This window comes from Roseateles aquatilis, from assembly GCF_002205645.1.
Classification (GTDB): Bacteria; Pseudomonadota; Gammaproteobacteria; order Burkholderiales; family Burkholderiaceae_C; genus Roseateles; species Roseateles aquatilis.
Map to the genome: position 1 here is coordinate 396,772 of NZ_NIOF01000001.1, position 57,671 is coordinate 454,442.

Genomic DNA, 57,671 nt, shown 5'->3' on the forward strand with positions numbered 1-57,671 from the left:
GTCCTGGCTGCCGAAGGCGCAGGGATTGAGCGTGCAGGAGGCCTTGAACTGGTGCAAGACCGGCACCGTCGGCGCGAGCGCCGGGGACGAAACGGTGCTCGAGGCGGCCCGCGCCTGCATCAAGGGATTCCTGGAAGCGCGCGAGCGCGAAGGGGCCAAGCTGGTGACGATGCTCAAGCAGCGCGTCGCCACTTTACGGGACCTCGCCACACAAGCCGAGCCGCTGATTCCGGCGGCCGTGCAGCGCCAGCGCGAGCGTTTCCTGGAACGCTGGCAGGAGGCGCTGAGCGCGACCGGCGCGGCGCAGACGATCTCCGAGCAGACCCTGCAGGAACGCGCCGTCAACGAGGCCGCCGCCTACGCGCTTCGCATCGACGTCGCCGAGGAACTGACGCGGCTGCGCGCGCATCTGGACGAGGTCGAGCGGCTGTTGAAGAAGGGCGGCGAGGTCGGCAAGCGGCTGGACTTCCTGATGCAGGAGCTGCATCGAGAGGCCAACACGCTGGGCTCCAAGGCGGTGGCGCTGGAGCTGACCAACATCTCGGTCGAGATGAAGGTGGCGATCGAGCAGTTGCGGGAGCAGGTGCAGAACCTGGAGTGATCCGCCGCCGCCCCGAGGCCCGGCCGTCGCCCGCGTGAACTAGTTCGCCGGGCGAGTTGGCCGTGCCGACGAGGGCTTCACGACCTCCCCCCTAAAATCACACGATGGAATACCCGGGCAATCTCTTCGTCGTCGCCGCTCCGAGCGGCGCCGGCAAATCCAGCCTCGTCAAGGCGCTGCTGGAGCTGGACGCCAAGCTGAGCGTCTCCGTCTCGCATACCTCGCGCGCGCCGCGCGGCCAGGAACAACACGGTCGCGAGTACCTGTTCATCGCGCCGGACGAGTTCCGGTCGATGGTCGACCGCAGCGAGTTCTTCGAGTGGGCGGAAGTCCACGGCAACCTCTACGGCACGTCGCGCGCGGCCATCGAGGCGCGCATCTCCCACGGTGACGACGTCGTCCTGGAGATCGACTACCAGGGCGCGCTGCAGATCAAGCAGCTGTTCCCGCACGCGGTGCTGATCTTCATCCTGCCGCCGAGCTGGGACGAGCTGAAGCAGCGCCTGATCCGCCGCGGCGACACCGAGGAGGCCGTCATCGCCCAGCGCATGGAGAACGCCCGGCACGAGGTCGCCCAGGCGCGGCACTTCGATTTCGTGGTCATCAACGCCGTGTTCGAGACCGCCCTTTTCGACCTGAAGTCGGTCGTCCAGGCACAACGGCTAAAATACGCGACCCAGCGCCGGAACCGCTCCACCGTCTTCCGCGCGCTCGACCTCATCTAACACCCACCAGGAAACCACCATGGCCCGCATCACTGTCGAAGACTGCATGACCAAGATCCCGAATCGTTTCCAGCTGGTGCTCGCCGCGACCTACCGCGCCCGGATGCTCAGCCAGGGCCACGCGCCCAAGCTGGAGTCGAAGAACAAGCCCGGCGTGACCGCGCTGCGCGAAGTCGCCAATGGCGACGTCGGCATCGAGATGCTGCGCCGCGTGCCCGTCTGACGACCGGCCTCGGCTCGATGGAACGCCCCGCTCGCGGGGCGTTTTTCATTGTCGGCGCCAGAACCCGGCGTCGATGAGCTGCTCGGCGCCGGTGCGTTCATTGATCAGCCAGAACTGCCGCCCGTCTGGGGCGATGCGCGCCACCTCCCCGACGATCCGCCCGGCCGCCACACGCAGGCCACGCGTGTTGAACGGGAACGTCGGCTGCTTCGCCAGCGTCGCGAGCGGCACCGCCTCGCGCGTGTCGCCGGCCAGCCGCATCCGGTTGAGGATAGGCGCGAGGATCTCGTTCGTCGCGTCCGCCGCCGATAGATAGACCACCACCTTCGCCTGCGCGCGGCTCAGCGCGACATTGAGCAGGCGCCGGGCCTCCTCCGTGCGCAGGAAAGGTTGCGTGCCGTCCGCGGGATCGAAGAACACCACCGGCGCCTCGCTGCCCTGCGCGCGGTGCACGGTGCTGACCTTGACGCGTTCGTCGACCCCGGCCGCGAAGAGCCGCTGCCGGATCAACGCCCGCTGCGCGCGGAACGGCGTCAGCACGATCAACTCATGCGGGGCCCAGTCCCCGCTGTCGAGCGCGGCGGCCACCGTGGCCGCGATCGCATCGGCCGATTCGCGCCGCACCGGCCCGCGGTCGGCGGCGGACCAGTGGCCGTCGCGCGTCATGTGCCGCACCTGGACGTGGACCTCCGCGGGGATGTCGTCGATCGCCCGCGCCCGCTCCGCCCGCCAGGCCGGCGACGCCTGCGCATCCGCCGCCACGCGCAGCTTGCCGTCGTAGAACATGTCGCTGACAAGCGCCCCGATCGCCGGCGCCATGCGCGATTGCTCGTCCAGCAACGCCACCGACGGCCCGTCCTTGGGCATCGCCGAGAACGGCGACCGCCCCAGCCACATCCGCGCGCCGCGGTCCTCGCTGCGCAGCACCGGCGACAGCTGCTGCGGATCCCCGGCGAAGAGGCAAGCGAGCCCCAGCGGCATCAGCGCCAGCGCATGCGCCAGGCTGACCTGGCTCGCCTCGTCGAAGACGACGAGGTCGAAGGGCGGCTCGTCATCGGCCGACAGCTCGCGCAGCGTCCTCAGCGTGAAGACCGCGTGCGTCGTCGTCATGGCAGCAAGCCGGCAACGGCGCAGCACCTGGAGCGAGGACGATCGCAGCTCGTCGCGCAGCCGGGACACGCGATCAGACCAGGCCTTCAATCCAGTCGCGTCGCGCGACGACGGCCGCGCTGCTTCCGCCTGCGCCAGGCGCGCGATCAGGTCGCGGTCCAGCGCCGGGATGAGGTGCTCGCGGCCTTCGTAGGCGGCCGCGTCGAAGCGCGCGCCGAGCCGCTGCACCGTGTCTCGCAGGTGCTCGCGGCGGCCCTTGTGCAACGCCTTGTCGACCGCCAGCGTGGCCAGGTCCACGGCGTGATTCGTCGTCGACAGCAACAGCACGCGCGCGGTCGGCCGTCGGTCCAGGTACTCGGCGAGCAGCACGCCCAGCGTCGTCGTCTTGCCGGTGCCGGGCGGCCCCCAGAGAAAGGCGTTGTCCATGCCGACCAGCGCCAGTGCCGCGCGCTGCGCCGGCCGCAGCCACCGGAACGGCGAGCCGTCGAGCCCCGGCGCGTCGTCCCGGGCCCGCGGCCGCGACAGGCCCGGCAGGCACGCGGCGGCGCGCGTCGCCCAGCCGGTGTCCCACCACGCATCGGCGACCGCGTTGAGGAACCGCGGCGGGTAGAGACGGATCAGATGGCCCGCGTCGGGCGGCGGCGCGGTCGCGTTCTGCAGCACCAACTGGTCGTCCTCCACCGCCACCGCGAGCACGCTCGCCCCGCCCTTGGTCGGCGCGCCCCACCACGCCGAGGCGCCGTCGAGCCGGTCGTCCAGCAGCGTCTGCGCGGAGACCTGTCCCGGCCGCTGCCCCTCGGCGAAGACGTAGCCGGGTTCCAGCGTCACGCGCCACAGCGCGCCGTCCTGCTCGGCGCGCAGGACCTTGAAGTCGTAATACTCGGGCGTCGCGGCCAGCTCGGCCTCGATCGCCGCGCGAATGTCGGCGATGGGCATGGGCGCGACGGGAAATGCGGGGATGGCAACGGAGGCGGGACTATAGCGGCGCCTCGCCGCTCACCCATGGGCCTGACGGACAACGCAGCGCTGCTTTAATCGGTCGATGCCTCGACCCGAGGCGTGTCGAATCCGACGCGCCTCGTTCGTCGTCTGAATATCCCTCGTCCACCTCAACAACGGAGCTTGCGCATGCCCACCGAAGAAAAAGTCAAAGGCCCCGCCTCCTACTTCCCCTCCATCGAGAAGAAGTACGGCCAGCCGATCGATCACTGGATGAAAACGCTCAAGGCCGCCGGCCCGATGAAGCACATGGAGCTGGTCAACCTGCTGAAGGCCGACCACGAGATGGGCCACGGGCATGCGAATGCGCTGGTGGCGTACTTCCTGGCGAAGCAATAGGGACTGTGTGGTCGGCGCGTCACCCGCGCGAGGAATCCGACGACATCGAAGGCGGAATCGCGTTCAACACCACGCTTCGTTTGGAGTAGCCCCATGGGCGCCGGTGAGCCGGTGCTCACCGCCAGGGAAGTCGAACGGCCCCTGCTCGCGCTCGGATTCGTCCGCAGGGCTGGCAAGGGAGCGCATCGCTTCTATCGTCATGGGGACGGCCGGACGACGACCGTGCCTTTTCACGCGGGCTGCGACATTCGCCCCACGTTGCTCCACACGATCTGCGCCGACATCGACATGACGATCGACGAGTTCGTCATGCCGAGATCAACCTCAGCCCCCACCCAACAACTCATACGGCCCACCCCGCTCCAACGCTTTCCGATACGCCGGCCGCGCGTGGATGCGCTGGAGGAAGTCCGTGATGCGGGGCTGCCGCGCCACGGCGCCGCCGCGCATGACGGCCGCTTCGAGCGGGAAGCTCATCTGCACGTCCGCCGCCGTGAACTGCGGGCCCGCGAACCATGGGTTCCTGGTCAGTTCCGCTTCCAGGTAGTTCATGTGACTGTCGATCTGCGGCTGCACGAAGGTCGCCTTCGCCTTCGCGGCGATGCCCCGGGCGATCGGCTTGACGAAAAACGGCACCGGCGCGCGCTCGATGCGGTCGAAGACCAGCTTGAGCAGCAGCGGCGGCATCGCCGAGCCTTCGGCGTAATGCATCCAGTAGCGGTAACGCAGCGCGTCCTCCGTGCCCGCCACCGGCTTCAGGCGACCGTCGCCGTAGCGGTCGACCAGGTACTCCAGGATGGCGCCGGACTCGGCGACGACCAGCCGGTCGTCGGTGATCACCGGGGACTTGCCGAGCGGGTGCACGGCACGCAGCTCGGGCGGCGCCAGCATCGTCTTCGGGTCGCGCTGGTAATGCTTGATCTCGTAGGGCAGCCCGAGTTCCTCGAGCAGCCACAGGACCCGTTGCGAGCGGGAGTTGTTGAGGTGGTGGACGGTGATCATCGGCGCAGTCTATGCGCGCCGGCCGGCGCGCACGCGTTGCCCGCCCCACCCATCCGGCGGATGCGGCCCCGGCCCGATCCGGGCACCCTCCTACAATCCGCGCGCCCGCGCCTCCCCCACTGTGGCGCGGACCAACCAGGAGCCCGCATGTCTGCCCCGATCGACTTCTATTTCGACTTCGCCTCGCCCTACGGCTACATCGCCGCGCAGACCATCGACGCGGTCGCCGCCAAGCACGGCCGCAACGTCAACTGGCATGCCATCGTGCTCGACGCCAACTTCCAGTCGCTTGAACGCATCCGCATCCCCAGCAGCGTCATGCGCAGCGACTACATCCGCCGCGACGTGGAACGCCTGGCGGCCTTCATGGACGTGCCGTTCAACACGCCCTCCTCGCTGGGCCTGCACACCGAGATGGCCGCGCGCCTGTTCCACTGGTTCAACGACCGCGACCCCGAGCAGGGCCGCAAGTTCGCCCAGGCCGTCTACCGCGCCTATTTCGTCGACGACCGCAACATCGCGCAGGGCGAAGTCCTGCAGGACCTGTGCGCCACCCAGCACATCAGCCCCGACCAGCTCCAGGCCCTGTCCAACGACAGCGCCACCCGCGCCCGTCTCAAGGCCGAGATCGACCTCGCCGAGGCCCGCGGCGTGTTCGGTTCACCGTTCTTCATCGTCGAAGGCGAGCGCTTCTGGGGCAACGACCGCATGCCGCAGCTGGAGCACTGGCTGGCGCACGGCCCGTATTGACGGCGGACGGATCGACCACGGCTCGTTACTTCTTGTCGGGCGGGTAATGTCCGGCCCAGGGGGTCATCGAGGGAGGGGCGGGAGGCGTTTCAGACGCATCCCCCCTTTTCTGGAGGCCCATCATGCGAGTCATCCGTCCCCTCCTCCTGACCCTGGCGGCCACCGCGCTCATGGCCTCGCTGACCGGTTGCGTCGTCGCGCCGGTCCAGCCCTATGCCTACGGACCGCCGGTCTATGACGCCGGCTACGCCGCCGGACCGCCCGTCGTGGGCTACGTCTGGTTCAACGGCTTCTGGGGCTACGACCGTGGCGTGCGCCGCTGGAACGGCGGCCACTGGGGCCCGCGCCGTTGAGCGCGGCCCGGCGCCGCGCGCCAGACCCGAGGGTCCGCGCCGGCCGCCGGCATCCGGCGGCCGCGCGGCCGACGCTCAGGACGCCTGCTTGAAGGCCATCACGGCCTGGTTGCGCAACGTGCGCAGCAGCGAGAGTTGCTTCTCGTCCAGCACCACGCTGCCCGGCTGCGTCTTGTCCGCGTAGATCATCGCGAACGGCGCACCGCGCAGCGCCATCGGCAGGATCAGGAAGCTGTGCGCCTTGGCCCCGTTGAGGAACCACGGCGGCAGGCGCTCCGCGATCCTGGGCTGCGACGCATCGGCGATCAGCGTGTCCACGCCCTTGGTGCAGACCGCCGTGAACAGGTCGGCCTGCAGGCCCGGCATCACCCGCAGCGGCACCCGGAACAGCGGCACCACCGCCTCGACGCCCTCGCCCAGGCCGAAGCGGCCGGTGAGCGTCTCGGTCTTGGGATCGCGCAGGCAGAAGATCACCCGGCGGAAACCCAGGCCGCGGTACATCGTCTCCAGGATCATGCGCAGGATCTCGTTGAGCTTGAAGCTCTCGACCATCGCGTTGGTGATGTCCTGGATGCCGGCGGCCAGCGTCGCCGCCGCCTGCTCCGGAGGAATCGCGCCCGCGGGCGTCTGGCCGTCGACCAGCGTCGCCTGCAGCTGATGCGGCGACAGCGTGTCCTCCGGCGACGGCGTCAGCGGCGCCAGCAGGCGCTGCGCCGGCGAGCCCTTGGGCAGCTGGATGTCCATCGCCAGCGCCAGTTGCGACAGCCGCTGGCGCGCCTGGTCGGCCGCCGCCTCGAAGGCCTTGGCCTCGACGCCCAGGCCGCGCGCGTAGCGCTGGGCCATCGCCCGCACCTTGGCGTGCGCCTCGGCGGGATCGCTGTTCAGGATGACCTCGGCGACATCGTTGCTCGCGCGCCCCAGCCAGCGCATGCGGTCGGACGAATGCTCGACCAGCCGCGTCGGCGCGTCGCCCTCGGGCCGGCGCATGCTGCGCTGCAGGCTGTCCGGGAAACCCCATTGCCGCGCCACGCCCAGCCCCAGGTCCTCGTAGCTCAGCCCCAGCACCTGCGCCGACGCGCCGCCCTCGCTCACCGGCGGCGCGGCCTGGTCGCCCATGCCGCGCTCCGGCCGCACCAGCCGGCGCACCTGCTGGGCTTCCTCGGGCAGGTAGAACTCGGCCAGCAGGCGGCCCAGCCCCTGGAACATCGTCGTGAGGAAGGACTCCTCGTTCTCGCGCGGCACCAGGCACAACTCGCGCGCCAGCGAGCCGGCCATCAGCGAGCGCAGGAACTCTTCCTTGAGCCGCTGCGCATGGCCCTTGTTCTCCATCCGCTCCAGCAGCACGAGCGACAGCGCCAGGTTGCGGATCCCGCCGAAACCGATCAACGCCACCGCGCGCGACACGGTGCTGATGTGCCCGCCGCCGGCATGGCTGAACTGCACCGTGTTGACCAGCCGCAGCAGCTTGTTGGTCAGCGCCACGTCCTTGAGGATCTCGTTGGAGAGCGTGGTCAGGCTCTCGTTCTCCGACTGCGTCATGCGCTGGATGCGCGCGACGGAATCGGCCATCGCCGGAAAGTCACTGCGGTGGCGCATGCGGCGCAGCAGGAAGTCCAGCGTCGCATTGCCGCCCTCGCCGCCGGCCGGCGCCTCGCTGGCCGGATGCAGCCAGGCGGCCAGCGCGTCGTGGAAGGACTTGGCGTCGGGCCAGCGCTGCGCCGTCTCGCGCGACAGGCCGCGCATCAGCACCGCGCGCAGGGCGTCGTCGCTGTCCGGGCCCAGGTCGGCCGGCGGATCGAGCGTCTGCTCCATGGCGCGCCGCACCGCGCGCCAGGGATCGGCGTCGTAGTTCAGGCGCTGGCCGGAGAGCATCTCGCTCAGCATCACCGCCGCGGCGAAGACGTCCATCACCGGCGCCGCCGGCTCGCTGCGCGCCGCCTCCGGCGAGATGTAGCCCGGCGTGCCGACGATGCGGTCGGGCCTGGCGCCCGGCAGACCGACGGTGCTGACGCGCCCGGCGATGCCGAAGTCCATCACCTTGGGCCGCCCCTGCCCGTCGATCAGGATGTTGGACGGCTTCAGGTCGCGATGCACGACACCGGCCTGGTGCGCGGCGTGCAGCCCGTCCAGGATGCCCAGCATCAGCGTCACCGCGTCGCGCGCCGGCAGCCGGCCGCGCTGGCGCAGCCGCTCGGTGAGCGTGCCGCCGGGCACGTACTCGAAGACCATGTAGGCCTGCCCGGCCTCGATGTCGGCCTCGAAGACCGGCACGATGTTGGGGTGGGTCAGGCGGCTGACCGCGCGGGCCTCGTGCAGCCAGGCGTCGACGCTGGCGCGGTCCGTGCCCTGCGTCAGCACCTTCAGCGCGACCTCGCGGTCCAGCCGGGGATCGTGGGCCAGCCAGACCACCGCCTGCGCGCCCTTTCCCAGGCTGCGCAGCGGCTTGAATCGCCCGACGGCGGGCGGCATCACGGTCATGACCGATCCTTGTCCGGCGCCGGGCCACCCGCGGGCGCCGAGGCGGCCGACGCCGGCGGGGCGGGCATGGCCGGCGAGGTGGACGAGGCCGACTCGGCCCGTTCGCGCAACCGCGACCGCGGCGCCACCGTGGCCGCCACGCCGACCGCCGGATCGGTGACCGCCTCCAGCCCGAGATCACCGCCCTGCAGCGCGCCCAGCGCGTCGTAGACCTCGCGCAAGCCCAGTCCGAGCGCCCGCGCGTAACGCCGCGTCGCCAGCTCGATGGCCGTCTGGCGCTTGCGCTCCGGCACGCCCAGCGCGTCGATCAATTCGTTGGCCAGGCTGCAGGTCAGGCGCAGCACCTCGGTGTCGCCGTCGGCATGGCGCACCGGCGCCTCCTGCGGCTGGCGGCGCATCATGTGCTGCAGCTCGTCGCCCAGGCCCCAGTACTTGGCCACGGCCAGGCCCAGGCTCTCCAGGTCGCAGCCCAGCACGGCGTAGGCGGCGGACTGCTCGGTCATGCCGCGCGGATTGGGGTTGTCCTCGGAGACTTCCGGCGCCACCTGCAGCTGGCGGATCTGCTGGGCGTCGTCCGGGAAGTGGTACTGCACCAGCAGCCGGCCCAGGTTCTGCATCAGCGTGATCAGGTAGACGACCTCGGCGTCGTAGCCGGCCGGCCGCAGCGCCTGCGCGACCTGGCCGGCGCGCTGCACGCGGCGCATCACGCTCTGCATGAAGGCGGCCTGGCCGTCGTTCATCGGACCGGGCCAGGGCTTGATCGCGCGGGCCGCTTCCTCCAGGCCGTTCAGGCCCAGCATCGCGATCGCGCGCTGCAGGTTCAACACCGTGCCGCCGCTGGTCGGTCCCTGCTGGCGCAGCGCGTTGTTGACACGGCGCAGCAGCTCCAGCGACAGCGCCATGTCCTTCAGCGCCATCGCCGCGAGCTGGCTGCCGTGCTGCGCCTCCAGCGACGACGACATCGCCGTCGTCACCAGCCGGCTGGTGGTGCTGGGCAGATGGCCGAAGCGCTGCATCTTGTCCTTCAGCAGCGCGATCGGGCCGCCGTCGTCCTGCTCCGCGGCCTGGCGCCAGCCGTCCAGCGCGCGCCAGAAACTGCGCGCCAGGTGATAGCGCTGGCGCGTCTGCCGGTCGGTGGCGCGATTGACGATCGCGCGCAGCGGCTCGGGGATCGGGTACGGCGTCTCCCAGCCCAGCCGCACCAGCTCGTGGCCCTGCGGCTGCATGCGATGCAGCACAAGTTGCAGGTCGGGTTCGTCCAGCACCGGCTTGCCGGTCAGCAGGCGATGCAGGACCAGGCCGATGCCGACGACGTCTTCCTCCGCGGCCTCGCGGACCACGCGGCGGGTGGCGGCGTTGAAGTCGGCGCTGGCGGGCACGATCTCCTGCGCCACCTCCAGCCCGAGCACGCGCACGTGATTGGAACCGTCGACGACGATGTGCGCCGCCTGGATGTCGCGGTGCGCATGGCCGGCCTCGTGCGCGAAGGCCAGGCCCTCCAGCGCCTGCGCCGCCCACACCGCCGCGTCCAGCGGCAGCGGCGCGCCAGCCTTGGCGATGCGCTCCTCCAGCGTTTCGCCCAGCGCGCGGTCGTAGGCGACGTAAGGCCAGGGATCGATGCGGCCGGACTCGACCACATGCGCCAGATTGGGGTGATGGATACGGGACGCCGCGTCCGCCGTCTTCAGCCAGTGCAGCATCGCCGACTCGCTGTTGGGCTTCTCGCGCGGCATCATCAACAGCATCTCCTGGCCGTGGTGCGTGTCGAACACCAGCCAGAGCATGCTGCGCTGGCTCTTGTGCAGCAGCGCGCGCAGCTCGAAGCGGCCGAATCGCCGCATCGGAGCGGCGGAGGAGTTGTTGATCGTTTCAGACACGAGTGATGAGCAGCACCCAGCTGTGCCAGGGCCACGGACCTTTTGTAGCTTGGATTGGACCGAAAACCCGTTGTCCCCGCCTGAAGAAGTAAGGGCGATTCTCCGCTCAGTTTTGTAACTGCGCCCAGACCTTGTCCAGGCGCTTGACACTGACCGGCTGCGGGGTGCGGAGCTCCTGCGCGAACAGGCTCACCCGCAGCTCCTCCAGCTGCCAGCGGAAATCGTCGATGCGCGCGTCCGGCGTGCCCTTGAGCTCCGCGACCCGGCGCGACCAGCGCTGCTCCAGCGGCCGCAACTCCGCCAGCAGCTTCGCGTCCCGGGCGGCGTCGGCGCGCAGCTTGTCCAGCCGCAGCGTGATGCCCTTGAGGTAACGCGGGAAGTGCTGCAGCTGGCTCCACGGCGTCTGCAGCACGAAGCGCTTGGGCATCAGCCGCTGCAACTGCGCCTGCAGATCGTCGACGACCTCCTTCGAGGCCGAGCGCGTGTCCTTGAGCTTGCGCAGCGCGCCCTGGTACTCGATCAGCACGTTGAAGGCCTGGCGCGCCACTTCCTGCGCGATCAGGTTGAGCCGCGCGCGGCCCTCTTCCAGCCGCGCCTTGAAGCTGAATTCATCGACAGGCAGCGGGTCCGCGAGGAAGGCGCGCTCCAGCGCGACGGCCACGATCTGGTCGCGCAATTCCTCCGCCGTCCCCAGGCTCATGAACGCGACCGCCATCTGCGTCAGGTCGGGGATGTTCTTCTCGAGGTACTTCAGCGGCTCCTTGAGCTGCAGCGCCACCAGCCGGCGCAGGCCGGCGCGGTGCTTGGCGGCGGCGACGTCGGGCTCGTCGAAGACTTCGATCTCGACGTGCCCGCCCTTGTCGATCAGCGCGGGGAAACCGATCAGCGTCTGGTTGCCGCGGCGGATCTCCATCAGCTCGGGCAACTCACCGAAGGTCCAGGCGGTGTAGGCCTTGGCCGCATCGGTCGCGGCCTTGGCCGGCGGCGCCACCGTCGCCTTGACGACGCGCGGCCCCTTGCCGTCGGCGGACGGCGCGGGCTCCGGCGCCGGGGCGGACGCGTCGCCCTGCCCTTGCAGCTTGAGCGCCGCCAGCGCCTGGAACGCCGAGCGCGCCTGGCCGCCCAGTTCCGCCTTCAGCGTCGCCAGGTGGCGGCCCATGCCGAGTTGCCTGCCGTGCTCGTCGACGACGCGGATGTTCATGAACAGGTGGGCCGGTACCTGCTCCAGCTTGAAGTCGTTGCGCTGCACGGCGACCTGCGAGCGCTCCTTCACCGCCTTCAGCAGCACGTCCACCAGCCCACCCTGCGCGAACGGGTGCAACTCGACGAACTCGGCGACGAACTCCGGCAGCGGCGTCAGCCGCGCGCGCGGCTTCTGATGCAGGCTCTTGAGCAGCGCCAGCACCTTGGCCTCCAGCATGCCGGGCACCAGCCAGTCGGTGCGCTCGTCGTTGACCTGGTTGAGCGCGTAGATCGGCACGGTGACGGTCAAGCCGTCGCGGGAGTCGCCGGGCTGATGCAGGTAGGTCGCGACGCAGTCGACGCCGCCCAGGCGGATCGTCTTCGGGAACGCGTTGCTGGTGACGCCGGCGGCCTCGTGCCGCATCAGCTCGTCGCGGCTGAGTTGCAGCAGGCGCGGGTTGGCCTTGCTGGCCTCGCGGAACCACTTCTCCAGCGTCACGCCGGAGTACACGTCCGCCGGCAACTGCTGGTCGTAGAAGGCGTGGATCAGCTCGTCGTCGACCAGCACGTCCTGCCGGCGGGACTTGTGCTCCAGTTCCTCGACCTTGGCGATCTGCTTCTGGTTGTGGGCCAGGAACGGCAGCCGCGTCTCCCAGTCGCCGTTGACCAGGGCCTCGCGGATGAAGATCTCCCGCGCCGCCGCCGCGTCGACGCGGCCGAAGTTCACGCGTTTGTTGTTGTAGAGCACGATGCCGTAGAGCGTCGCCCGCTCCAGCGCGACGACCTCGGCGGCCTTCTTCTCCCAGTGCGGCTCCAGCAACTGGGTCTTGATCAGATGGCCGGCGATGCCGGGCAGCCACTGCGGCTCGATCGCCGCGATGCCGCGCCCGAACAGCCGCGTCGTCTCCACCAGCTCGGCCGCCACGATCCAGCGCCCCGGCTTCTTGCTCAGGTGCGCGCCGGGATGGCGCCAGAACTTGATGCCGCGCGCGCCGAGGTACCAGTCGTCGTCGTCCGACTTCAGGCCGATGTTGCCCAGCAGGCCCGCCAGCATCGACAGGTGGACCTGCTCGTAGGTCGCCGGCGCGCCGTTCAGGCGCCAGCCGTGCTCGGCCACCACGGTGTGAAGCTGCGAGTAGATGTCGCGCCACTCGCGCACGCGGCGCGGATTGACGAAGTTGTCCCGCAGCAGTTGCTCCTGCCGGCGGTTGGAGAGCTTGTGCTCGCCCTCGCCGCCGCGGCTCTCGCCGATCCACTTCCAGAGCTTCAGATAGCCCATGAACTCCGACTTCTCGTCGTCGAACTTCTTGTGCTTCTCGTCGGCCTGCTGCTGCTGGTCCATCGGGCGGTCGCGCACGTCCTGGCCGGTCAACGCGCTGGCGATCACCAGCACCTCGCTGAGCGCGTCGCGCTTGCGCGCCTCCAGGATCATCCGGCCCACGCGTGGATCGAGCGGCAGCCGGGACAGCTCGTCGCCCATCGGGGTCAGCTCGTTGCGTTCGTCGACGGCGCCCAGCTCATTGAGCAACTGGTAGCCGTCGGCGATCGCCTTGCGCGGCGGCGGCTCGATGAACGGGAAGTCCTCGACCTGGCCCAGGTGCAGCGCCTTCATCCGCAGGATCACGCCCGCGAGCGAGCTGCGCAGGATCTCCGGATCGGTGAAGCGCGGCCGGCCGAGGTAGTCCTTCTCGTCGTACAGCCGGATGCAGATGCCGTTGCTGACGCGGCCGCAGCGGCCCGCGCGCTGGTTGGCCGCCGCCTGGCTGATGTTCTCGACCTGCAGCTGCTCGACCTTGTTGCGATAGCTGTAGCGCTTGACCCGGGCCAGGCCCGGATCGATGACGTAGCGGATGCCGGGCACCGTCAGCGAGGTCTCGGCGACATTGGTCGCCAGCACGATGCGCGGCTGGCCGTGCGGCTGGAAGACGCGGTTCTGCTCCTGCTCGGACAGGCGCGCGAACAGCGGCAACACCTCCACGCCGGGCGGATGGTGTTTGCGCAGGGCGTCGGCGGCCTCGCGGATCTCGCGCTCGCCGGGCAGGAAGACCAGCACGTCGCCGCGGCCGTCGCGCCAGAGCTCGTCGACGGCATCGCAGATGGCGTTGTTGACGTCGTACTCGCGCGATTCCTCGAAGGGCCGGTAGCGCTGCTCGACCGGGAACAGCCGACCCGAGACCATGATGGTCGGCGCCGGCCCCTTGGCGGAGGCGAAGTGCCGCGCGAAGCGGTCCGCGTCGATGGTGGCCGACGTGACGATCACCTTCAGGTCGGGCCGGCGCGGCAGGATCTCGCGCAGGTAGCCGAGCAGGAAGTCGATGTTGAGGCTGCGCTCGTGGGCCTCGTCGATGATCAGCGTGTCGTAGGCCTGCAGCAGCGGATCGGTCTGCGTCTCGGCCAGCAGGATGCCGTCCGTCATCAGCTTGACCGAGGCGCCGGCCGAGAGCCGGTCCTGGAAGCGCACCTTGTAGCCGACCACGTCGCCCAGCGGCGACTTGAGCTCCTCGGCGATGCGCTTGGCGACGCTGGACGCCGCGATCCGGCGCGGCTGCGTGTGGCCGATCAGCCCGCCGCCGTTGCCGCGCCCGCGGCCCATGGCCAGCGCGATCTTGGGCAACTGGGTGGTCTTGCCCGACCCGGTCTCGCCGCAGACGATGACGACCTGGTGCTCCTCGATCGCCCGCGTGATCTCGTCGCGGCGGCCGGAGACCGGCAGCAACTCGGGGAACTCGATCGGCGGGATGGGCGTGGCCGGCGCCCGGTCGGCGCGGGGGGGCCGCGGCGGGCGGTCGGCACGCGGCGGACGTTCGGCGCGCGGCGGTCGGTCCGGCCCGGGCGCCCGGTCGGCGCCGGTCGCACGGTCACCCCGGGGCGGACGGTCCGTGCCCGGCGGGCGGTCGCCCCGGGGCGGTCGCGCGGACGGACGGTCGGCGGCGGGCTCGGACGGACGCTCGGCGCGCGGCGGGCGGGGGTCCTTCGGAGTCGGCGGCGATGGCGGCGACGGCGGGGCGGGGGCGTTGGTGTTCTGACTCACGGGGCGCGGATTATCTCGCGCCCCGCGCGGCCGTCCCGGACGTCAGGCCTTCTCGTCCGGCATCTCCACGTAGGTGATGACGTTGAACACGGCGCCCTGCGGATCCTGCAGCGTCGCCATGCGGCCCACCGTCGGCACCTCCATGATCTCCATCAGCACCTTGGCGCCCATCTGCCTGGCCTGCGCCACCGTGTCGTCGACGTTGTCCACGGTCACGTACACGCCCCAGGCGGGCGGCATGCCCTGCTGCGGGCAGGCGGTCAGGCCGCCGACGGCCGTGTCGCCCACCTTCAGCACCTGATAGGGCGGCGCGCCGGGCGGCCCGCCGGGCATGGACTCGACGCTCCATCCAAAGAGCTTGCCGTAGAACTCGGCCGCCTTGGCGGGGTCGCTGGTCAGCAGCTCGGACCAGCTGAAGGCACCGTGTGTCTTGAAGACTTCCATCGCTCGCTCCTGGGGGTGTTGTGGAGGCGCCATGCTCCGCCACCCGCCCGTGCGCCGCAAGTGACCCCGCGCCTGTGTTGAGGGGACAGGCTGTTGCACAATCCGCGCCCATGAGCCTGGTTTTCCCCCATACCTTCGTGCCGTGGTTTCGCGCGGTCGCGCCCTATATCCACGCGTACCGCGGTGAAACTTTCGTCGTCGGAATGACAGGGGAAATGATCGCGGCCGGCAAGCTCAACAGCTTCGTCCAGGATCTGGCGATCATGCATGCGATGGGCATCAAGATCGTGCTGGTCCACGGTTTCCGCCCGCAGGTCAACGAGCAACTCGCCGCCAAGGGCCACCAGCCGCAATACAGCCACGGCATGCGCATCACCGACGGCATCACCCTCGATTGCGCCCAGGAGGCCGCCGGCCAATTGCGCTTTGAAATCGAGGCGGCGTTTTCGCAGGGCCTGCCCAATACGCCGATGGCCAATTCCACGGTGCGCGTGGTGTCAGGCAATTTCCTGACGGCGCGGCCGGTCGGCATCGTCGACGGCGTCGATTTCAAGCACAGCGGCATCGTGCGCCGCGTCGACGCGGCGGCGATCCAGCGCGCCATCGATATCGGCGCGATCGTGCTGATGTCGCCGTTCGGTTTCTCACCCACCGGCGACGCCTTCAATCTCATGATGGAAGACGTCGCAACGGAAACCGCGATCGCGCTGCAGGCCGACAAGCTGCTGTTCATGACGGAAGTCGACGGCGTTCGCGAGAATCCGGACGACCCGGACAGCGCGATCGATACCGAACTCGCGCTGGCCGACGCGAAACGCCTGATCGGGAAACTCCCGCCGCCCACGCAGCCGACCGATGTCGGTTTTTATCTGAAGTACTGCGTGAAGGCGTGCGAATCCGGCGTGGAACGTTCGCACATCCTGCCGTTCTCGGTCGACGGCGCGTTGCTGCAGGAGGTCTATACCCATGACGGCATCGGCACGATGGTGGTCGACGAGAAACTGGAAAGCCTGCGCGAAGCGACCCACGACGATATCGGCAGCCTGATTGCGTTGATCGAACCGTTCGAGCGCGACGGCACGCTGGTCAAGCGCGACCGCAGCGAAATCGAACGCGACATCGAGTCCTATACCGTCATCGAACACGACGGCGTGATATTCGGCTGCGCCGCGCTGCATCCCTATCAGGAAGCGCGCACCGCCGAAATGGCGGCGCTGACGGTGTCCAGCGCGGTCCAGGGCCAGGGCGACGGCGAGCGCATCCTCAAGCGCATCGAGCAACGCGCCAAGGCGATGGGCCTGAGCAGCATCTTCGTGCTGACCACCCGCACCATGCATTGGTTCATCAAACGCGGCTTCCAGCCGGTCGACCCGAACTGGTTGCCCGAGGAACGCAAGCGCAAATACAACTGGGATCGGCGTTCGCAGGTCCTCGTCAAGAAACTGGGTTGAAGCCCGCCGCCCGCGCCATCACCGTGGCGATCGGCGCGATCTTCTTCCCGGGTTCTTTTGTTCCACACACTCCCCCAACACTTTTTTGAGCATCGAGGTTTGATATGGCTCGCACCGTGCAATGCGTTTATCTGAAGAAGGAAGCCGACGGCATGGACTTTCCCGTCTATCCCGGCGAACTGGGCAAGCGCATCTATGAGAACGTGTCCAAGGAAGCCTGGGCCGCGTGGATGAAGCACCAGACCATGCTGGTCAACGAAAACCGCCTGAATCTGGCCGACCAGCGCGCCCGCCAATACCTCGCGCGGCAGATGGAACAGTTCTTCTTCGGCGACGGCGCGGAACAGCCCGCCGGTTATGTTCCGCCGGCGGCCTGATTTCATCCACCCCACGCACAGACGGTCCGTTCAACGGGCCGTTTTTTTTTTTGACTTGTTCGTCCGACTGACCCACGTTTGCCAGTGAAGCCCCTGCCTGGAAGTGGGCGCGATCCGTGATTCGTGTCAATCGCCACCAAATCCGTTGAGGATTGGGCGATACCGGCAATTACCCCCTTGCAAAGAATCTCAAATCCCTGCCTATAATGCTGCAATCCCTTTCGGGGGAGCTGTTTAACCACGCGAGGAATTGCATAAATGGCATCGCTCAAAGACCTCCTGGCCCAGCGGGCCGCCCTCGAACAGCAAATCGCGGAAACCCAGGAGCGCGAGCGCTCCGACGCGATCGCCAAAGTCAAGACGCTGATGCAGGAATACGGCCTGTCGGTGGCGGACCTGTCGACACGCGCCGCCAAGACCGGCGCGACCAAGGCGTCCAAGGTGGCCGCGAAATATCGCAACAAGGCCACCGGCGAAACCTGGAGCGGTCGCGGCCTGCAGCCCAAGTGGCTGAAGGCGGCGATTTCCGGCGGCGCCAAGCTGGAAGACTTCGTCATCTGATCGATATCCGACCGACGACCGGCCCTTTCGCATTCAGCGCGCGCCGTCTGGTGCGTATCGCCTAGCGCGATTCATTCGCTGGCGCCGGCCCCTCCTCGAAAGCCACCCTCGCGGTGGCTTTCTGCATTTCGGCGCGTGCTGATGCAAGTCGGTGCAGCTTGGCGAATGGCGGAGCGCGGCCCCGTCGCGAACTCCCTCATTCCGGGGGGCCTCCCCCGCGCAGCAGGGATAGCGCTGACCGGCCGCGGCCGCGGGCGGCGCTAGCATCCGCCGCCGCCTGCCTCCGCTCACCGCATCCCACCTTGAAATCCGAGTTGTCCGCCCCCGCCGGTTGGGCCCTGCCCAGCCTGCCTCGACGCCTGCTGTCCGCGGCGCTGCCGGGCCTCCTGTTGCTCGCCGCCGTGGCGCTGCTGCTGATCGGCGCGGTCTGGGCGGACTGGCGCCCCGTCGCCTGGTGGCCGCTGCCGGCGTTGGGCCTGGCGCTGATGTGGAGCGCCGGCCCCGTCGTGGCCTTGGCGCTGACCGCCGCCGCGGCACTCGCCGCGTGGCTCGTCGGGCCGACGGCCCTGCCCGGCGCCGTGCTTCTGCAGCTGTGGTTGAACTGGCCGGCGCTGATGCTGCTACGTCGCCTGGGCGTGACGCCGGCGCTGGACCAGCCCTTCATGCTGCGCCGCTTCGCCGTGCCGATGCTGATGGCGTTGCCGCTGGCGGCCGCGGTGCTGCATCAGGTGGGGCTCGTGCTGCTGGGCACGCCCGCCGCCGCGCCGCTCGACATGCTCGCGCGCGACGCGGCGTTGATCGCCAGCAGCGTCGCCGCCGGTCTGCCGCTGAGCGCGCTGCTGCAGCACCCCGCCGGCCTGCGCCTGTACCACTTGCGCGCGCCGGCCACGGCGATGGGCGCGCTGCTGCTGCTCGGCGCCGCGCTGACCTGGGCGCTCGCCTCGCTGGCCGGCGCCCGCCTGCTGCCCGGTGGCTGGTTGATGGCACTGGTGGCCGCGGCGCTGCCGCTGCTGGCGCGCGCCGAATGGCTGCGCAGCCTGGACGAGCGCCGCGAGTGGCGCGCCAAGCTCGACGACGCCGGCCTGGCGCTCGCCCAGTGGATTCCCGGTGAATCGCTGACCTCGTCGCTGGGCTGGCAGACGCGCCTGGGCGCGCCGGATCCCGCCGAGCCGCTGGCCTGGCTGGACCGCGTGCACGCCGTCGACCGCATGACGCTGGAAGAGCGCCTGCCCGCGCTGCTCCACGAGGACGACCAGGACACGCTGCGCCACCCGATCCGGCTCCAGGACGACGACGGCGCCTGGCTGTGGCACGAGCTGCGCTTCCAGGTCGTGCGTCGCGACCCGCGCGGCCGCGCCCGCCGCGTGCTGGCCAGCCTGCAGGACATCCAGTGGCGCCGCACCGCGGAGGAACGCCAGCGCCTGAGCAGCGGGCTGTTCCAGCACCTGCACGAGGGGCTGGCCATCACCGATCTGGAGCACCGGCTGCTCGACGCCAACCCGGCCTACTGGGCGCTGATGGGCGAGCTGCTGGACGCGCCCGCGGGCCTCGTGATCGACGAGGGCGCGCCCGCCGCGCCCGATGCCGGCGAGGCACTGCGCCGCCGCCTGCTCGGCCAGACCGCGCTGCCGATGGACGAGGCGCAGCTGCGCCGTGGCGGCCACGACCCCGAGGCCATCGCCGACACGCTCGCCGACCCGGCCGGCCATTGGCAAGGGCTGGTGAAGGTGCGCGCCGCCGGGGGTCACGCGAAGACCTTGCGGCTGACGGTGTCATCGATCCCGGAACCCGCGGGCCCGCCGCGCTACCGCGTGCTGGCGCTGACCGACCTCACCCAGGAGCTGCAACAGCAGCAGGCGCTGGAGCGGCTGGGGCGCTTCGACGCGCTGACCGGATTGCCCAACGAGCACGAGTTCCAGCGCCGCCTGCAGGCCGCGCTGCAGACCAGCCAACAGATCGGCCCCGGCTTCATGCTGTGTGTGGCGCGCGTGGACCTGGACGGTTTCGCCGCGTTCAATCGCCGCCACGGCGCCATCCGCGCCGACCAGGCACTGCGCGAGCTGGCGCGGCGTCTGGGCACCGCGCTGCGGCAGGCGCCGCAATGGTCGGACGAGGTCGCCCGGCTGGGCGGCGACGAATTCGGCCTGCTGCTGCGCGTGCAGAACGCCGAGGAGGCGCAGCTCGCGCTGGACCGCCTGGTGCAGGTGTTGCGCCGGCCGATCGACCTCGATGGCGAGGGGGACGGCGCGATGGTGGACGTCAGCCTGGACAGCGCGCGCACGGAGCCGATGACGCTCGGCGACGACGACCCCACCGTGCCCGGCGGGCTGATGCCGTTCGCCGAAGACACGCTGGCACCCCGGCTGAGCGCCAGCGTCGGCGCCACGCTGTACCCGCAGGACGGCGGCGAGGCCGAGACGCTGATGCGTCACGCCGCGCACGCGCTGTACCGTGTCAAGCGCAGCGGCCGGGACGGCGTGCAGTTCTTCGACGTCGAGAAACGCCGCCACCGCGAGGCGCAGGCGCAGGCCGTCCTGCGCGTGCAGCAGGCGCTGGATGCCGGCGAGCTGTGCCTGTATTACCAGCCCAAGCTGGACCTGGTCAGCGGCGCGCTGCTGGGCGCGGAAGCGCTGCTGCGCTGGCGCCACCCGCAGCGCGGGCTGCTGGCGCCAGCCACCTTCCTGCCGACGGTGGAGCGCAGCGGCATGGCCGCGCAGCTCGGCCACTGGGTCCTGGAACAGGCCCTGGACCAGCTGCGCCGCTGGCGCGCGGCCGGCCTGGACATCGAGTTGAGCGTCAACATCAGCCCGCGCCATCTGGCCGCACCGGCCTTCGGCCCGCGCCTGGCGGCGCTGCTCGCGCGGCACCCGGACGTGCCGCCGGACCGGCTGGTGCTGGAGCTGCTCGAATCGAGCGCGCTGGACGACGTCGAGCAGGCCAAGCGTCTGCTGGCGGACTGCAAACGGCTCGGGCTGCGGTTGGCGATGGATGACTTCGGCACCGGGTACGCGACGCTGTCGGTGCTCAAGCAACTGCCGCTGGACCAGCTCAAGATCGACCGGTCCTTCGTGCAGACGATGCTGGTCGATCCGCAGGACCGCGCGCTGGTGCAGGGCGTGATCGCGCTGGCCGGCCAATTCGGCTGCGCGCTGGTGGCCGAGGGCGTCGAATCGCCGGCCCACGCGCAGGCGCTGGTGGCGCTCGGCTGCCACGTCGGCCAGGGCAGCGGGCTGTGCGATCCACTGCCGCCGGACGAGCTGCTGGACTGGGCGCGGCGCCGGGGTCCGTCGGGGGCCATCACGTAAACTGCCGCGGTGATCCCGCCCGGCTTTATTCAGGACCTGCTCACCCGCGTCGACATCGTCGAGATCGTGGGCCGCCACGTCGACCTCAAGAAGGCCGGCATCAATCACAAGGGCCTGTGCCCCTTCCACGGCGAGAAGTCGCCCAGCTTCACCGTCAGCCCCTCGCGCCAGACCTATCACTGCTTCGGCTGCGGCCAGCACGGCAACGCCGTCGGCTTCCTGATGGAGCACCTGGGCATCGGCTTCATCGACGCGGTGCGCGACCTGGCCCAGCAGGCCGGCATGCAGGTGCCCGAGGACGAACGCAGCCCGCAGGAGCGCGAGCGCGAGAAGGCGCAGAAGCAGCGCCAGTCGACGCTGACCGAGATCCTGGGCAAGGCCGGCCAGCATTACCGCCAGCAGCTCAAGGGCAATCCGCGCGCGATCGACTACCTCAAGGGTCGCGGCCTGACCGGCCAGATCGCGCTGCAGTTCGGGCTGGGTTTCGCGCCGGACGGCTGGCGCTCGCTGGCCAGCGCCTTCCCGTCCTACGACGATCCGCTGCTGGTCGAGACCGGCCTGGTCATCCTCCAGGACGACCCCGGCAAGAGCGAGGCGGAGCAGCGCCGCTACGACCGTTTCCGCGACCGGATCATGTTCCCGATCCGCAATGTGCAGGGCGAGGTGATCGGCTTCGGTGGCCGCGTGCTGGACAAGGGCGAGCCGAAGTATCTGAACTCACCCGAGACTCCGGTCTTCCACAAGGGTCGCGAGCTCTACGGCCTCTACGAGGCCCGGCCGGCGATGCGGCGGCGCGGTTATGCGCTGGTGGTCGAGGGCTACATGGACGTGGTCGCGCTGGCGCAGCACGACTTCGGCAACGCGGTCGCGACGCTGGGCACGGCCTGCACGGCGGACCATGTGCAGAAGCTGTTCCGCTTCACCGAGTCGGTGGTGTTCAGCTTCGACGGTGACGCCGCCGGACGCCGCGCGGCGGGGCGCGCGCTCGAGGCCGCCCTGCCCCACGCCAACGAGACGCGCACCATCAAGTTCCTGTTCCTGCCCAGCGAGCACGATCCGGACTCGTATGTGCGGGAGCTCGGCGCCGAAGCCTTCGAGCGCTGCGTCGAGAACGCGGTGCCGCTGTCGCGCCAGTTGATGGAGACGGCCGCCGACGGATGCGACCTGGCCACGCCGGAGGGTCGCGCGAAGATGCTGTCCGTGGCCAAGCCGCTGTGGGCGGCGCTGCCGGACGGGCTGCTGAAGCGGCAGTTGCTGGGCGAGCTCGCGCGCCGCGCGCAACTGCCCGATGCCGAACTTCAAGCCTTCTGGGCGAACGCGCAGCCGCCGGCCGCGCCCGGCATGCGCCCTCGCGCCGAGCGCCCCGCCGCGCCGAGGGCGACGCCCCGCCCGGCCGCGGCCGACGGTGCCCCTCACGACGAGCCTTACTTCGACATCCCCGCGTCCGCCTACGGCGACGAGGCCGGCGTCTCGGCGGACGATGTCCACGTGCCGCACGACGCCCACGCGGGCGACGGCGGCGCGCCTGCGCAGCAGGCCGCGCAACAGCCACGCAAGTGGGAGCCTCGTGGCGACTTCAAGGGCAAGGGCAAGGGTGGCAAATGGGGCGGCGGCGACTGGCGCAAACGCGACCAGGATCCGACCATCGGCATGCCCCGCAAGGCCCCGCCGGCGCCGATGGACCATGCGGTGCGCATGCTGCTGCTGCACGGCGATCTCTGGCGCCACATCAGCGAGCAGGACATGCAGTTGCTGCATGAACTCCCCGGAGAGCATGGTCAACTGATCGCCTGGCTCGAACGCTTCCTCGTCGACCACGGCCCCAGTCCCTGGGCGGTGCTGCAGATCGCCCTGCAGGAAGCGGACCGACTGGAGCTGGCCCAGCGGGTCTGCGGCGGCCCGATCACCTCCCCCCCAACCGACGATCATGTGCAGGATGAGTTCCGCCTCGTCATGCGCAAGTTGTGGGTCGGACACTTGAAACAGCAGGCGACTCAGATCGCTCAAAGCAGCCAGCCGGATATGCGCAGATACCAGTCACTTCTGCAGCAAATACGCGATCTGGAAGCGGCCTGAACCTTTCTTTTTGACCGAACACGAAGTTTCGCGGATAATCAAGGGTTTTCGCGCGTCAAGAGTGACGGCAGCGCCAACCGGTCCCGGCCCCCCACTGACCCTGGGTTCATGCAAATAAGTGGCCAACTTCACCGCCTGGGCTGCAACTTCAAACGTTCACGCTAGCCTTCACGCGCAAAGCCTTGAACCCGAGGTGGGGTCTCCCCATTTAGGCCAAGGCCAGAGTTCGAGCCGCCTGGGCTCGTCGCGACACGATGGCTGTCGCTGACGACGCAGGTGGCCGTTTGCATTGCACCCCCGCCCGTATACACGAGCCACGAGCCACCCGAGGAACTGCATGACCGCCAAAAAGACCGCGTCCAAGGCCGCCGCCGCAGAAATCGAAGACATCAAGAAGCCGGCGAAGGCCGCCGCCAAGACCACCAAAACCGCTGCCGCCGCGTCCACCGATGACGTGAAGCCCAAGCGCGGCCGCAAGCCCAAGGCGGAGACCGAGTCCAAGAAGCCTGCCGCCAAGGCGGTGGAAGAGGAAGAGGATTTCGGCGACGTCGAGGCGGAGATCGAGGGCGAAGGCGAGGTCGAGGCGGAAGTCGAGACCGCCGAGGTCGAGGAAGTGGGCGAGGAAAAGCCCAAGGCCAAGCCGCTGCGCATGAAGGTCAGCCGCGCCAAGGAGCGCGCGCTGATGCGCGAGTTCGGGCTGGACGAGACCGCGCTGACCGAAGAGGAAGTCGCCAAGCGCCGCCAGGAGCTCAAGACCCTCATCAAGATGGGCAAGACGCGTGGTTTCCTGACGCATCAGGAAATCAACGATCACCTGCCCGAGAAGCTGATCAACGAGGAAATCCTCGAGGCCATCGTGTCCATGTTGAACGACATGGGCATCGCGGTCTACGAGCAGGCGCCCGACGCCGCCACGCTGCTGATCCAGGGCAGCACCTCGCCGACGGCGACCGAGGAAGAAGCGGAAGAAGCCGCCGAGGCGGCGCTGTCGACCGTGGACTCCGAGTTCGGCCGCACCACCGACCCGGTCCGCATGTACATGCGCGAGATGGGCACCGTCGAGCTGCTGACCCGCGAGGGCGAGATCGAGATCGCCAAGCGCATCGAAGGCGGCCTGCAGGCGATGATGCTGGCCATCAGCGCCTCGCCCACGACGATCGCCGAGATCCTGACCATCGCCGCGAAGATCCGCGCCGGCGAGATGCAGATCTCCGAGTCGGTCGACGGCTTCGTGTCCGATGACGAGGCGGACGACTACGTCGCCGAGGAAGACTTCGACGAGTTCGACGAAGAGGACGACGACGACGGCGCCGGCGGCTCCAAGGCCCTGACCAAGAAGCTGGAAGAGTTGAAGAACGCGGCGCTGGTCAAGCTCGACTCGCTGGCCGTCAACTTCGACAAGATGCGCAAGGCCTTCGAGAAGGACGGCTACAAGTCGGCCAACTACAACAAGGCCCAGTCCGCGATCAGCGCCGAGCTGATGACGATCCGCTTCACCGTCAAGACGATCGAGAAGCTGTGCGACATCCTGCGCTCGCAGGTGGACGACGTGCGCCGCTTCGAGCGCGAGATCCGCAAGATCGTGGTCGACAAGTGCGGCATGCCGCAAGAGCACTTCATCAAGACCTTCCCGCCCAACGTGCTGAACCTGGCATGGGCGGAAAAGGAAGTGGCGTCGGGCAAGTCCTACACCACGGTGATGGCGCGCAACCTGCCCGCCATCCAGGAGCTGCAGCAGAAGCTGATCGACATCCAGGCCAAGGCCGTCGTGCCGCTCGATGACCTCAAGGGCATCAACAAGCGCATGAACGAGGGCGAGAAGGCCTCGCGCGACGCGAAGAAGGAAATGATCGAGGCCAACCTGCGCCTGGTCATCTCGATCGCGAAGAAGTACACCAACCGCGGCCTGCAATTCCTGGACCTGATCCAGGAAGGCAACATCGGCCTGATGAAGGCGGTGGACAAGTTCGAATATCGCCGCGGCTACAAGTTCTCGACCTACGCGACGTGGTGGATCCGTCAGGCCATCACTCGTTCGATCGCGGATCAGGCTCGCACCATCCGTATTCCGGTTCATATGATCGAAACGATCAACAAGATGAACCGGATCTCCCGCCAGCATTTGCAGGAGTTCGGCTTCGAGCCGGATGCTCCGACGCTGGCGGAGAAGATGGAGATGCCGGAGGACAAGATCCGGAAGATCATGAAGATCGCCAAGGAGCCGATCTCCATGGAAACGCCGATCGGCGACGACGACGACAGCCACCTGGGCGACTTCATCGAGGACACCAACAACACCGCGCCGATCGAGGCCGCGATGCAGGCTGGTCTGCGCGAGGTGGTGAAGGACATCCTGGACAGCCTGACCCCGCGCGAGGCCAAGGTGCTGCGCATGCGTTTCGGCATCGAGATGAGCACGGACCACACGCTGGAAGAAGTCGGCAAGCAGTTCGACGTCACCCGCGAGCGCATCCGTCAAATCGAAGCCAAGGCGATCCGCAAGCTGAAGCACCCGAGCCGGTCGGACAAGCTGCGCACGTATCTGGACAATCTTTGATTGACCAGATACGTCCCGCCGCATGGCGGGCGACGGCGCCAGCCGTCACGCGGGTTGCGGCCCGAGCCACAAGCTGCGCACGTCTCTGGACAATCTGCAAGCTCCCCATGGCCTGGTCCCGGGCGCCCTCGCTGGGCATCGGGCTTGCCAGATCAACCGGCCGCGCCTTCGGGCGTCGGCCGGTTTTCTTTTGGGGACGCGAGCGCCGGGGCGGCTGCGCGAGCACCGCCCGGCGGTGTCGCGCCGACATCGACAGGCCCCCGAGGCAAGGGCTTTTCAGCAGCTTCGTCGCAAGGGCGCACGGCTACACTGAGACTTCCATCACAACTCACCCCCTGCCAGGCCGATGACCCAGATCCGCGAGCGCACCGTCCTGTTTGCCGACTTGCGCGGCAGCACGGCGCTGTTCGAGACGCTGGGCAACGCGGAAGCGTCCGGCCTGGTCACGCAGACCGTCGCGCTGCTCAGCCAGGCCGTCGATGACAACCGCGGCGACCTGATCAAGACGCTGGGTGACGGCCTGATGGCCGCCTTCGACAACCCGCGTGACGGCATCAAGTCGGCGATGCGGATGCAGGAGCTGCTGCTGAAATCATCGGTGCGCAGCGAGCGCCTGCGCTACACCCACCTGCAGATCGCGCTAGCGCGCGGCGAAGTGGTCGAGATCCATGGCGACTGCTTCGGTGACGCGGTCAACGTCGCCGCTCGCCTGCTGGACCATGCCGGCGACGGTGAGACCGTGGTGACGGCCGAGGTCGTGCAGGGCCTGACCAGCGCGCAGAAGGCGCGCTTCCGCAGCCTGGACCACATCAGCGTGCGCGGCCGGGCCGAGCCGGTCCACATCTACGTACTGGACCAGGGCCGCGGCGACGCCGCCGCGACGCAGTTCGGCGAAATCGTCCGCAGCGCCGCGCCCGAGGGCATCCGCCTCGTCTGGCAAGACCTGGACCGCGTCTTCGACATCGACCAGATGCCGGTCGTGCTGGGCCGCAGCACGCAAGCGACCTACTGCATCACCGACGTGCGCGTCAGCCGCTCGCACGCCCGCATCGACTGGCAGGGCAGCAGCTTCAGCCTGACCGACCTCAGCTACAACGGGACCTTCGTGCGCTTCGGCGCCGGCGGCCAGACGCTGAGCCTGCGGCGCGGCTCGTGCACGTTGCACGGCGCCGGCGCGATCGGCCTGGGCGGGCCGCCGTCCGAGACGCAGGCGCCGACCGTCCGCTTCGAGGTACTGCACCTGGCCGAGGCCGACCGCTCACCGCTGCTGCTGCAACGCGGCCTGTGAGCGCCCGCCGCTCCACCCACTCCCCTTCCCCCTAGCCCGACCCTTCGCCGGGCGTCCGCCGGATGAGCTTCCTCCCCGAACCCGCCTTCGACCACGGCAGCACGCCCGCCATCGGCGTTCTGCTGTGCAACCTCGGCACGCCCGACGCGCCCACCGCGTCCGCCGTGCGGCGCTACCTCGCGCAGTTCCTGTCCGACCCGCGCGTCATCGAGATCCCCAAGCTCGCCTGGTGGCCGATCCTGCACGGCATCATCCTGCGCACCCGGCCGGCGAAGTCGGCGCAGAAGTACGCCAGCATCTGGACCAAGGAAGGCTCGCCGCTGATGGTCTGGACCGAGCGCCAGGCCAAGCTGCTGCAGGGCCGTCTCGGCGAGCAGGGGCACCGGGTGATCGTCCGCCACGCGATGCGCTACGGCAACCCGTCGATCGCGTCGCAGCTCGATGCACTGCGGGCCGCGGGCGCGACCCGCGTGCTGGTGCTGCCGGCCTATCCGCAGTACTCCGGCGCGACGACCGCCAGCGTCATCGACGAGGTCGCGCGCTGGTCGCTGGCCCACCGCCACGTGCCCGAGTTCCGCTTCGTCAACCGCTACCACGACGACCCGCGCTACATCGAGGCGCTGGCCGACAGCGTGCGCGCCCACTGGAAGAGCGAGGGCCGCGGCGACCTGCTGGTGATGAGCTTCCACGGCATGCCCGCCCGGACGCTGACGCTGGGCGACCCGTACCACTGCGAATGCCTGAAGACGGGACGGCTGCTCGCGGAGGCGCTACGGCTGTCCGAGGCTCAATACAAGGTGACGTTCCAGAGCCGCTTCGGCAAGGCGCGCTGGCTGGAGCCCTACACCGAGCCGACGTTGCGGACGCTGGCCGAGGGCGGATTGAAATCGGTCGACCTGGTCTGTCCTGGCTTCTCGGCCGACTGCATCGAGACGCTGGAAGAGATCGACATGGAGGCGCGCGAGGCCTTCCTGCACGCCGGTGGTCAACGCTTCAGCTACATCCCCTGCCTGAATGACCGGCCGGCCCATATCCGCGCGCTGGCGGCCGTCGCCGAGCAGCACCTGCAAGGCTGGCCGACGACCACGACACCCGATGCGACGGCCCTGGCCCGTCAACGCGAGGCGGCACAGATGAGCGGCGCCTCCCGCTAACCCCCACCACACCACACCCGACACCGGCAGAGACGACATTCGAGCCCTGTCGATGCTGACAGCGAGCGTATCGAGGAGCGGGATGGCCGGGGTCGCCGGCGGAGGGTCCGCGGGCACGCGGAGCGTGCCTCAAGCACTGACTGGCGCCGTCTGTTTGAGTCCGACGAGCCGAAGGTGAGTGGGACGAGTTGGCGCCTCCGCGGGCCCTCCGCCGGCGGCCCCGGCCGTCCCGCTCCGCGCTCGTGCACTCGAGCCCCCTCCCGGCGGGAGGGGGAGGACGATCAGCCCGCCGTCACCGGCACCGCGGCCTTGCGCGCCTGACGCGCGCCCCACCACTTCAGGCCTCGGGGCAGCAGCAGCACGGCCACGACGATGACCAGCAGCCCCGCGGACATCGGGCGCTCGAGGAACACGCCCCAGCTCCCTCCGCCGATGGCGACGCCGTTGCGCAGGTGTGCTTCGGCGAGCGGTCCGAGGATCATGCCGACGACGACTGGCGCGGTCGGGAAGTCGAAGCGCCGCATGACCACGCCCAGCGCACCGATGGCGAGCATCACGTAGAGGTCGAAGGCGCTCTGCCGCATGCCATAGACGCCCACCGTCGCGAAGATCAGGATGCCCGCGTACAACGGCGCGCGCGGAATCTGAAGCAGCTTCACCCACAGGCCGACCATCGGCAGGTTGAGCACCAGCAGCATCACGTTGCCGATGTACAGCGACGCGATCAGCGCCCACACCAGCGTGGAGGAGGTCTGGAACAGCTGCGGCCCGGCCTGGATGCCGTAGTTCTGCAGCGCCGACAGCAGGATGGCCGCCGTCACCGAGGTCGGGATGCCCAGCGTCAGCAGCGGCACCAGCGTGCCGGTGACGGCCGCGTTGTTGGCGGCCTCCGGTCCGGCGACGCCCTCGATGGCGCCGGTCGTGCCGAACTCCTCCTTGTGCTTGGAGAGCTTGCGCTCCGTCGCGTAGCTGAGGAAGGTCGGGATCTCCGTGCCGCCCGCCGGGATCACCCCGAACGGGAAACCCAGCGCCGTGCCTCGCAGCCACGCTGGGACCGAGCGACGCCAGTCACGGCGCGTCATGTGGACGCGACCCATCGTGTTGATCTGCAACTGGCTGCGGCCTTCATACAGCGCCACGTACAGCGTCTCGCCGACGGCGAACAGGCCCACCGCCACCAGCACCGTCTCGATGCCGTCCATGAACTCGGGCACGCCGGCGGTATAGCGGATCTGGCCGGTGATCTGGTCCATGCCCACCAGCCCCATCGCCAGGCCGATGAACAGCGCGGTCAGCCCGCGCAGCGTGCTCTGGCCCAGCACCGCGCTCACCGTCGTGAAGGCGAGCAGCATCAGGCAGAAGTACTCCGGCGGGCCGAGCGTGACGGCGAAGTCCGCCAGCACCGGCGCGAACAGCGTCACCAGCGCGGTGGCCACCGTGCCGGCCACGAAGGAGCCGATCGCCGCCGTCGCCAGCGCCGCGCCGGCGCGGCCGTGGCGGGCCATCTTGAAGCCCTCCAGCGCGGTCACCATGGTGCCGGTCTCGCCGGGGGTGTTGAGCAGGATGGACGTGGTCGAGCCGCCGTACATCGCGCCGTAATAGATGCCCGCGAAGAAGATCATCGACGCGGTCGGATCGACCTGCGCGGTGATCGGCAGCAGCATCGCGACGGTCACCGCGGGGCCCAGGCCCGGCAGCACGCCGATGGCGGTGCCCAACGCGCAGCCGACGAAGGCCCACATCAGGTTCACCGGCGTGCCGGCGGTCGCGAAGCCGCCCATCAAATGGGTCCAGAGATCGGTCATCGCTGCCTCCTCAAATCCAGCCGCCGGCGGTGATCGCCGGCAGGTTCAGCGCGAGCAGCTTGTTGAACAGCCAGAACACCGGCGCGGCGATCAGCACGCCGGTCAATGCGTCCAGCATGATCTGGCGGCCGCCACCATTGGCCTTGCCCTCGGCACGCCGCAGGCCGCGTACCGCCAGCACGAAGCACAGCGTGCACGCCAGCACGAAGCCGATCGTCGTGATCAGCGCCGCGTTGGCCACCACCGCCCCCACGACCCACGCCGCGGACAGCCAGTCCGCCCGCGCCGCGCCGGACGGCGGCTCCATCTGCCGGAAGCCGCCGGTGCGCGCCTCCCACACCAGCCAGGCGCCGCACAACGTCAGCACGGCGGCCACGCCCCAGGGCAACGCGTTCGGGCCCACGCCCGAGTAACCGGCCTCGGCCGGGATCGCCGTGGCGCCCACGGCCATCACGAGGCCGACGACGATCGCGCCGATGCCCACGAAGGTCTGATGAAAGGCGCTCGGCATGGCGGGCGCGACGGAATCGGCGGACGCGACAGCGTCGCCGGAGGCGCCGACGGCGCCCGGGGAGGTCGGGTGGGACATGGCGGCTCCGGGTCTCAGACCATGCCGGACTTGTGCATGATGTCGCGCAGCGAGGCGAACTCGCGCTCGACGAAGTCCTCGAACTCCTTGCCGGCAAGCACCGCGGGCGTCCAGCCGTTCTTGGCCAGCGCCTCGGCCCAGGCCTTGGACTGGGTCGCCTTGACGACCATGTCGATCAACGCCTGGCGCTGCGCCGGCGTGATGCCGGGGGGCGCGTAGACACCGCGCCAGTTGCCGATCTCGACGTTGTAGCCGAGCTCCTTCATCGTCGGGATGTTCAGGCCCGGCAGGCGCTGCGGCGCGGTCACCGCGATCGGGCGCATCTTGCCGCTCTCGATGTAGGGCTGGAACTCGCTGTAGCCGCTGCCGCCGATGCTGACGTTGCCGCCCAGGATCGCCGCCACCGCCTCGCCGCCGCCCCGGAAGGCCACGTAGTTGACCTTGGTCGCGTCGACGCCGACCTCGTGCGCCAACATCGCCGCGGCCACGTGCTCGGTGGAGCCGCGCGAGCCACCGCCCCACTTCACCGACCCCGGGTCCTTCTTGAGCGCGTCCACCACGTCCTTCATCGTCTTGAAGGGCGACTCGGCCGGCAGCACGAAGACGTTGTATTCGCTGGTCAGGCGCGCGATCGGCGTGGCCTGCGTCAGAGTGACCGGCTGCTTGCTGGTGATCAGGCCGCCCAGCATCACGGCGCCCATCACCATCATGGCGTTCGGGTCGCCCTTGCTGGCGTTGACGAACTGCGCCAGGCCGATGGCGCCGGCGGCGCCGCCCTTGTTCTCGAAGGTCACCGCGCTCGCGGCGCCGGCGTCCTGCAGCGCCTTGCCCAGCGCCCGGCCGGTCATGTCCCAGCCGCCGCCCGGGTTGGCGGGCACGAGGATCTTGAGGGCCGCGACAGCGGCACGCGCGTTCAGCGGCAGCGCGCCGAAGGCGCCGAACGCGGCCATGGCGGCCGCCGACTTGAGGAACTGGTCTCGTCTCATGTTGTCTCCTGGTGGTCTCATGACCGGACCGTGGTCTGTTGGCCGGTCTTCGTTGTGGGCGGGATGCTGCACGCGCTCGCTGTCAATCGGCTGTCGGGAAGCTCAGGGTTCACCCGAAGCCCCGCGCCCATCGTGGCTGCCGGACACTGCCGCGATGTTCACCTCACCAGCGATCCCGACGGCGGGCCGGCGATGAAACTGCTCTTCGTCGAGGACAACCAGGCCCTGCAGACCACCGTCGCCCGCTCCTTCGAGCGGCGCGGCATCCACGTGCACGGGTGCGTCGAGGGCCGGCTGGCCCTGGAGCGCTGGCGCGCGCATCCGCCGGACGTGGTCCTGCTGGACCTGTCGCTGCCCGACATGGACGGGCTGGAGCTGCTCTCCGCCGCGCGCGCCGAGCGGCTGGTCACGCCGGTGATCATCCTGACCGCGCGCGGCACCGTCGGCGATCGCATCCTCGGCCTGAACATCGGCGCCGACGACTACCTGCCCAAGCCCTTCGACCTGGACGAGCTGGAGGCCCGCGTGCGCGCCTTGGCGCGGCGCAGCCGGGGCGCGCCCGCGGCGACCGGCGCGACGGCGGACACCGAGGCCTTCTGCGGCCTGCGCGTCGACGCCGACAGCGGCGCCATCTACCACCTGGGCCTGCCGCTGGATTTGCCGCCGCGCGAGGCCGCCCTGCTGCGCGCGCTGCTGGCGCGGCCGGGCCAGGCGGTGGCCAAGGAGCGGCTGACCGACCTGGTCTTCGCCGACACCGTCGACGTGCAGCCGGACGCGGTGGAGGTGGTGGCCTACCGGCTGCGCCGCCGCCTGCCCGCCGACAGCGCGCGCCTGGTGACACTGCGCGGCCTGGGCTACCTGCTGAAGGCGCCGGACTGAGTGACCGCCCCCGCGAAGGACCCCGCCCAGCCGCGCCGCCGGCTGGCCTCGATGCGCAGCCGGCTGCTGCTGGGCATCCTGGTGCCGGTCGGCCTGCTGATCGCCGCCAACGCGCACCGGCTGTACGGCGACGCGCTGCGCGCGATCGACACGGCCTACGACCGCACGCTGCTGGCGTCGGCCAAGTCCATCGGCGAGCAACTGGACGTCACGGGCACGCGCGAAGCGCCGAAGTTGATCAGCGAGGTGCCCTACGCGGCGCTGGAGGCCTTCGAGGCGGACAACCGCAGCCGCATGTTCTACCGCGTCACCGGCTTCCAGGGCGAGTGGGTGTCGGGCTTCGAGGACTTCCCCGCCTGGCGCGGCCGGCTGCCTGATCGCGGCGCCTATGCCGCGCTGGTCGACTTCTACGACGACGTCTATCAGGGCGAGCCGGTCCGGGTCGCCGTGCTGAAGCAGCCGGTGGCCGGGCTGGCCGGCATGGGCGTGGCGACGATCCAGGTGGCCGAGACGCTGGAGCTGCGCGGCACGCTGGCGCGGCAGGTGCTGGTCTCCACGCTGTGGCGGCAGGCCGCGCTGCTGGCGGTGATCGCGATCGTGGTCTGGGGCGTGGTGCTGCTGGCGACGCGCCCGGTGCGCGAGCTCAGCCGCGCGATCGCCGCGCGGGGCGACGACGACATCAGCCCCATCCCGCTGCCGCAGGCGCCCGCCGAGCTGGCGCCGCTGGTCATCGCGATCAACGAGGCCTGGAACCGCCAGGCCGGACTGCTGGCCCACCAGAAGCGCTTCGTGCGCGACGCGTCGCATCAACTGCGCACGCCGCTGGCGGTGCTCAAGGCGCAGGTGCAATCGGCCCGGCGCGGCGACCTGCCCTTGGCGCAGGCCATCGCCGAGATCGGGCAGACGGTGGACGGCGCCACCGAGCTGGCCAACCAGATGCTGGCGCTGGCCAAGGTGGAGCAACTCCGCCAGCAGGGCGATCCGCCGCGCCTGGACCTGGCCGACACGGTGCGCGAAGTGGGCCTGGACCTGGCGCCGCTGATCGCCGATGCGGACCTGGACTTCGACCTGGCCGCCGAGCCGGCGCCGGTGCGCGGCCATGCCTGGGCGCTGCGTGAGCTGGTGCGCAACCTGCTGCACAACGCGCTGCGCCACAGCCCGCGCGGCGGGCGTCTGGACGTCGCCCTGTCCCACCGCGACGGCGCCGTCGAGCTGCGCATCGGCGACAGCGGCCCCGGCATCGCGCAGGCGCTGCGGCCGCGGCTGGGCCAGCCGTTCGCGGCGGGACCCGGCGGCGAGTCCGGCCTGGGGCTGGCGATCTGCCGGGAGATCGTCGCCTCGCTCGGCGGCACGCTGGCGCTGGACAACCGCGAGCGGGATGGGGTCATCCAGGGGCTGGATGCCGTCGTGCGCTTGCCGGCGGCAGCATCGCCGGACGAGCCCGCGACACGGTGATGACGCGGTGCCTGGTGGCGCCTGGGCGCGGCGATCGCGCCACACCCCGCCGACTCGGGCCCCGACCCACCGCATCACCATAGGACAATTCACGCCGATGTCTTCGCACGCTTCCCGCACCTCCCCCGGCCCCGACGGTCCGCGCCTGGACAAGTGGCTCTGGGCCGCGCGGTTCTTCAAGACACGCGCCCTCGCCGTCGAGGAGATCGGCAAGGGCCGCGTGACCGTCAACGGCCAGGCGGCCAAGGCATCGCGGGAAGTCCGCGTCGGCGACATGATCCGGCTGCGCCAGGGCCAGGTGGACCGCGAGGTGCGCGTCGCCGGCCTGAGCAACGTCCGCGGCCCGGCGCCCGAGGCGCAGGCGCTGTACGAGGAAACGGCCGACAGCATCGCCGCCCGCGAGCGCGCCGCCGAGGCCCGCCGCCTCGCCCCCGAACCCGCCAGCACCATCGAACAAGGCCGCCCGACCAAGCAGGACCGCCGCCGCCTGGCCGACTGGGACCGGTGGAGCGCCAGCATCGATTGACGATCGGTGCGCTGTTCGCCGCCGGGCTAGCAGGCCCCCGGCTTGCCCGCGCGGGGATGCGAAAATCTCCCTCTTGAACTTCCGGACATGAGCCCCAGATGCGGCGGATCGCCCGAAGCGAGGCCGCCTTCACCTGGGCGGTCCACCCTCCCCACAGAGAGGCCCGGGCAATCCGCATTGGGGCATTCCAACCATGACGACTGACAACCAACATCCTGATCCGACGCTGGACGAACTGACTGCGCAAGCCGCCGCCGCGGCCGCCGCTTCCGTGCCGCAGTCCCTGGAGGCCAAGCTGGCCGAGACCGAGACCCGCCTGGCCGAGATGTCCGACGCATACCTGCGCGCCAAGGCCGAGGCGGAGAACATCCGCCGCCGCGGCGAGGAAGATGTGTCCAAGGCCCGCAAGTTCGCGGTCGAGGGTTTCGCGGAAGCGATGCTGCCGGTGATGGACAGCCTGAGCGCCGCGATCGCCCGCCCGGATGCCAGCGTGGAGCAGGTGCTGGAAGGCGTGCACGCCACGCTGCGCCAGTTGTCCGCCGCGCTGGAGCGCAACAAGGTGCTGGAGATCAATCCGGCCACCGGCACGAAGTTCGACCCGCATCAGCACCAGGCCATCTCGATGGTCCCGGCCGACCAGGACGCCAACACCGTCGTGACGGTCCTGCAGAAGGGCTTCTCGATCTCCGATCGCGTGCTGCGACCGGCCCTGGTGACCGTTTCGGCGCCCAAGTAAGCCGCCGGACCCTTGAATCCCGGCGAGTTATCCACAGATCAGAAACATCGCGGAACGACGTTCCGGCCGCTCCTCCACCGAGCCCCGCCGTGACGATCCGATCCCACCAGATCCCCAAATTCAGGAGCACCCATCATGGCTAAGAAGAAGATCATCGGCATCGACCTCGGCACGACCAACTCGTGCGTCGCGGTCATGGAAGGCAACACCACCCGCGTCATCGAGAACGCGGAAGGCGCCCGCACCACGCCGTCCATCATCGCGTACCAGGAGGACGGCGAGATCCTGGTCGGCGCCTCGGCCAAGCGCCAGGCGGTGACCAACCCGCGCAACACGCTGTACGCGGTGAAGCGCCTGATCGGCCGCAAGTTCCAGGAGAAGGAAGTCCAGAAGGACATCGACCTGATGCCCTACACCATCGCCGCGGCCGACAACGGCGACGCGTGGGTGGAAGTGCGCGGCAAGAAGATGGCGCCCCCGCAGGTGTCCGCCGAAGTCCTGCGCAAGATGAAGAAGACCGCCGAGGACTACCTCGGCGAGGAAGTGACCGAGGCCGTCATCACCGTCCCGGCCTACTTCAACGACGCCCAGCGTCAGGCGACCAAGGACGCCGGCCGCATCGCCGGCCTGGACGTCAAGCGCATCATCAACGAGCCCACCGCCGCGGCCCTGGCCTTCGGCCTGGACAAGCATGGCGCCGGTGACCGCAAGATCGCGGTGTTCGACCTGGGCGGCGGCACGTTCGACATCTCGATCATCGAGATCGCCGACGTCGACGGCGAGAAGCAGTTCGAAGTGCTGTCGACCAACGGCGACACCTTCCTGGGCGGCGAGGACTTCGACCAGCGCATCATCGACTACATCATCGGCGAGTTCAAAAAGGAACAGGGCGTCGACCTGACCAAGGACGTGCTGGCCCTGCAGCGCCTGAAGGAAGCCGCCGAGAAGGCCAAGATCGAGCTGTCCAACAGCAGCCAGACCGACGTCAACCTGCCGTACATCACGGCCGACGCCACCGGCCCGAAGCATCTGAACATCAAGCTGACCCGCGCCAAGCTGGAGTCGCTGGTGGACGAACTGATCGAACGCACGATGGCCCCCTGCCGCACCGCGATCAAGGACGCCGGCGTGTCGGTCAGCGAGATCGACGACGTGATCCTGGTCGGCGGCATGTCGCGCATGCCCAAGGTGCAGGAGAAGGTCAAGGAGTTCTTCGGCAAGGATCCCCGCAAGGACGTCAACCCCGACGAGGCCGTGGCCGTGGGCGCGGCGATCCAGGGCCAGGTCCTGGGCGGCGAACGCACCGACGTGCTGCTGCTGGACGTCACCCCGCTGTCCCTGGGCATCGAGACCCTGGGCGGCGTGATGACGAAGATGATCAAGAAGAACACGACCATCCCGACCAAGTTCAGCCAGACGTTCTCGACCGCCGAGGACAGCCAGCCCGCGGTGACGATCAAGGTGTACCAGGGCGAACGCGAGATGGCGCAGGCCAACAAGAGCCTGGGCGAGTTCAACCTGGAAGGCATCCCGCCGGCACCGCGCGGCACGCCGCAGATCGAGGTGAGCTTCGACATCGACGCCAACGGCATCCTGCACGTGGGCGCCAAGGACAAGGGCACCGGCAAGGAAAACAAGATCACCATCAAGGCGAACTCCGGCCTGTCCGAGGCCGAGATCGAGAAGATGGTGAAGGACGCCGAGGCCAACGCCGCCGACGACAAGAAGAAGGTCGAGCTGGTGCAGGCCAAGAATCAGGCCGACGGCCTGGTGCACTCGGTGCAGAAGTCGCTGGGCGAGCACGGCGACAAGCTGGACGCCGGCGAGAAGGAAAAGATCGAGGCCGCGATCAAGGACCTGGAAGAAGCCATCAAGGGCGACGACAAGGCCGAGCTCGAAGCCAAGACCGAAGCGCTGATGACCGCCAGCCAGAAGCTGGGCGAGAAGGTGTACGCCGAGTCGCAGGCCGCCGCCGGCGCCGCCGGTGCCGCCGGCGCGGCGGGTGGTCCGGGCGCGGAGGCTCAGCAGCCGGGCGCGTCGCAGGCCTCCTCGAAGCCGGCCGACGACAACGTCGTCGATGCCGAGTTCAAGGAAGTCAAGGACACCAAGTAAGCCACGCGTGCCGGCCTCGTCGTCGGCATCGCGACCGGCAATTGCTGTCCAATGACAGCCGCCGCGCGAGGCCCGCAAGCCTCGCGCGGCGTTTTGGTTTCAAGATTTGAAGGTTTGCCGGCGGGCCATCGCGCCCCGGCCCCGCCCCTCCAGGAAGATCCATGGCAAAGCGTGACTATTACGAAGTCCTGGGCGTCGCCAAGAACGCCAGCGAAGAAGACATCAAGAAGGCGTATCGCAAGCTTGCGATGAAGTACCACCCTGACCGCAATCAGGGCGACGGCGCCAAAGAAGCGGAGGACAAGTTCAAGGAGGCCAAGGAGGCCTACGAGATGTTGTCCGACGGGCAGAAGCGCGCGGCGTACGACCAGTACGGCCACGCGGGCGTGGATCCGAACCAGGGCTTCCGCGGCGGTCCGGGCACGGAGGGCTTCGGCGGCTTCGCCGAGGCCTTCGGCGACATCTTCGGCGACATCTTCGGCCAGCAAGGCGGCGGCGGACGCCGTGCCGGCGGTGGCCAGCAGGTCTACCGCGGCAGCGACCTCAGCTACGCGATGGAGATCTCGCTGGAGGAAGCGGCGCGCGGCAAGGAAACGCAGATCCGCATCCCGTCCTGGGAAGGCTGCGAAACCTGCCACGGCAGCGGCGCCAAGCCCGGCACCAGCGCCAAGAGTTGCGGCTCCTGCGGCGGCACCGGCACGGTCCACATGCGCCAGGGCTTCTTCAGCATCCAGCAGACCTGCCCGCATTGCCACGGCACCGGCAAGATCATTCCGGAGCCCTGCACCACCTGCAACGGCGCCGGCAAGATCAAGAAGACCAAGACGCTGGAAGTCAAGATCCCGGCCGGCATCAACGAAGGCATGCGCATCCGTTCCGCCGGCAACGGCGAGCCGGGCGTCAACGGCGGTCCGTCGGGCGATCTCTACATCGAGATCCGCATCAAGCAGCACGACATCTTCGAGCGCGACGGCGACGATCTGCATTGCACGATGCCGGTGTCCATGACCACGGCGGCACTGGGCGGCAACATCGAGGTGCCGACACTCGGCGGCAAGGCCGAGATCGAGCTGCCCGAGGGCACGCAGCACGGCAAGACCTTCCGCCTGCGCGGCAAGGGCATCAAGGGCGTGCGCTCCAGCTACCCGGGCGACCTCTACTGCCACATCAGCATCGAGACGCCGGTCAAGCTCACCGAGCACCAGCGCAAGCTGCTCAAGGAGCTGGACAAGAGCCTGCGCGACGGCGGCGAGCGGCACTCGCCCAACGCCAAGAGCTGGACCGATCGGGTCAAGGACCTGTTCAAGTAATCGGCCTCACCGCCCGCCGTGCCCGAGGCACCGCGGGCGCGGCGGCCGTGCCGGGGCGCGACCGACGTCCCTGCGCCCTCTTCAAGCGGGTCGGCAACTGCGGCGCGCAAGCCCGCGCCACGACTGCAAAAAACGCCGGCGCCACCCACGCAAACCCGAGGCGTCGCGCCTCGCCGCGAAGCGGACAATCCGCGACGTGGTTGACGACATTCACTTCAGCAGTCGAGGTTTCCGGGAATCGCCGGACCTTCGGATATCTCACACTCCCGCGCGCGCCGCGCGCCATGTCTTGAGCGCCATGCGACGCGAGGCCGCGGAGTCAGGACGATGACCCTCGCCAGCCCGCTCGCGAACACGCAGGCGCTGGTGATCGACAGCAACGCGACCTCCCGCAGCCTGATGACGATGCAGCTCCGCGAGCTCGGCGTCGGGCATGTGCGCCAGGCCACCCGCGTGCGCGACGCCCGCGTGATCCTGGAGACGCAGCCCTACGACATCGTCCTGTGCGACTACTACTTCGACGGCTCCGAGCTGTCCGGCCAGGACCTGCTCGACGAGTTGCGGCGCGAGCAGCTGCTGCCCTACTCCACCGTCTTCGTGATGGTGACCGGCGAGGCCTCGTACGCGAAGGTCGCCGAGGCGGCCGAGGCCGCGCTCGACGCCTACCTGGTCAAGCCCTATACCAGCGCCTCGTTGGCTGACCGACTGGCCAGCGCGCGGCACCGCAAGCAGGAGCTGAAGGCGATCTTCGACGCGATCGACGCGAAGGAATTCGATCGCGCCGCGGATCTCTGCCTGGACCGCTTCCAACAGCGCGCGACCTACTGGCTCTACGCCGCCCGCATCGGCGCCGAACTGCTGCTGCGCCTGGAGCGGCATGCCCAGGCCCGCGAGCTCTACGAAGCCATCATCGCCGCCCGCGCCGTCCCGTGGGCACGCCTGGGCGTGGCCCGGACCGAGGTAGCGAGCGGCAACCTGAGCGCCGCGCGACGCACGCTGGAGACGCTGATCGGCGACATGCCGGACCAGGCGGACAGCTACGACCTGATGGGCCGCGTGCAGATGGAGCAAGGCGAGATCGGCGCGGCCCTGGCGACCTATCGCACCGCGGCGACGCTGACGCCCGGTTGCCTGCTGCGCCTGCAGCATTGCGGCACGCTGGCCTTCTATGCGGGCGAACGGGTCGAGGCGCTGAAGATGCTGGAGCGCGCCCTGTCGCAGGGCCTGCGCTCGAAGCTGTTCGACTGGCACAGCCTGGCCCTCATCGCGCTGATGCGTTTCGACACCAAGGACAGCAAGGGCATGAAGTACGCCGGCGATGCGCTGATGCAAGGCATGGAGCGCGCGCCGCGCGACCAGCGCCTCCGGCGTTTCGACCTGCTGCTGAACGGCCTGCGCTTGCTGATGGAACGCCGGCTGGCGGATGGCTTGCTGCTCGCGCGCACGTTCGCGAAGCAGGTCGATGCCGAGGACTTCGACCTGGAGTCCGCCAGCCTGCTGATCGCGCTGTGGGTCCGGCTGGCGAGGCAGGACATCGAGCTGCCCGAGATGGAGACCCTGGTCTCGCGGCTGGGCATGCGCTTCTGCAGCTCCAAGTCGGCGACCGAGGTGCTGGCCAGCATGGCCGAGGGCCACGAACCGAGCGCGCAATTGCTGCGCGACGCCAACGCCCGCGTCTTCGCCATCTCCGAGACCGCGATGCGCCATGCGATGCGCGGCGACCCGCAGGCCGGGGTGCAACTGCTGCTGGAGCAAGGCACGCAGACGCTGAACGCCAAGCTGATCGACATGGCCGCGCTGGTGCTCAAGCGCTACCGCGAGCGCATGAGCGACCCCGACGCACTGGCGCCGCGCATCGAGGCGCTGCAGCGCCGCTACGTGCGGGCCAGTGGCCAGGGCCTGAAAGCGGCGCGCGACGCAGGCGGCATGGCCTTGCGGGGGTCATCTTCTTCAGGGAAGCTTCAGCCATGAACACTACAAGCGCCGGTTGCCCGCTGGCCTGACCGAACAAGATGCCGTTCTCCGATTCCTCGACCCCGCTGCATCGCGGGGCCTCCGCGTCGCGCCCCGGACGCTCCCCCTTGACCCTGGCCTGGCTGGCCGCCCTCTGGACCGGCGTGCTCGGCAACTGGCCGCTGTGGCAGCGGATGTGGGGCATGCCGGACTACGCCGGCCCGTCCGGCAAGGTCTTCATCGTCGTCTTCGCCGGCATCGTGCTGATGGTGCTGGCGGCGTTCTTCAGCTTGCTGGCCTGGCGCTTCGCGGTCAAGCCGCTGCTGACAGTGATGCTGTTGCTGACCGCGCCGCTGGCGTACTTCATCGGCAGCTACGGGGTGGTGATCGACACCACGATGGTCACCAACGCGCTGCAGACCGACGTGCGCGAGACCCGCGACCTGATGGGCTGGGGCCTGCTGGCGCATGTGGTGGTGATCGCCCTGATCCCGCTGGTGTGGATCTGGCGGCAGCGCGTGGCGGACACCCGCTGGTTCAAGCGACTAGGCTGGAACGTGGCCAGCGTGGCGCTTGCGTTGGCGGTTGGCTTCGGCCTGGCGGCGTCACGCACCGCGGACCTCGCCTCCACGCTGCGCAACAACAAGGTGCTGACCAAGATGGTCAGCCCGATCAACGCGATCTGGGCCAGCGCGGCCCTGGTCGTTGAAAAGCAGAAGAAGCCGAAGGGTCCGCCCGAGGTGGTCGCGGCCGATGCGCGCCTCGCGCCGCGCCCGGCGGGATCCAAGCCGCCGCTGGTGCTGCTGGTGGTGGGCGAGACCGCGCGCTCGGTCAACTTCCAGCTGAACGGCTACGGCCGGCCGACCAACCCCGAGTTGTCCAAGCGCCCGGTGCTGAGCTATCGGGAGGTCGCCTCCTGCGGCACGTCGACGGCGGCGTCGTTGCCGTGCATGTTCTCGCAGCTGGGCCGCGAGGCTTTCGTCGACCACCCGGGCAATCAGGAGACGCTGCTGGACGTGCTGCAGCGCGCCGGCCTGGCGGTGCTGTGGGTCGACAACCAGTCCGGCTGCAAGGGCCTGTGCGACCGCGTGCCGAATGCCCAGGCGATCAATCCGGCCCGACCCGACCACCCCATTCCCGCCGGCCTGTGCCGGGCGGACGGCGAGTGCCTGGACGAGGTGATGCTGCACGACCTGGAAGCACGCATCGCAGGGCTGGATCCGCAACGCGTCGCGCGCGGCGTGGTGCTGGTGCTGCACCAGATGGGCAGTCACGGTCCGGCGTACTACCTCCGCACGCCGGAGGAGCGCAAGCCGTTCCAGCCGGAATGCCGCAGCAGCGCGTTGCAGCAGTGCCCGCTGGAACAGGTCCGCAATGCCTACGACAACACGATCGCGTACACCGATCATGTGCTCGCGCGGGCGATCGACTGGCTGGGGACGCAGGCCCGGCAATTCGACCCGAGCCTGGTCTACGTGTCGGACCACGGCGAGTCGCTGGGGGAGAACAACCTCTTCCTGCACGGCATGCCCTATGCGATCGCGCCGAAGGAGCAGAAGCACGTGCCCATGATCCTGTGGCTGCCGGATGCGACACGACAGGCACAGCACCTGGACGGCGAGTGCCTGGCGCAGCGGCGCGATACGCCGATGTCGCACGACGGGCTGTACCACACGGTGCTGAGCCTGAGCGGCGTGCAGACGAGCGTGTATCGGAAGGACTGGGATTGGGTGGGGGCGTGCCGCAAGGGCTAAGCCCTGCGTATCACGTCCATCGCGGACGCCGTCATGTCTGCCACGCGCGAGAACCGAACCCCGCGATCGACTCCGCGGGCTCGGCCTCAAAACAGCGCCTGCTGCCCAACCATCTTCGACGGCGGGCGGAACTCGCTGAAGTCGAACTCATGGCGCTGGCGGCCCAGTCCTAGGCGCTGCACCGCCTTGCGCATGCGCTGCTGCAGCAGCTCCGCCCAGATGCCCTCGCCGGTGAAACGCGTGCCGAAGCGCGGATCGTTGTCCTTGCCACCGCGCATGTCCCGCAGCCGCGCCATGATGCGCGCCGCCTTGTCGGGTTGATGCTGCTGCAGCCAGTCGTGGAACAGCGGCGCCACCTCCCACGGCAGACGCAGCGGAATGCTGAAGGCCCGCGTCGCGCCGGCTTCGGCAGCGGCCTCCAGGATGCGCTCCAACTCCGGCTCGTTGAGGAACGGGATGATGGGCGACACGCTGACACCGACGGGCACACCCGCCTCGGCCAGCGTCCGGATCGTGCGCAGCCGGCGCTGCGGCGATGCCGCGCGCGGCTCCAGAATGCGCGACAACTCCGGATCCAGCGACGTCACCGACAGGTAGACCGACACCTGATGCCGCCGAGCCATCGGCGCGATCAGGTCCAGGTCGCGCTCGATGCCGCTGGACTTCGTCACCACCGAGAACGGATGGCGCGCCTGCGCCAGCACCTCCACGACCGCGCGGGTGATGCCGAGCTTGCGCTCGATCGGTTGATACGCATCGGTGGCCGTGCCCAGCACCAAGTAGGTCGGCCGGTACGACGGCGACGCGAAGGTCTCGCGCAGACGCTCCGCGGCGTTGACCTTGGCGATGATCTTGGTCTCGAAGTCCAGCCCCGGCGAGAGGTTCAGGTAGCTGTGCGTCGGGCGCGCGAAGCAGTAGATGCAACCATGCTCGCAGCCCCGGTACGGATTGATGGACAGGTCGAAGCCGATGTCCGGCGACTGGTTGCCGCTGACGATCTTCTTCGCGTGCTCCTCGATGATCTGCGTCTTCGGCGCGAGGTGCTCCTCGCTCGCCTCCTGGTCCAGCGATCCCCAGCCATCGTCGTACTGCTCGCGCTCGCGCGAATCGAAGCGATGCGGGATCGCCCAGGCACTGCCGCGCCCCTTCAGGGCGTCGGCCTGGAGGTACAGCGGCGGAGCAGCGATGCGGGTCGGTTTGGCGGGCGGTGGCATACTGTTAATTTAAACAGTATTCCATCAGACCGCCAGTGCCTTCCGGGGAAAGTTCCGCATCGACGGCGGACTGCCGATCGCGCGCGGCCGCGCGCGATCTGGCGCGATCTCAATACTCGTCGCCGCCCGGTCCCACGTAGCCCGGCGCCAGGTTCTCGAACTTGGTGTTCTGCCGCACGAAGGCCAGCTTCACCGTGCCCACCGGGCCGTTACGCTGCTTGGCGATGATGATCTCCGCCACGCCCGGCTCCTTGCACTCGTCCTTGGTGTAGTACTCGTCCCGGTAGATGAACATGATGATGTCCGCGTCCTGCTCGATGGCGCCGGATTCGCGCAGGTCGGACATCATCGGCCGCTTGTCCGGCCGCGTTTCCACCGAGCGGTTCAACTGCGACAGCGCGATCACGGGGCAGCGCAACTCCTTGGCCAGCGCCTTCAGGCCCCGCGAGATTTCGCCGACCACCGTCGCGCGGTTCTCTTCGCTGCCGCCACCGTTGCCGCTCATCAGCTGCAGGTAGTCGATGATGATCAGCCCCAGTTGACCGGAGATGCGCGCCTGGCGCCGCGCCCGCGCGCGCACTTCGCTGGGGGACAGGCCGGGGCTCTCGTCGATGTAGATCGGCGCGTTGCCGAGCTTGTCCACGGCCTCGGCCAGGCGGCTCCATTCGTCGTCCTGCAGGCGGCCGGTGCGCAGGTGGCTCTGGTCGATGCGGCCGATCGAGCCGACCATCCGCAACGCCAGCTGCGCCGCGCCCATTTCCATCGAGTAGATGACGACCGGCAGGCCTTCGTTGATGGCCACCGCCTCGCCGATGTTGATCGCGAACGCGGTCTTGCCCATCGACGGACGCGCGGCCAGGATGATCAGGTCGCCCTTCTGAAGGCCGGCGGTCATGCGGTCCAGGTCATAGAAGCCGGTGCGCACGCCGGTGACGTCCTCGGCGCCCTGCTCCGCCAGCTCGTTGACGCGGTCCATCAGCTCGACCATCAGCCGGTCCATACTGTGGAAGCCCTGGCCACCACGCGCGCCTTCCTCGTTGATGCGGAAGATCTTGCCTTCGGCCTCGTCCAGGATCTCGCTCACCGCGCGGCCCTGCGGGCTCAACGCCGCGGTGGCGATCTCGTCGGAGGCGGACACCAGCTTGCGCAGGATCGCGCGCTCCCGAACGATCTCGCCGTAGCGACGCAGGTTGGCGGCGCTCGGCACGCCTTGCGCCAACGCATTCAGGTAGGCCAGGCCGCCGCATTCCTCGGCCTTGCCCAGCGAGGTCAATTCCTCGAACACCGTCACCACGTCCGCGGGCTTGCCGGCGTTGATCAGCTTGCCGATCGAGGCGTAGATCTGCTTGTGCTCGTAGCGATAGAAGTCGGTGTCGCTGAGCGTATCGGCCGCCTTGTCCCAGGCGGTGTTGTCGATCAGCAACCCGCCGAGCACGCTCTGCTCGGCCTCCACCGAGTTCGGCGGCACGCGCAAGCGGGCCACCTCGTCGTCACGGGAGCCGGAACTGGAAGGCGCGGAGAAGATCGCGGACATGTGGACAAGCCTGTGGGAAAGCGGTGGGAAAGCTCTGGATTGCGCAGGACAACCGGTGCACAACTCCAGGCCCCAGAAAGCCGAAAGCCGACGGCTTTGCAGCTGTCGGCTTTCTTGATGTTGCCCTGATCTTTGCCGGTCGGGTGACCTTCAAGACCTAGGACATGCCCGATGGACGCGCAGAGCGCCCACGGGCTGTGTCGAAATCAATCGACTTCGGCGACGACCTGGACCGTGACGTCCACCACCACATCGGTGTGGGGCGCGACGGAGACGGTGAACTCACCGACGGTCTTCAGCGGGCCGTTGGGCATGCGCACCTGGGCCTTGGCGATCGCGTGGCCGGCCTTCGTCAGCGCTTCCGCGACGTCGGCGTTGGTCACGGAACCGAACAGACGGCCGTCGACGCCAGCCTTCTGGGAAATCTTGACCGACTTGCCGTTCAGTTGCTCGCCCAGAGCCTGGGCGACCGACAGCTTCTCGGCGGCGATCTTTTCCAGTTCGGCGCGCTTGGCTTCGAATTCCTTGATGGCCGATTCCGTGGCGCGGCGCGCTTGACGGGTCGGGATCAGGAAGTTGCGTGCGTAGCCGTCCTTGACCTTGACGACGTCACCCAGGTTGCCGAGGTTGGCCACCTTTTCAAGCAGGATCACTTGCATGGCGTATTCCTCAGACCTTGTGCTGGTCGCTGTAGGGCAGCAGGGCCAGGTAGCGGGCGCGCTTGATGCACACCGACAGCTGACGCTGGAAGAAGGCGCGGGTACCCGTCAGACGGGCCGGCACGATCTTGCCGTTCTCGCCGACGAAGTCGCGCAGCGTGTCGACATCCTTGTAGTCGATGCGCTCGACACCGGCGACGGTGAAGCGGCAGAAACGCTTGCGGCGGAACAGCAGCGATTGTTGGTTGCGCTTGGGCTTGCGGTCCTTCGAGAACCGACCTTTACCACGTGGCGGGGGCATAGTGACCTCTTTCGAATCTATCCAGATAAAACGATGTGCGCGACCTGATCGCCTCGTTCAGGACTCGAGCCCGGTGATGTGAAACACCGTGCCCCTTCCCTGCTTCTGCGCCGACAGGAACCCGGTGAACACCGAGCAGCCCGCCAGGCCCAGAGCCTGTACCCGCCTGACGACATCGCCGATCGCCACCGCCTTGATCTCCAGGGCCACCTTGCGGTGGGCCCCGGCCTCATCGACCTGGGACTCGTGCTTGAGCACCAGGTCCAGGGCCGGAAGTCCGGCGGGGGTGTATCGGATCGCTGTCAGTTCGAGGATCTGCGCTTGCAGGACCAGTCGGTTCATGCGGGCGCCGGATCTTCAGCGGATCGGAAAAACGAGAACTTCAGTTGTCGCGCCTGCCAGCTCAGGCGGACGCTTCTTGGGGAGCCTTGCGGGCTTCCTCGCGCTCGACAGCCTTCATCATCACGGACGGGGCGGTTTCAGCCTTGTCCTTGGCGACGGTCAGGTGGCGCAGCACGGCGTCGTTGAAGCGGAAGCCGGTTTCGAGCTCGACCAGGATTTCCTTGGAGCACTCGATGTTGAGGCACAGGTAATGCGCCTTGGCCAGCTTCTGGATCATGTAGGCCAGTTGACGGCGGCCCCAGTCTTCCACGCGGTGCACCTTGCCACCACCGTTGGTGACCAGGCCCTTGTAGCGCTCCAGCATGGCCGGAACTTGTTCGCTTTGATCCGGATGGATCAGCAGAACGATCTCGTAATGACGCATAGAAACTCCTTGTGGGTTTCGACGACCTCCGGCGGAACCGCCTTCGGCCTGAAAGCCGGGCCCCAGCGTCAATTCCTGGACCCAGCAAGGGAAGCCGAAGATTCTAGTCCATTTATGCGGGTACCGTCCAGCGACGACCCCGCCCGCGGGAGGGAGCGTCCATCGCAGGACGACGGCGCGCCCCGCCCGGCCCGCCCTCAGCCGGGTCGGTGCAGCGCGCGCTGCATCGCCCGGGCGGTCGCCGACGGGGCCGGCGTCAGCCAGCTGACGACGATCAGCGTCACCACGCCGGCGGGGATGCCGAACAGCGCCGCCGCCACCGGCTGGATGCCCCACCACAGCTGCGGCTCGCCGGTGAGCCCGAGCGCCTGACGCAGCCCGGCATGGGCGCTGACCATGTAGTACAGCGTCACGCCCAGCCCCGCCAGCATCGCGGCGGCGCCACCCTGCTTGTTGGCGCGCGGCCAGAAGATCCCGCCCACCAGCACCGGCACGAGGCTGGACCCCGCCAGCGAGAACGCCGCCGACACCAGCAGCAGGATATCCGCCGGCTTCTGCGCCGCCACCGCCGCCGCGGTCAGCGCGGTGGCCAGCAGCAGCGCCTTGGAGATCGTCACCCGCTGCGTCATCGACGCCTTCGGATTCATCACCCGGTAGTAGATGTCGTGGGACAGCGCACTGGAGATCGTCAGCAGCAGCCCGTCCGCCGTCGACAGCGCGGCGGCCAGCGCGCCGGCCGCCACCATCGCCGCCAGCACGTAGGGCAGCCCGGCCAGCTCCGGGGTCATCAGCAGGATCACGTCGCCGCCCAGCCGCAATTCGCCGAGCTGCAGGATGCCATCCTGGTTGATGTCGTGAATGCTCAGCAACCCGGGATCGACGCGCATCCACTGCCGCACCCAACCCGGCAGTTCCGCGATCGGCATGCCGACCAGGTGGTTGAAGACCTCGTACTTCAGCATCACCGCCAACGCGGGCGCGCTCAGGTACAGCAGCGCGATGAAGAACAGCGACCACGCCACCGACGTGCGCGCCTCGGCCACGCTCGGCGTCGTGTAGTACCGCGTCAGGATGTGCGGCAGGCCGGCGGTGCCGACCATCAGCACCAGCACCAGCGCCAGGAAGTTGCGGCGGGACAGCGTGTAGGCCTCCTGCTCGGCCGGCGTGCCGTCCGGGTCTCCGGCGAAGGGTTTGGCATGCGGCGGCATGCCGGCCAGCGGCTCGGTGCGCTGGCGATTCTGGACGACCGCCCGCTGCCAGACCTCACGCGCCTCCGCCTCGGTGCGAGGCAGCGCGGCGCGGACCTTCTCGGCGGCCTGCACCTGTGCCAGCGGCGCGTCCTCGGCCTTCAGCCGCGCGATGACCTGCGACGCGTGTTGGCGCTCCGCGTCCAGCGACTGCGGCAGGCCCGCGAGCATCCGCTCGTAGTCGCGGGCGCGCTGGTCATAGAGCGCCCTCACCTGCAGCTCCTTGGGATCGGTCAGCAGTTGCTGCTCGCGCGCGCTGATCTGGCGCACCTCACTGCCGGCGGTGAACTGGGGCAACGGGAAGCCGGTCTGCTGGACCGACAGCCACATCACCGGCAGCACGTAGGCCACGATCATGATGATGTACTGCGCGACCTGGGTCCACGTCACCGCCCGCATGCCGCCGAGGAACGAGCACACCAGCACCCCGCCGAGCCCGACGAACAGGCCGATCTCGAAGGTCAGGCCCGTGAGCCGCGTGGTGATCAGGCCGATCGCGTAGATCTGCGCGACCAGATAGATGAAGGACACCAGCACCGCCGCCGCCGCGCCCATCACGCGCAGGCCGCGGCTCTCGAAGCGGGCGCCGAGGAAGTCCGGCACGGTGAAACCCGCGAAGCGGCGCAGGTAAGGCGCCAGCAGCAGCGCCACCAGGCAGAAGCCGCCGGTCCAGCCCAGCACGAAGGCCAGGCCCCCGTAGCCCGCCAGATAAAGACTGCCCGCCATGCCGAGGAAACTCGCGGCGCTCATCCAGTCCGCGCCCGCGGCCATGCCGTTGTAGAACGCGGGGACGCGGCGGCCGGCGACGTAATACTCGACCGGGTCGGTGGTGCGGCTGAACACGCCGATGCCGGCGTACACCAGCACCGTCAGCAGCAGGAACGAGAACCCCAGCCACTGCTTGGGCATGCCCAGACGCTCAAGCAGGCCCAGCACCAGCACCAGCAGCACGAAACCCAGCGTGTAGGCGGCGTAGATGCGATTCAGGCGACGGCGGAAGGCGGCGTCAGGCAGCGGCGGGCGGGACATGGGGCGAATCATCGTCGCGGCCGAGGAGCCGCGCATCCCCATCTACCCCGGGAGCGGGATCTCTTCCGGAGCCTCATGCCATGAGACCGCCCACCTACGTCCCTCAGCGCGTTGGCCGAGAACACCAGACGGGCGAAATCCCCGACCCGAACGAAAAAGCACCCCATCGGTCGGACTGGCGTCCAGCCGATGGGGTGCAGTTCACAGGTCCGCCGTGTCGAAGCCGCGATCGAAATCGCGATCGAACGATTTCAGCGCTTGGCCGCCAGTCGTTGCCAGGTTTCGATGACCGAGTCCGGATTCAGCGACAGGGAGACGATGCCTTCGGCCGCCAGCCAGTCCGCGAAGTCCGGATGGTCGCTGGGGCCCTGACCGCAGATGCCGATGTACTTGCCGGTGGCGCGGCAGGCCGCGATGGCACGGGAGATCAACGCCTTCACCGCCGGATCGCGTTCATCGAAGTCGCCCGACAGCAGTTCCAGCCCGGAGTCCCGGTCCAGGCCCAGCGTCAGCTGCGTCAGGTCGTTGGAGCCGATGGACATGCCGTCGAAGTGCTCCAGGAACTGCTCGGCCAGAATGGCGTTGCTCGGCACCTCGCACATCATGATCACGCGCAGGCCGTCCTGGCCGCCCGCGGCGGCACGCTTCAGGCCGCGTTCGGCCAGCATGGCCACGACCTTCTCCGCCTGCTTCACCGTGCGCACGAAGGGCACCATGATCTCGACGTTGGTCAGGCCCATGTCGTGACGCACGCGCTTGAGCGCCTCGCACTCCATCGCGAACGCGTCCTGGAACTCGCCGCTGATGTAGCGCGACGCGCCGCGGAAGCCCAGCATCGGGTTCTCTTCGTCCGGCTCGTAGCGCGAGCCGCCGATCAGCTTGCGGTACTCGTTGCTCTTGAAGTCGGACAGACGCACGATCACCGGCTGCGGCCAGAACGCGGCGGCGATCGTCGCGATGCCCTCGGCCAGCTTGTCGACGTAGAACGCGCGCGGCGAGGCATGGCCGCGGGCCACCGACTCGACCGCCTTCTTCAGGTCGGAATCGACATTCGGGTAGTCCAGGATCGCCTTCGGGTGGACCCCGATGTTGTTGTTGATGATGAATTCCAGCCGCGCCAGGCCGACGCCGCTGTTGGGCATCTGCGAGAAGTTGAACGCCAGTTGGGGATTGCCCACGTTCATCATGATCTTCACCGCGCTGTAGGGCATCTCGCCGCGGTGGACTTCGCTGACCTCGGTCTCGAGCAGGCCGTCGTAGATGTAGCCGGTGTCGCCCTCGGAGCAGGCCACCGTCACCAGTTGGCCGTCCTTGAGCTTGTCGGTCGCGTCACCGCAGCCGACCACCGCCGGGATGCCCAGCTCGCGCGCGATGATGGCCGCGTGGCAGGTGCGGCCGCCACGGTTGGTGACGATGGCGCTGGCGCGCTTCATCACCGGCTCCCAGTTCGGGTCGGTCATGTCGGTGACCAGCACGTCGCCGGGCTGGACGCGTTCCATCTCGGCGACGCTGTCGACCAGGCGGACCGGACCGGTGCCGATCTTCTGGCCGATCGCGCGGCCCTCGACCACCACGGTGCCCTGGCCCTTGAGCTTGAAGCGCTGCTCGACCTGGCCCTCGGCCTGGCTCTTCACCGTCTCGGGACGCGCCTGCAGGATGTAGAGCTGGCCGTCGTTGCCGTCCTTGCCCCACTCGATGTCCATCGGGCGGCCGTAATGCTGCTCGATGATCACGGCGTACCTGGCCAGTTGCACGACGTCCTCGTCGGTCAGCGAGTAGCGGTTGCGCTGCTCGACCTCGACGTCCACCGTCTTCACCAGCTTGCCGCTGGCAGCCTTCTCCTCGGGCGTGGAGAAGGTCATCTGGATCAGCTTGGAGCCCAGGTTGCGGCGGATCAACGCGAACTTGCCGCGCTGCAGCGCCGGCTTGTGGACGTAGAACTCGTCCGGGTTGACAGCGCCCTGCACCACCGTCTCGCCCAGGCCGTAGCTGGAGGTGATGAAGACGACGTCCTTGAAGCCGGACTCGGTGTCGATGGTGAACATCACGCCGGCCGCGCCCAGGTCGGAGCGCACCATGCGCTGCACGCCCGCCGACAGCGCCACGTCGCTGTGCGCGAAGCCCTTGTGGACGCGATAGCTGATGGCCCGGTCGTTGTAGAGCGACGCGAACACTTCCTTCATCTTGTGCAGCACGTCCTCGATGCCGACGACGTTCAGGAAGGTCTCCTGCTGACCGGCGAACGAGGCGTCGGGCAGGTCTTCCGCGGTCGCGGACGAGCGCACCGCGAAGGACGCGTGCGGGTTGTCCGCGGTCAGGGCCGCGAAATCGGCACGGATCGCGGCTTCCAGGTCGGCCGGGAACGGCTGGGCCTCGAGCCAGCCGCGGATTTCCTTGCCGGCCTCGGCCAGCGCGCGCACGTCGTCGGTGTTCAGGTCGGCCAGGCGCCGCTGGATGCGGGCATCCAGGCCTTCGTGCTTCAGGAACTCGCGGAACGCGTGGGCGGTGGTGGCGAAGCCGCCGGGCACACGCACGCCGGTTTCGGCCAGTTGGGAAATCATTTCGCCGAGCGAGGCGTTCTTGCCGCCCACCGACTCGACGTCGGTCATCCTCAGTTTCTCGAAGGGTACGACCAGGGCGGTCGCCTCGAAGCGAGCATCAGACATGGGAAAACTCCGTGATGTTGAAAAACCGGGGCTCCCCGCGCGTGCCCGCGGCAGCCGACCTCGGCGGCGGCAAGGCGGGCGGGCATGACGGCGCGCAAGACAGGTCTTGTCGATTCTTGTGGGCGTCGCGGCGAGGCGTTCATGCGGTCGGGGGGCGTGTTGCGGGCGATTCTAGTGGCACGCCGATCTATGATGTAAGCCCTCGTTCGGGGCCCGTCGGCGGCCATTCTTCGTCGATGGCGGAGGGTCTGGCAGGCGGCGTTCCCGACCTCGACAAGGCAGCCCAATGACCCAGCACACCGTGTTCTTCGTCTCGGACGGCACCGGCATCACCGCCGAAACCTTCGGTAACTCCATCCTGGCCCAGTTCTCGGTGAAGGCACGCCACGTGCGCCGCCCCTTCGTCGACAACGGCGAGAAGGCCAGGCAACTGGTCCGCGAGATCAACGAGACCGGCGAGCGCGAAGGCCAGCGCCCCATCGTCTTCGCGACGCTGGTCAACCGCGAGGTGCTGAACGTGGTGCGTCAGGACTGCGAAGGCCTGGTGCTGGACATGTTCGGCACCTTCATCGCGCCGCTGGAGGACGAGTTCCGGATCAAGTCCAATCATCGCGTGGGGCGTTTCTCCGATGTCGCCAAGAGCCAGGAGTACCACGACCGGATCGAGGCGATCAACTTCTCGCTCGCGCACGACGACGGGCAGTCGGCGAAGAACCTGGATTCGGCCGACGTGATCCTGGTCGGCGTGAGCCGCTGCGGCAAGACGCCCACCTCGCTGTACCTGGCGATGCAGCACGGCATCAAGGCGGCCAACTATCCGCTGATCCCCGAGGACTTCGACCGCGGCCATCTCCCCTCGCTGCTGGTGCCGCACCGGAAGAAGTGCTTCGGCCTGACCATCGATCCGGAGCGCCTGGCGCAGGTCCGCAACGAACGGCGGCCGGGCAGCAAGTACGCCGACCTCATGAACTGCCATTACGAGGTGCGCGAGGGCGAGACGATGATGAAGAAGGCCGGCATCTCGTGGCTGTCGTCGACGCACAAGTCGATCGAGGAGATCGCCACGACGATTCTTCGTGACATCCGCCCCGACCGGCTGATGTACTGAACGCGCGGTCCCCGATCAATGCCGGCTTCCGCGCTGGCCCTGGTGATCGCGGCCGCGCTGATCCACGCGTTGTGGAACTTCGCCGCGAAGAAGGCCCGGGGCAATCATCATTTCGCCTGCATGACCGCGGTGGGCGTCACGCTGCTGTGGCTGCCGGTGGTGTTCGTCGTCGGCTTCGACGAACTGCCGGGCTGGGGCTGGCAGGCGTGGGTGGCGACGCTGGCCAGCGCGATCGTGCACCTCGCCTACTTCAACGCGCTGCTGGCGGGCTACCGGGCGGCCGACATGACCGTGGTCTATCCGGTCGCGCGGGGCAGCGGGCCGCTGCTGTCGTCGCTGGTGGCGGTGGTGCTGCTGGACGAGCACCTGGGCTTGGGCGGCGCGCTGGGACTGGCGGGGGTGGTCGGCGGCATCCTGCTGATGGCGGCGGGGCCGATGTTCTTCGCCAGGGGCGCGGGCACCGATGCCGAGCTGCATCGCAAGCGCAAGCTCGGCATCGCCTGGGGCGCGCTCACGGGCGCGACGATCGCGGCCTACAGCGTCATCGACGGCTACGCGGTGAAGGTGCTGGCGCTGTCGCCGATCATCTACGACTACTTCTGCAACCTGCTGCGCGTGCCGGTCAGCCTGCCCGCGGTGCTGCGCGATCGGGCTGGTTTCCTGCCGGCGCTGCGCCAGCAGTGGAAGCATGCGGTGGTTGTCGCGGTCGGGGCGCCGACGGCCTACATCCTGGTGCTGTATGCAATGAAGCTGGCGCCGCTGTCGCGCGTCGCGCCGGCGCGGGAGCTGTCGATGCTGTTCGCCGCGTTGATCGGCGGCCAGTTGCTGGGCGAAGGCGAACGCGGCTGGCGCATCGCCGGCGCGACGTTGATCGCACTGGGCGTCGCGGCGCTGGCGATGGCCCGCTGAGCACGACGTCGGGCCAGGCGCACGGCGCGGCCAGCCCGAGCGCGACGCCGGTCCAAGTGCTCCGTGCGACTCGCCCGAGCAGGACGTCGGTCCAAGTACACCGTGCGACTCACCCGAGCGAGACGTCGGCCTAAGCGCGCCATGCGACTCGCCCGAGTGGGGCGTCGGCCCAAGCGCGCCAAGCGACTCGCCCGAGCGGGGCGTCGGCCCAAATGCACCGTGCGACTCGTCCGAGCGGGGCGTCAGAAGGGTGTCGATCTAGGCGCAGAGCGCAGCCGTAGCGGCGCTACGGCGAGCATCTGCAACGACGAGCGCCGCCCTTCTGACGTCACGAGCGGGCGAGTCGCCGCCGTGCGGATTCGTAGAGGCAGATCGAGGCTGCGCTCGCCACGTTCAGCGATTCCTCGCCGCCCGGCTGCGGGATGCCGATGCGCAGCGCGCAGCGCTGCATCAGCGTGTCGGAGACGCCCTGCCCCTCATGCCCCATCACCCAGGCGCAGGGGCTGGGCAACTCGGCTTGATGCAGCATCGCGTCCGAGTGGGAGCTGGTCGCCAGCAGCGGCACCTGCAGTGCGTCGAGGTCCTCGACGCTCAATCCCTCGACCAGCTTCAACCCGAAATGCGCGCCCATGCCGGCGCGCAGCACCTTCGGCGACCACAGCGCCGCCGTGCCCTTCAGCGCCAGCACCTGCCGGAAACCCAGCGCCCCGGCGCTGCGCAGGATCGTTCCGACGTTGCCCGCATCCTGCAGCCGGTCCAGCACCACCGTGTCAGCCCGCGCGTCGATGCGCGGCTGCGCCGGCAGCGCCAGCTCGAAACCGATCTGCGCCGGCGACTCCAGTCCCGACACCGTCTTGAACAGCGCCGGCGACACCACCAGCACCTTGGGAGCCGCATCCGCGATCGCGTGCAGCGCCGCGTCCTCGGCCGCGACGTCCGTGATCAACGCCAGCGCGGGCGTCACGCCGCGCTGCACGGCGGCGCGCGCGAGGTGGTCGCCCTCCAGCCAGACGCCGCCCAGCTTGCGGTAGCCGCCGCCGTCCTGCGCCAGCTTGCGCAGCCGTTGCAGATGGGGGTTGTCTCGGGAGGTGATCGCTTGCCAGCTCATGCGCTCGTCATTCCATTCCGACGCGGAGTTCCGTCAGGTCCAGCGACCGCACCGGCGCGAAGCTCTGCCGGTGCCAGACCGTCGCGCCATGCACGCGCAGCGCTTCCATGTGCTCGCGCGTGCCGTAGCCCTTGTGGCTGTCGAAGCCGTATTGCGGATGCTGCTCGTGCATCCGCAGGCAGAAGCGATCCCGATGCACCTTGGCCAGGATCGAGGCCGCGGAGATCGCCGGCACCAACGCGTCGCCCTTGACGATCGCCTCGGCCGGGATGCGCAGCACCGGCAGCCGGTTGCCGTCGACCTGCACGCGCGACGGCTTCAGGCGCAGGCCCTCGACCGCGCGGCGCATCGCCAGCATCGTCGCCTGCAGGATGTTGAAGCGATCGATCTCCTCGACGCTGGCCTCGGCCACGCAGAAGCACAACGCCTTGGCGCGGATCTCGTCATAGAGCCGCTCGCGTTTCTTCTCGCTCAGCACCTTGGAGTCGTTCAGCCCCTTGATCGGATTCAGATCGTCGAGGATCACCGCCGCGGCGACCACCGGTCCCGCCAGCGGTCCCCGGCCCGCTTCGTCGACGCCGCAGAGCAACCCCTCGCGCGCCCACTCCAGGCCGAGTTGCTCGGGCGGATCAGCCGGCAAGGATTTTCGCGATCGCATCGCCCGCCCTTCGCGCGGTGTTGCAGCGCAGCTGTTGGTGGATCTCCTGGAAGCGGTCGTGCAGGCGCGCGCGGCGCGGCGCGTCGTCCAGCCAGGCCAGGCCTTCGCGCGCGATCTTCTCGCCGGTGCAGTCGTCCTGCAAGCACTCGGGCACCAGCGTCTCGCGCGCGAGCACGTTGGGCAGGCCCACCCACGGCAGCAGCGCCTTGCCCTTCATCCGCCACGCATTGAACCAGTGCAGCTTGTAGGCGATCACCATCGGGCGCTTCAGCAGCGCGGCTTCCAGCGTCGCGGTGCCGCTGGCGACCAGCGTCAGGTCGCAGGCGGCCAGCGCGTCCTGCGCGCGGCCGTCCAGCAGCGTCAGCGGCAGGTCGGGCCCGTGCTGGGCGACCAGCGCCTCCACCATGGCCCGCAGGCCGGGCGCCACGGGAATGACGAAACTCAGCTCGGGACGCGCCTTCCGCATGCGCTGCGCGGCGTCCAGCAACGCCGGACCGATGTAGGTCAGCTCGCTGCGGCGGCTGCCGGGCAGCAGCGCGACCAGCGTGGCGCGTTCGTCGATGCCGAGCTCGCGTCGCGCGTCCTCGCGCGGCGGCTCGAACGGGATCTGATCGGCCAGCGGATGCCCGACGTAGGTCGAGGCGATGCCGGCCTTGGCCAGGATCTCGGGCTCGAACGGGAACAGGCACAACACGTGATCGGCGCTGCGCCGGATCTTGTCGACGCGCTCGGCACGCCAGGCCCAGATCGACGGGCAGACGAAGTGGACCGTCTTGATGCCGGACTCGCGCAGGCGCTGTTCGAGGCCGAAGTTGAAATCGGGCGCGTCGACGCCAACGAACACCGACGGCCGCTCCGCGATCAGCCGGTCGCCGAGCTGTCGGCGGATGGCCAGCAGTTCGCGGATGTGCTTGATCGCGTCCCAGTAGCCGAAGATCGAGAGCTTGTGGCTGGGCCACCAGGCGTCGAACCCCTGCGCCTGCATGCGCGGGCCGCCGATGCCGGCCGAGGTGAGCGCCGGCCAACGGGCCTTCAGCCCCTGCAGCAGCAGACTGGCCAGCAAGTCCCCGGAGGCCTCGCCGGCCACCAGGCCCAGTCGAGGATCCGTGGTGGTCATGTCAGGCGCTCACCGCACCAGGCCGCGCTTGGCGCTCGCCAGGAAGTCCAGCATCAGCTGCACGTCCGCCATGGACTCGGCGTCCTGGCCCTGCTTGAGCGCCTCGATCTGCTGCACCGATTGCTCCAGCGTCGCACCGTCGCGGAACAGCAGCTTGTGGATCTGCCGGATCACCGCGATGCGGTCGTTGCTGAACCCGCGCCGACGCAGGCCGGTCAGGTTGACCGCGCGCACCGTCAACGGATTGCCGTCGACGGTCATGTACGGCGCGACGTCCTGCGCGACATGGCCCTGGAAACCGATCATCGCGTGCGCGCCGACATGCACGAACTGATGCACGCCGGTCAGGCCGCCGATCGTCGCCCAGTCGCCGACATGCACGTGCCCGGCCAGCGTCACGTTGTTGGCCAGCACGCAGTGGTCGCCGACCACCACGTCATGCGCCAGATGGACGTAGGCCATGATCCAGTTGTCGGAGCCGACGCGCGTGACGCCCTGCTCCTTGAACGTGCCGGTGTTGAAGGTGCAGAACTCGCGGATCGTGTTGCGGTCGCCGATGACCAGCTCGGTCACCTCGCCGCCATGGCTCATGTCCTGCGGCATCGCGCCGATGGACGCGAACTGGAAGATCTGGTTGTCGCGGCCGATCGTCGTCCTGCCCTCGACCACCGTGTGCGGGCCGATGCGGGTCCCCGCGCCGATGCGGACCTCGGGGCCGATCACCGCGTAGGGACCGACGATGACGGTGTCGTCGAGCTGCGCCTTCGGGTCGACGATGGCGGTGAGATGGATCTGGGCCATGTGCCTGCGAGCGTCGGTCAGCAGTCCAGCTTGCGCATCGTGCACATCAGGCCGGCCTCGGCGACGATGTCGCTGCCGACGAACGCCTTGGCGCCGAACTTGTAGATGCCGGCCTTGGCGCGGTCCAGCGTGACTTCGAGGATGAGCTGGTCGCCCGGCTCGACCGGACGCTTGAAGCGCGCGTTGTCGATGCCGGCGAAGTAGACGACGTGGTTCTCGTCCAGCGTGAAGTTGTAGCTCTCCACCGCCAGCAGCGTGGCGGCCTGCGCCAGCGCTTCCAGGATCAGCACGCCCGGCATCACCGGGCGATGCGGGAAGTGGCCCTGGAAGAACGGCTCGTTGATGCTGACGTTCTTGATGGCGCGGATGCGCACGCCCTTTTCCACCTCGAGGACGCGGTCCACCAGCAGGATCGGGTAGCGATGCGGCAGCTTCTCGAGGATGCCGTGGATGTCGATGCTCGTCTCGTTCATGTCGTCTTCTTTTCCAAGGCACGCACGCGTTGGCGCAGGTCATAGAGCCCGCGCAGCGTCGCTGCCGTCTTTTGCCACGATGCGGCGTCCTCG

45 protein-coding genes and 3 pseudogenes (2 of these 48 only partly in view) are annotated in these 57,671 nt (G+C 69.0%); 25 read left to right on the forward strand and 23 right to left on the reverse strand.

Going from position 1 to position 57,671, the window contains the following annotated elements:
• The 3 genes from CDN99_RS01725 to rpoZ all read left to right on the forward strand — a co-directional run.
• A protein-coding gene (locus tag CDN99_RS01725) for a YicC/YloC family endoribonuclease (RefSeq protein WP_088382382.1) crosses the window boundary here: on the forward strand, positions 1-601 show its 3' portion. 317 nt of this gene lie to the left of the window's left edge; 601 of the gene's 918 nt are visible here — the last part of the coding sequence; its start codon lies beyond the left edge, outside the window; it ends in the stop codon at positions 599-601.
• 104 nt (positions 602-705) lie between these two features.
• Positions 706-1,326, forward strand: a complete 621-nt coding sequence (gmk, locus tag CDN99_RS01730; protein ID WP_088382383.1) for a guanylate kinase — start codon at positions 706-708, stop codon at positions 1,324-1,326.
• Positions 1,327-1,345: 19 nt separating this feature from the next.
• Positions 1,346-1,549 (forward strand): DNA-directed RNA polymerase subunit omega, encoded by a 204-nt coding sequence (gene rpoZ / locus CDN99_RS01735; protein WP_088382384.1) that lies wholly within the window; start codon positions 1,346-1,348, stop codon positions 1,547-1,549.
• A 45-nt stretch (positions 1,550-1,594) separates the two neighbouring features.
• Here the strand turns inward: rpoZ and CDN99_RS01740 are convergent, their stop codons facing one another.
• A complete protein-coding gene (locus CDN99_RS01740) occupies positions 1,595-3,595 on the reverse strand; it encodes a DEAD/DEAH box helicase (protein WP_088382385.1) in 2,001 nt (666 codons plus the stop codon).
• A gap of 192 nt (positions 3,596-3,787) precedes the next feature.
• On the opposite strand from CDN99_RS01740, the gene CDN99_RS01745 reads away from it, so the two are divergent.
• Both CDN99_RS01745 and CDN99_RS29700 read left to right on the forward strand, forming a co-directional pair.
• Complete coding sequence (locus tag CDN99_RS01745) at positions 3,788-3,997, forward strand: DUF4287 domain-containing protein (protein WP_088382386.1); 210 nt, start codon at positions 3,788-3,790, stop codon at positions 3,995-3,997.
• A 93-nt stretch (positions 3,998-4,090) separates the two neighbouring features.
• Positions 4,091-4,270, forward strand: a pseudogene (locus CDN99_RS29700) (type II toxin-antitoxin system HicA family toxin); the annotation flags it as partial.
• A 51-nt stretch (positions 4,271-4,321) separates the two neighbouring features.
• Here CDN99_RS29700 and CDN99_RS29070 read toward each other — a convergent pair.
• Complete coding sequence (locus CDN99_RS29070) at positions 4,322-4,999, reverse strand: glutathione S-transferase family protein (RefSeq protein ID WP_088382387.1); 678 nt, start codon at positions 4,997-4,999, stop codon at positions 4,322-4,324.
• Positions 5,000-5,170: 171 nt separating this feature from the next.
• On the opposite strand from CDN99_RS29070, the pseudogene CDN99_RS29075 reads away from it, so the two are divergent.
• Positions 5,171-5,749, forward strand: a pseudogene (locus CDN99_RS29075) (2-hydroxychromene-2-carboxylate isomerase); the annotation flags it as partial.
• Positions 5,750-5,871: 122 nt separating this feature from the next.
• A complete protein-coding gene (locus tag CDN99_RS01765; protein ID WP_088382388.1) occupies positions 5,872-6,102 on the forward strand; it encodes a hypothetical protein in 231 nt (76 codons plus the stop codon).
• Between the two features lie 75 nt (positions 6,103-6,177).
• Here the strand turns inward: CDN99_RS01765 and CDN99_RS01770 are convergent, their stop codons facing one another.
• The 4 genes from CDN99_RS01770 to CDN99_RS01785 all read right to left on the reverse strand — a co-directional run bounded on the left by CDN99_RS01770 (position 6,178) and on the right by CDN99_RS01785 (position 15,114).
• Entirely contained in the window at positions 6,178-8,580 is a 2,403-nt protein-coding gene (locus CDN99_RS01770) for a serine/threonine protein kinase (RefSeq protein WP_088382389.1), read from the reverse strand.
• A complete protein-coding gene (locus CDN99_RS01775) occupies positions 8,577-10,457 on the reverse strand; it encodes a serine/threonine protein kinase (RefSeq protein ID WP_141100592.1) in 1,881 nt (626 codons plus the stop codon). Before CDN99_RS01775 ends, CDN99_RS01770 begins: the two co-directional genes overlap by 4 nt.
• 106 nt (positions 10,458-10,563) lie before the next feature.
• Positions 10,564-14,670 carry an ATP-dependent RNA helicase HrpA gene (gene hrpA, locus CDN99_RS01780; RefSeq protein WP_088382391.1) on the reverse strand — a complete coding sequence of 1,369 codons (4,107 nt, stop codon included), beginning with the start codon at positions 14,668-14,670 and terminating at the stop codon, positions 10,564-10,566.
• Positions 14,671-14,712: 42 nt separating this feature from the next.
• Entirely contained in the window at positions 14,713-15,114 is a 402-nt protein-coding gene (locus CDN99_RS01785) for a VOC family protein (protein WP_088382392.1), read from the reverse strand.
• A gap of 110 nt (positions 15,115-15,224) precedes the next feature.
• Between CDN99_RS01785 and argA the strand changes: the two genes are divergently transcribed.
• The 8 genes from argA to hemH all read left to right on the forward strand — a co-directional run bounded on the left by argA (position 15,225) and on the right by hemH (position 27,883).
• Entirely contained in the window at positions 15,225-16,565 is a 1,341-nt protein-coding gene (gene argA, locus CDN99_RS01790; protein WP_088382393.1) for an amino-acid N-acetyltransferase, read from the forward strand.
• Between the two features lie 104 nt (positions 16,566-16,669).
• On the forward strand, positions 16,670-16,942 hold the full coding sequence (locus CDN99_RS01795) for an oxidative damage protection protein (RefSeq protein ID WP_088382394.1): 273 nt from the start codon (positions 16,670-16,672) through the stop codon (positions 16,940-16,942).
• Between the two features lie 258 nt (positions 16,943-17,200).
• On the forward strand, positions 17,201-17,503 hold the full coding sequence (locus tag CDN99_RS01800) for an H-NS histone family protein (RefSeq protein WP_088382395.1): 303 nt from the start codon (positions 17,201-17,203) through the stop codon (positions 17,501-17,503).
• A 314-nt stretch (positions 17,504-17,817) separates the two neighbouring features.
• Positions 17,818-20,808, forward strand: a complete 2,991-nt coding sequence (locus tag CDN99_RS01805; protein ID WP_088382396.1) for a putative bifunctional diguanylate cyclase/phosphodiesterase — start codon at positions 17,818-17,820, stop codon at positions 20,806-20,808.
• Positions 20,809-20,817: 9 nt separating this feature from the next.
• Entirely contained in the window at positions 20,818-22,884 is a 2,067-nt protein-coding gene (dnaG, locus tag CDN99_RS01810; RefSeq protein ID WP_088382397.1) for a DNA primase, read from the forward strand.
• Between the two features lie 337 nt (positions 22,885-23,221).
• Positions 23,222-25,441, forward strand: a complete 2,220-nt coding sequence (gene rpoD / locus CDN99_RS01815; protein ID WP_088382398.1) for an RNA polymerase sigma factor RpoD — start codon at positions 23,222-23,224, stop codon at positions 25,439-25,441.
• 346 nt (positions 25,442-25,787) lie between these two features.
• Entirely contained in the window at positions 25,788-26,729 is a 942-nt protein-coding gene (locus CDN99_RS01820; protein ID WP_088382399.1) for an adenylate/guanylate cyclase domain-containing protein, read from the forward strand.
• Positions 26,730-26,791: 62 nt separating this feature from the next.
• The gene (gene hemH, locus CDN99_RS01825) at positions 26,792-27,883 is read left to right on the forward strand and encodes a ferrochelatase (RefSeq protein ID WP_088382400.1); all 1,092 of its coding nucleotides are present in this window, start codon (positions 26,792-26,794) and stop codon (positions 27,881-27,883) included.
• Positions 27,884-28,164: 281 nt separating this feature from the next.
• Here hemH and CDN99_RS01830 read toward each other — a convergent pair whose 3' ends face one another.
• Genes CDN99_RS01830 through CDN99_RS01840 form a run of 3 tightly spaced genes read right to left on the reverse strand, consistent with a single transcriptional unit; the run spans position 28,165 to position 31,263 of the window.
• Complete coding sequence (locus tag CDN99_RS01830) at positions 28,165-29,688, reverse strand: tripartite tricarboxylate transporter permease (RefSeq protein ID WP_088382401.1); 1,524 nt, start codon at positions 29,686-29,688, stop codon at positions 28,165-28,167.
• A 10-nt stretch (positions 29,689-29,698) separates the two neighbouring features.
• Entirely contained in the window at positions 29,699-30,277 is a 579-nt protein-coding gene (locus CDN99_RS01835; RefSeq protein WP_088382402.1) for a tripartite tricarboxylate transporter TctB family protein, read from the reverse strand.
• A gap of 14 nt (positions 30,278-30,291) precedes the next feature.
• Positions 30,292-31,263 carry a Bug family tripartite tricarboxylate transporter substrate binding protein gene (locus CDN99_RS01840; protein ID WP_088382403.1) on the reverse strand — a complete coding sequence of 324 codons (972 nt, stop codon included), beginning with the start codon at positions 31,261-31,263 and terminating at the stop codon, positions 30,292-30,294.
• Between the two features lie 192 nt (positions 31,264-31,455).
• Between CDN99_RS01840 and CDN99_RS01845 the strand changes: the two genes are divergently transcribed.
• The 8 genes and pseudogenes from CDN99_RS01845 (at position 31,456) to CDN99_RS01880 (ending at position 41,988) form a co-directional block, all read left to right on the forward strand.
• The gene (locus tag CDN99_RS01845) at positions 31,456-32,142 is read left to right on the forward strand and encodes a response regulator transcription factor (protein WP_088382404.1); all 687 of its coding nucleotides are present in this window, start codon (positions 31,456-31,458) and stop codon (positions 32,140-32,142) included.
• A 51-nt stretch (positions 32,143-32,193) separates the two neighbouring features.
• Positions 32,194-33,597, forward strand: coding sequence for a sensor histidine kinase (locus CDN99_RS01850; RefSeq protein ID WP_088383302.1), 1,404 nt, complete (start codon positions 32,194-32,196; stop codon positions 33,595-33,597).
• A 97-nt stretch (positions 33,598-33,694) separates the two neighbouring features.
• Positions 33,695-34,123: an Hsp15 family ribosome-associated heat shock protein gene (locus tag CDN99_RS01855; RefSeq protein WP_088382405.1), complete on the forward strand. Its 429-nt coding sequence runs from the start codon at positions 33,695-33,697 to the stop codon at positions 34,121-34,123.
• Between the two features lie 193 nt (positions 34,124-34,316).
• Entirely contained in the window at positions 34,317-34,859 is a 543-nt protein-coding gene (grpE, locus tag CDN99_RS01860; RefSeq protein ID WP_088382406.1) for a nucleotide exchange factor GrpE, read from the forward strand.
• Between the two features lie 126 nt (positions 34,860-34,985).
• Positions 34,986-36,971, forward strand: a pseudogene (gene dnaK, locus CDN99_RS01865) (molecular chaperone DnaK); the annotation flags it as partial.
• Positions 36,972-37,132: 161 nt separating this feature from the next.
• Positions 37,133-38,281: a molecular chaperone DnaJ gene (gene dnaJ / locus CDN99_RS01870; protein ID WP_088382408.1), complete on the forward strand. Its 1,149-nt coding sequence runs from the start codon at positions 37,133-37,135 to the stop codon at positions 38,279-38,281.
• Between the two features lie 327 nt (positions 38,282-38,608).
• Positions 38,609-40,252, forward strand: a complete 1,644-nt coding sequence (locus CDN99_RS01875; protein WP_088382409.1) for a response regulator — start codon at positions 38,609-38,611, stop codon at positions 40,250-40,252.
• A gap of 110 nt (positions 40,253-40,362) precedes the next feature.
• The gene (locus CDN99_RS01880; RefSeq protein WP_158218727.1) at positions 40,363-41,988 is read left to right on the forward strand and encodes a phosphoethanolamine transferase; all 1,626 of its coding nucleotides are present in this window, start codon (positions 40,363-40,365) and stop codon (positions 41,986-41,988) included.
• Positions 41,989-42,074: 86 nt separating this feature from the next.
• Here CDN99_RS01880 and CDN99_RS01885 read toward each other — a convergent pair whose 3' ends face one another.
• From CDN99_RS01885 to ppsA, 8 genes are all read right to left on the reverse strand, one after another.
• Positions 42,075-43,202, reverse strand: a complete 1,128-nt coding sequence (locus tag CDN99_RS01885; protein ID WP_088382411.1) for a PA0069 family radical SAM protein — start codon at positions 43,200-43,202, stop codon at positions 42,075-42,077.
• A gap of 109 nt (positions 43,203-43,311) precedes the next feature.
• Positions 43,312-44,736: a replicative DNA helicase gene (gene dnaB, locus CDN99_RS01890; RefSeq protein WP_088382412.1), complete on the reverse strand. Its 1,425-nt coding sequence runs from the start codon at positions 44,734-44,736 to the stop codon at positions 43,312-43,314.
• A gap of 206 nt (positions 44,737-44,942) precedes the next feature.
• On the reverse strand, positions 44,943-45,395 hold the full coding sequence (rplI, locus tag CDN99_RS01895) for a 50S ribosomal protein L9 (protein WP_088382413.1): 453 nt from the start codon (positions 45,393-45,395) through the stop codon (positions 44,943-44,945).
• A gap of 10 nt (positions 45,396-45,405) precedes the next feature.
• Positions 45,406-45,696: a 30S ribosomal protein S18 gene (gene rpsR / locus CDN99_RS01900; RefSeq protein WP_088382414.1), complete on the reverse strand. Its 291-nt coding sequence runs from the start codon at positions 45,694-45,696 to the stop codon at positions 45,406-45,408.
• Positions 45,697-45,753: 57 nt separating this feature from the next.
• Positions 45,754-46,038 (reverse strand): primosomal replication protein N, encoded by a 285-nt coding sequence (gene priB, locus CDN99_RS01905; RefSeq protein ID WP_088382415.1) that lies wholly within the window; start codon positions 46,036-46,038, stop codon positions 45,754-45,756.
• A gap of 61 nt (positions 46,039-46,099) precedes the next feature.
• Positions 46,100-46,462 carry a 30S ribosomal protein S6 gene (rpsF, locus tag CDN99_RS01910; RefSeq protein ID WP_088382416.1) on the reverse strand — a complete coding sequence of 121 codons (363 nt, stop codon included), beginning with the start codon at positions 46,460-46,462 and terminating at the stop codon, positions 46,100-46,102.
• Between the two features lie 197 nt (positions 46,463-46,659).
• Complete coding sequence (locus tag CDN99_RS01915; protein ID WP_169727026.1) at positions 46,660-48,738, reverse strand: sodium:solute symporter family protein; 2,079 nt, start codon at positions 48,736-48,738, stop codon at positions 46,660-46,662.
• A 251-nt stretch (positions 48,739-48,989) separates the two neighbouring features.
• Entirely contained in the window at positions 48,990-51,404 is a 2,415-nt protein-coding gene (gene ppsA, locus CDN99_RS01920; RefSeq protein WP_088382417.1) for a phosphoenolpyruvate synthase, read from the reverse strand.
• Between the two features lie 286 nt (positions 51,405-51,690).
• Between ppsA and ppsR the strand changes: the two genes are divergently transcribed.
• The gene (gene ppsR / locus CDN99_RS01925; protein ID WP_088382418.1) at positions 51,691-52,512 is read left to right on the forward strand and encodes a posphoenolpyruvate synthetase regulatory kinase/phosphorylase PpsR; all 822 of its coding nucleotides are present in this window, start codon (positions 51,691-51,693) and stop codon (positions 52,510-52,512) included.
• A gap of 18 nt (positions 52,513-52,530) precedes the next feature.
• The gene (locus CDN99_RS01930; RefSeq protein WP_088382419.1) at positions 52,531-53,421 is read left to right on the forward strand and encodes an EamA family transporter; all 891 of its coding nucleotides are present in this window, start codon (positions 52,531-52,533) and stop codon (positions 53,419-53,421) included.
• A 328-nt stretch (positions 53,422-53,749) separates the two neighbouring features.
• On the opposite strand, the gene CDN99_RS01935 is transcribed toward CDN99_RS01930, so the two are convergent.
• The 6 genes in view from CDN99_RS01935 to lpxD are tightly spaced (at most 17 nt apart) and all read right to left on the reverse strand, a layout consistent with a single transcriptional unit that may run on beyond the window.
• Positions 53,750-54,529, reverse strand: a complete 780-nt coding sequence (locus CDN99_RS01935) for a TrmH family RNA methyltransferase (protein WP_088382420.1) — start codon at positions 54,527-54,529, stop codon at positions 53,750-53,752.
• Between the two features lie 7 nt (positions 54,530-54,536).
• Positions 54,537-55,187 (reverse strand): ribonuclease HII, encoded by a 651-nt coding sequence (gene rnhB, locus CDN99_RS01940; RefSeq protein WP_088382421.1) that lies wholly within the window; start codon positions 55,185-55,187, stop codon positions 54,537-54,539.
• Entirely contained in the window at positions 55,159-56,304 is a 1,146-nt protein-coding gene (lpxB, locus tag CDN99_RS01945) for a lipid-A-disaccharide synthase (RefSeq protein ID WP_088382422.1), read from the reverse strand. The genes rnhB and lpxB overlap by 29 nt, the downstream gene beginning before the upstream one ends.
• Positions 56,305-56,313: 9 nt before the next feature.
• Positions 56,314-57,105, reverse strand: a complete 792-nt coding sequence (gene lpxA / locus CDN99_RS01950) for an acyl-ACP--UDP-N-acetylglucosamine O-acyltransferase (RefSeq protein ID WP_088382423.1) — start codon at positions 57,103-57,105, stop codon at positions 56,314-56,316.
• Between the two features lie 17 nt (positions 57,106-57,122).
• Complete coding sequence (gene fabZ, locus CDN99_RS01955; protein ID WP_088382424.1) at positions 57,123-57,578, reverse strand: 3-hydroxyacyl-ACP dehydratase FabZ; 456 nt, start codon at positions 57,576-57,578, stop codon at positions 57,123-57,125.
• Positions 57,575-57,671: the 3' end of a UDP-3-O-(3-hydroxymyristoyl)glucosamine N-acyltransferase gene (lpxD, locus tag CDN99_RS01960; RefSeq protein WP_088383306.1), read on the reverse strand. It continues 965 nt past the right edge of the window; 97 of the gene's 1,062 nt are visible here — the last part of the coding sequence; the start codon falls outside the window, past its right edge; it ends in the stop codon at positions 57,575-57,577. Before lpxD ends, fabZ begins: the two co-directional genes overlap by 4 nt.

Excerpts from the sequence above, each read along its gene's own strand:
- gmk (WP_088382383.1), top strand. The coding sequence starts at position 706 with ATGGAATACCCGGGCAATCTCTTCGTCGTCGCCGCTCCGAGCGGCGCC.
- rpoZ (WP_088382384.1), top strand. The coding sequence starts at position 1,346 with ATGGCCCGCATCACTGTCGAAGACTGCATGACCAAGATCCCGAATCGT.
- CDN99_RS01740 (WP_088382385.1), bottom strand. The coding sequence starts at position 3,595 with ATGCCCATCGCCGACATTCGCGCGGCGATCGAGGCCGAGCTGGCCGCG.
- CDN99_RS01745 (WP_088382386.1), top strand. The coding sequence starts at position 3,788 with ATGCCCACCGAAGAAAAAGTCAAAGGCCCCGCCTCCTACTTCCCCTCC.
- CDN99_RS29070 (WP_088382387.1), bottom strand. The coding sequence starts at position 4,999 with ATGATCACCGTCCACCACCTCAACAACTCCCGCTCGCAACGGGTCCTG.
- CDN99_RS01765 (WP_088382388.1), top strand. The coding sequence starts at position 5,872 with ATGCGAGTCATCCGTCCCCTCCTCCTGACCCTGGCGGCCACCGCGCTC.
- CDN99_RS01770 (WP_088382389.1), bottom strand. The coding sequence starts at position 8,580 with ATGACCGTGATGCCGCCCGCCGTCGGGCGATTCAAGCCGCTGCGCAGC.
- CDN99_RS01785 (WP_088382392.1), bottom strand. The coding sequence starts at position 15,114 with ATGGAAGTCTTCAAGACACACGGTGCCTTCAGCTGGTCCGAGCTGCTG.
- argA (WP_088382393.1), top strand. The coding sequence starts at position 15,225 with ATGAGCCTGGTTTTCCCCCATACCTTCGTGCCGTGGTTTCGCGCGGTC.
- CDN99_RS01795 (WP_088382394.1), top strand. The coding sequence starts at position 16,670 with ATGGCTCGCACCGTGCAATGCGTTTATCTGAAGAAGGAAGCCGACGGC.
- CDN99_RS01800 (WP_088382395.1), top strand. The coding sequence starts at position 17,201 with ATGGCATCGCTCAAAGACCTCCTGGCCCAGCGGGCCGCCCTCGAACAG.
- rpoD (WP_088382398.1), top strand. The coding sequence starts at position 23,222 with ATGACCGCCAAAAAGACCGCGTCCAAGGCCGCCGCCGCAGAAATCGAA.
- CDN99_RS01820 (WP_088382399.1), top strand. The coding sequence starts at position 25,788 with ATGACCCAGATCCGCGAGCGCACCGTCCTGTTTGCCGACTTGCGCGGC.
- hemH (WP_088382400.1), top strand. The coding sequence starts at position 26,792 with ATGAGCTTCCTCCCCGAACCCGCCTTCGACCACGGCAGCACGCCCGCC.
- CDN99_RS01830 (WP_088382401.1), bottom strand. The coding sequence starts at position 29,688 with ATGACCGATCTCTGGACCCATTTGATGGGCGGCTTCGCGACCGCCGGC.
- CDN99_RS01835 (WP_088382402.1), bottom strand. The coding sequence starts at position 30,277 with ATGTCCCACCCGACCTCCCCGGGCGCCGTCGGCGCCTCCGGCGACGCT.
- CDN99_RS01840 (WP_088382403.1), bottom strand. The coding sequence starts at position 31,263 with ATGAGACGAGACCAGTTCCTCAAGTCGGCGGCCGCCATGGCCGCGTTC.
- CDN99_RS01845 (WP_088382404.1), top strand. The coding sequence starts at position 31,456 with ATGAAACTGCTCTTCGTCGAGGACAACCAGGCCCTGCAGACCACCGTC.
- CDN99_RS01850 (WP_088383302.1), top strand. The coding sequence starts at position 32,194 with ATGCGCAGCCGGCTGCTGCTGGGCATCCTGGTGCCGGTCGGCCTGCTG.
- CDN99_RS01855 (WP_088382405.1), top strand. The coding sequence starts at position 33,695 with ATGTCTTCGCACGCTTCCCGCACCTCCCCCGGCCCCGACGGTCCGCGC.
- grpE (WP_088382406.1), top strand. The coding sequence starts at position 34,317 with ATGACGACTGACAACCAACATCCTGATCCGACGCTGGACGAACTGACT.
- dnaJ (WP_088382408.1), top strand. The coding sequence starts at position 37,133 with ATGGCAAAGCGTGACTATTACGAAGTCCTGGGCGTCGCCAAGAACGCC.
- CDN99_RS01875 (WP_088382409.1), top strand. The coding sequence starts at position 38,609 with ATGACCCTCGCCAGCCCGCTCGCGAACACGCAGGCGCTGGTGATCGAC.
- CDN99_RS01885 (WP_088382411.1), bottom strand. The coding sequence starts at position 43,202 with ATGCCACCGCCCGCCAAACCGACCCGCATCGCTGCTCCGCCGCTGTAC.
- dnaB (WP_088382412.1), bottom strand. The coding sequence starts at position 44,736 with ATGTCCGCGATCTTCTCCGCGCCTTCCAGTTCCGGCTCCCGTGACGAC.
- rplI (WP_088382413.1), bottom strand. The coding sequence starts at position 45,395 with ATGCAAGTGATCCTGCTTGAAAAGGTGGCCAACCTCGGCAACCTGGGT.
- rpsR (WP_088382414.1), bottom strand. The coding sequence starts at position 45,696 with ATGCCCCCGCCACGTGGTAAAGGTCGGTTCTCGAAGGACCGCAAGCCC.
- priB (WP_088382415.1), bottom strand. The coding sequence starts at position 46,038 with ATGAACCGACTGGTCCTGCAAGCGCAGATCCTCGAACTGACAGCGATC.
- rpsF (WP_088382416.1), bottom strand. The coding sequence starts at position 46,462 with ATGCGTCATTACGAGATCGTTCTGCTGATCCATCCGGATCAAAGCGAA.
- CDN99_RS01915 (WP_169727026.1), bottom strand. The coding sequence starts at position 48,738 with ATGTCCCGCCCGCCGCTGCCTGACGCCGCCTTCCGCCGTCGCCTGAAT.
- ppsA (WP_088382417.1), bottom strand. The coding sequence starts at position 51,404 with ATGTCTGATGCTCGCTTCGAGGCGACCGCCCTGGTCGTACCCTTCGAG.
- ppsR (WP_088382418.1), top strand. The coding sequence starts at position 51,691 with ATGACCCAGCACACCGTGTTCTTCGTCTCGGACGGCACCGGCATCACC.
- CDN99_RS01930 (WP_088382419.1), top strand. The coding sequence starts at position 52,531 with ATGCCGGCTTCCGCGCTGGCCCTGGTGATCGCGGCCGCGCTGATCCAC.
- CDN99_RS01935 (WP_088382420.1), bottom strand. The coding sequence starts at position 54,529 with ATGAGCTGGCAAGCGATCACCTCCCGAGACAACCCCCATCTGCAACGG.
- rnhB (WP_088382421.1), bottom strand. The coding sequence starts at position 55,187 with ATGCGATCGCGAAAATCCTTGCCGGCTGATCCGCCCGAGCAACTCGGC.
- lpxB (WP_088382422.1), bottom strand. The coding sequence starts at position 56,304 with ATGACCACCACGGATCCTCGACTGGGCCTGGTGGCCGGCGAGGCCTCC.
- lpxA (WP_088382423.1), bottom strand. The coding sequence starts at position 57,105 with ATGGCCCAGATCCATCTCACCGCCATCGTCGACCCGAAGGCGCAGCTC.
- fabZ (WP_088382424.1), bottom strand. The coding sequence starts at position 57,578 with ATGAACGAGACGAGCATCGACATCCACGGCATCCTCGAGAAGCTGCCG.